This is a genomic window from uncultured Tenacibaculum sp., from assembly GCF_947494125.1.
GTDB lineage: Bacteria > Bacteroidota > Bacteroidia > Flavobacteriales > Flavobacteriaceae > Polaribacter.
This window is the reverse complement of the sequence record NZ_CANLTU010000002.1, coordinates 519,044-576,714: the sequence shown is the minus strand read 5'-3', so window position 1 is coordinate 576,714 and position 57,671 is coordinate 519,044. Positions and strand designations below refer to the sequence as shown.

The 57,671-nt window shown below is 28.0% G+C and carries 55 protein-coding genes and 1 tRNA gene (2 of these 56 running past the window's edge); 31 read left to right on the top strand and 25 right to left on the bottom strand.

All coding sequences use genetic code 11. From position 1 onward, the window contains the following. Positions 1 to 186 carry the beginning of a hypothetical protein gene (locus Q0881_RS06195; RefSeq protein ID WP_299157786.1) on the bottom strand. Its footprint begins 609 nt before the window's first position, so only the first 186 of its 795 coding nucleotides appear in the window; its start codon is at positions 184 to 186; its stop codon lies off the left edge, out of view. A gap of 165 nt (positions 187 to 351) precedes the next feature. Between Q0881_RS06195 and Q0881_RS06190 the strand changes: the two genes are divergently transcribed. Then, positions 352 to 966: a DEAD/DEAH box helicase gene (locus Q0881_RS06190; protein WP_299157784.1), complete on the top strand. Its 615-nt coding sequence runs from the start codon at positions 352 to 354 to the stop codon at positions 964 to 966. A gap of 263 nt (positions 967 to 1,229) precedes the next feature. Here Q0881_RS06190 and Q0881_RS06185 read toward each other — a convergent pair whose 3' ends face one another. From Q0881_RS06185 to Q0881_RS06165, 5 genes are all read right to left on the bottom strand, one after another. After that, the gene (locus tag Q0881_RS06185) at positions 1,230 to 2,375 is read right to left on the bottom strand and encodes an acyltransferase family protein (protein WP_299157782.1); all 1,146 of its coding nucleotides are present in this window, start codon (positions 2,373 to 2,375) and stop codon (positions 1,230 to 1,232) included. A 120-nt stretch (positions 2,376 to 2,495) separates the two neighbouring features. Beyond that, on the bottom strand, positions 2,496 to 3,527 hold the full coding sequence (locus Q0881_RS06180) for a helix-turn-helix domain-containing protein (protein ID WP_299157781.1): 1,032 nt from the start codon (positions 3,525 to 3,527) through the stop codon (positions 2,496 to 2,498). 214 nt (positions 3,528 to 3,741) lie between these two features. Continuing rightward, on the bottom strand, positions 3,742 to 4,869 hold the full coding sequence (locus tag Q0881_RS06175) for a methionine aminotransferase (RefSeq protein ID WP_299157779.1): 1,128 nt from the start codon (positions 4,867 to 4,869) through the stop codon (positions 3,742 to 3,744). Positions 4,870 to 4,994: 125 nt separating this feature from the next. After that, positions 4,995 to 5,297 (bottom strand): hypothetical protein, encoded by a 303-nt coding sequence (locus Q0881_RS06170; protein WP_299157777.1) that lies wholly within the window; start codon positions 5,295 to 5,297, stop codon positions 4,995 to 4,997. 79 nt (positions 5,298 to 5,376) lie between these two features. After that, positions 5,377 to 6,147 (bottom strand): helix-turn-helix domain-containing protein, encoded by a 771-nt coding sequence (locus Q0881_RS06165; RefSeq protein ID WP_299157775.1) that lies wholly within the window; start codon positions 6,145 to 6,147, stop codon positions 5,377 to 5,379. 220 nt (positions 6,148 to 6,367) lie between these two features. On the opposite strand from Q0881_RS06165, the gene Q0881_RS06160 reads away from it, so the two are divergent. The 3 genes from Q0881_RS06160 to Q0881_RS06150 all read left to right on the top strand — a co-directional run bounded on the left by Q0881_RS06160 (position 6,368) and on the right by Q0881_RS06150 (position 9,341). Continuing rightward, entirely contained in the window at positions 6,368 to 7,456 is a 1,089-nt protein-coding gene (locus Q0881_RS06160; RefSeq protein ID WP_299157773.1) for a helix-turn-helix domain-containing protein, read from the top strand. 126 nt (positions 7,457 to 7,582) lie between these two features. Next, entirely contained in the window at positions 7,583 to 8,368 is a 786-nt protein-coding gene (locus Q0881_RS06155) for an SDR family NAD(P)-dependent oxidoreductase (RefSeq protein WP_299157772.1), read from the top strand. A gap of 4 nt (positions 8,369 to 8,372) precedes the next feature. Further along, on the top strand, positions 8,373 to 9,341 hold the full coding sequence (locus tag Q0881_RS06150; RefSeq protein WP_299157770.1) for an NAD-dependent epimerase/dehydratase family protein: 969 nt from the start codon (positions 8,373 to 8,375) through the stop codon (positions 9,339 to 9,341). A gap of 29 nt (positions 9,342 to 9,370) precedes the next feature. Here the strand turns inward: Q0881_RS06150 and Q0881_RS06145 are convergent, their stop codons facing one another. Genes Q0881_RS06145 through Q0881_RS06120 form a run of 6 tightly spaced genes read right to left on the bottom strand, consistent with a single transcriptional unit; the run spans position 9,371 to position 14,792 of the window. Continuing rightward, positions 9,371 to 10,279: a hypothetical protein gene (locus tag Q0881_RS06145; protein ID WP_299157768.1), complete on the bottom strand. Its 909-nt coding sequence runs from the start codon at positions 10,277 to 10,279 to the stop codon at positions 9,371 to 9,373. Positions 10,280 to 10,299: 20 nt separating this feature from the next. Then, the gene (locus tag Q0881_RS06140; RefSeq protein ID WP_299157766.1) at positions 10,300 to 11,118 is read right to left on the bottom strand and encodes a hypothetical protein; all 819 of its coding nucleotides are present in this window, start codon (positions 11,116 to 11,118) and stop codon (positions 10,300 to 10,302) included. After that, positions 11,118 to 12,056 carry a hypothetical protein gene (locus Q0881_RS06135; RefSeq protein ID WP_299157764.1) on the bottom strand — a complete coding sequence of 313 codons (939 nt, stop codon included), beginning with the start codon at positions 12,054 to 12,056 and terminating at the stop codon, positions 11,118 to 11,120. Before Q0881_RS06135 ends, Q0881_RS06140 begins: the two co-directional genes overlap by 1 nt. Further along, the gene (locus Q0881_RS06130; protein ID WP_299157763.1) at positions 12,056 to 12,982 is read right to left on the bottom strand and encodes a hypothetical protein; all 927 of its coding nucleotides are present in this window, start codon (positions 12,980 to 12,982) and stop codon (positions 12,056 to 12,058) included. The genes Q0881_RS06135 and Q0881_RS06130 overlap by 1 nt, the downstream gene beginning before the upstream one ends. Next, positions 12,982 to 13,914: a hypothetical protein gene (locus tag Q0881_RS06125; protein ID WP_299157762.1), complete on the bottom strand. Its 933-nt coding sequence runs from the start codon at positions 13,912 to 13,914 to the stop codon at positions 12,982 to 12,984. The genes Q0881_RS06130 and Q0881_RS06125 overlap by 1 nt, the downstream gene beginning before the upstream one ends. Before the next feature lie 17 nt (positions 13,915 to 13,931). After that, on the bottom strand, positions 13,932 to 14,792 hold the full coding sequence (locus Q0881_RS06120) for a hypothetical protein (protein ID WP_299157760.1): 861 nt from the start codon (positions 14,790 to 14,792) through the stop codon (positions 13,932 to 13,934). A 178-nt stretch (positions 14,793 to 14,970) separates the two neighbouring features. Between Q0881_RS06120 and Q0881_RS06115 the strand changes: the two genes are divergently transcribed. Then, on the top strand, positions 14,971 to 15,987 hold the full coding sequence (locus tag Q0881_RS06115; protein ID WP_299157759.1) for a histidine kinase: 1,017 nt from the start codon (positions 14,971 to 14,973) through the stop codon (positions 15,985 to 15,987). After that, a complete protein-coding gene (locus Q0881_RS06110) occupies positions 15,984 to 16,679 on the top strand; it encodes a response regulator (protein WP_299157758.1) in 696 nt (231 codons plus the stop codon). The genes Q0881_RS06115 and Q0881_RS06110 overlap by 4 nt, the downstream gene beginning before the upstream one ends. Positions 16,680 to 16,824: 145 nt before the next feature. Here the strand turns inward: Q0881_RS06110 and Q0881_RS06105 are convergent, their stop codons facing one another. From Q0881_RS06105 to Q0881_RS06080, 6 genes are all read right to left on the bottom strand, one after another. Further along, a complete protein-coding gene (locus Q0881_RS06105; RefSeq protein WP_299157757.1) occupies positions 16,825 to 17,505 on the bottom strand; it encodes a CPBP family intramembrane glutamic endopeptidase in 681 nt (226 codons plus the stop codon). Positions 17,506 to 17,515: 10 nt separating this feature from the next. Then, positions 17,516 to 18,970, bottom strand: a complete 1,455-nt coding sequence (locus Q0881_RS06100) for a serine hydrolase (protein WP_299157755.1) — start codon at positions 18,968 to 18,970, stop codon at positions 17,516 to 17,518. Between the two features lie 118 nt (positions 18,971 to 19,088). Then, complete coding sequence (locus tag Q0881_RS06095) at positions 19,089 to 19,802, bottom strand: LytTR family DNA-binding domain-containing protein (protein WP_299157753.1); 714 nt, start codon at positions 19,800 to 19,802, stop codon at positions 19,089 to 19,091. Beyond that, on the bottom strand, positions 19,799 to 20,587 hold the full coding sequence (locus Q0881_RS06090) for a histidine kinase (RefSeq protein WP_299157751.1): 789 nt from the start codon (positions 20,585 to 20,587) through the stop codon (positions 19,799 to 19,801). The genes Q0881_RS06095 and Q0881_RS06090 overlap by 4 nt, the downstream gene beginning before the upstream one ends. Positions 20,588 to 21,039: 452 nt before the next feature. Continuing rightward, positions 21,040 to 23,265 (bottom strand): redoxin family protein, encoded by a 2,226-nt coding sequence (locus tag Q0881_RS06085; protein WP_299157749.1) that lies wholly within the window; start codon positions 23,263 to 23,265, stop codon positions 21,040 to 21,042. Between the two features lies 1 nt (position 23,266). Beyond that, entirely contained in the window at positions 23,267 to 24,175 is a 909-nt protein-coding gene (locus tag Q0881_RS06080; RefSeq protein ID WP_299157747.1) for an ATP-binding cassette domain-containing protein, read from the bottom strand. A gap of 171 nt (positions 24,176 to 24,346) precedes the next feature. Here Q0881_RS06080 and Q0881_RS06075 point away from each other — a divergent pair, with 171 nt between their 5' ends. Both Q0881_RS06075 and Q0881_RS06070 read left to right on the top strand, forming a co-directional pair. Continuing rightward, a complete protein-coding gene (locus Q0881_RS06075) occupies positions 24,347 to 25,366 on the top strand; it encodes a histidine kinase (RefSeq protein WP_299157745.1) in 1,020 nt (339 codons plus the stop codon). Position 25,367: 1 nt separating this feature from the next. Beyond that, positions 25,368 to 26,078: a LytTR family DNA-binding domain-containing protein gene (locus Q0881_RS06070; RefSeq protein WP_299157743.1), complete on the top strand. Its 711-nt coding sequence runs from the start codon at positions 25,368 to 25,370 to the stop codon at positions 26,076 to 26,078. Between the two features lie 111 nt (positions 26,079 to 26,189). Here Q0881_RS06070 and Q0881_RS06065 read toward each other — a convergent pair whose 3' ends face one another. Continuing rightward, positions 26,190 to 26,642 carry a cold-shock protein gene (locus Q0881_RS06065; RefSeq protein ID WP_299157741.1) on the bottom strand — a complete coding sequence of 151 codons (453 nt, stop codon included), beginning with the start codon at positions 26,640 to 26,642 and terminating at the stop codon, positions 26,190 to 26,192. A 683-nt stretch (positions 26,643 to 27,325) separates the two neighbouring features. On the opposite strand from Q0881_RS06065, the gene Q0881_RS06060 reads away from it, so the two are divergent. Next, a complete protein-coding gene (locus tag Q0881_RS06060; RefSeq protein ID WP_299157739.1) occupies positions 27,326 to 28,225 on the top strand; it encodes a DMT family transporter in 900 nt (299 codons plus the stop codon). A 113-nt stretch (positions 28,226 to 28,338) separates the two neighbouring features. On the opposite strand, the gene Q0881_RS06055 is transcribed toward Q0881_RS06060, so the two are convergent. The 3 genes from Q0881_RS06055 to Q0881_RS06045 all read right to left on the bottom strand — a co-directional run bounded on the left by Q0881_RS06055 (position 28,339) and on the right by Q0881_RS06045 (position 31,466). Beyond that, on the bottom strand, positions 28,339 to 30,003 hold the full coding sequence (locus tag Q0881_RS06055; protein ID WP_299157738.1) for a serine hydrolase: 1,665 nt from the start codon (positions 30,001 to 30,003) through the stop codon (positions 28,339 to 28,341). Positions 30,004 to 30,120: 117 nt separating this feature from the next. Then, a complete protein-coding gene (locus Q0881_RS06050) occupies positions 30,121 to 30,714 on the bottom strand; it encodes a helix-turn-helix domain-containing protein (protein ID WP_299157737.1) in 594 nt (197 codons plus the stop codon). A 296-nt stretch (positions 30,715 to 31,010) separates the two neighbouring features. Then, complete coding sequence (locus tag Q0881_RS06045) at positions 31,011 to 31,466, bottom strand: HIT domain-containing protein (RefSeq protein ID WP_299157736.1); 456 nt, start codon at positions 31,464 to 31,466, stop codon at positions 31,011 to 31,013. A gap of 189 nt (positions 31,467 to 31,655) precedes the next feature. Here Q0881_RS06045 and Q0881_RS06040 point away from each other — a divergent pair, with 189 nt between their 5' ends. Beyond that, positions 31,656 to 32,093: a GNAT family N-acetyltransferase gene (locus Q0881_RS06040; RefSeq protein WP_299157735.1), complete on the top strand. Its 438-nt coding sequence runs from the start codon at positions 31,656 to 31,658 to the stop codon at positions 32,091 to 32,093. A gap of 69 nt (positions 32,094 to 32,162) precedes the next feature. Here the strand turns inward: Q0881_RS06040 and Q0881_RS06035 are convergent, their stop codons facing one another. Then, positions 32,163 to 33,443 (bottom strand): phosphatidylserine decarboxylase, encoded by a 1,281-nt coding sequence (locus Q0881_RS06035; protein ID WP_299157734.1) that lies wholly within the window; start codon positions 33,441 to 33,443, stop codon positions 32,163 to 32,165. Between the two features lie 352 nt (positions 33,444 to 33,795). Between Q0881_RS06035 and Q0881_RS06030 the strand changes: the two genes are divergently transcribed. The 5 genes from Q0881_RS06030 (at position 33,796) to Q0881_RS06010 (ending at position 36,954) form a co-directional block, all read left to right on the top strand. Further along, entirely contained in the window at positions 33,796 to 34,362 is a 567-nt protein-coding gene (locus Q0881_RS06030) for a Crp/Fnr family transcriptional regulator (RefSeq protein WP_299157733.1), read from the top strand. A gap of 65 nt (positions 34,363 to 34,427) precedes the next feature. Next, positions 34,428 to 34,880 (top strand): hypothetical protein, encoded by a 453-nt coding sequence (locus Q0881_RS06025; protein ID WP_299157732.1) that lies wholly within the window; start codon positions 34,428 to 34,430, stop codon positions 34,878 to 34,880. A 213-nt stretch (positions 34,881 to 35,093) separates the two neighbouring features. Next, positions 35,094 to 35,645, top strand: a complete 552-nt coding sequence (locus Q0881_RS06020) for a DUF2867 domain-containing protein (RefSeq protein WP_299157731.1) — start codon at positions 35,094 to 35,096, stop codon at positions 35,643 to 35,645. Between the two features lie 107 nt (positions 35,646 to 35,752). Further along, a complete protein-coding gene (locus Q0881_RS06015) occupies positions 35,753 to 36,316 on the top strand; it encodes a Crp/Fnr family transcriptional regulator (RefSeq protein ID WP_299157730.1) in 564 nt (187 codons plus the stop codon). A gap of 59 nt (positions 36,317 to 36,375) precedes the next feature. Continuing rightward, a complete protein-coding gene (locus tag Q0881_RS06010; protein WP_299157729.1) occupies positions 36,376 to 36,954 on the top strand; it encodes an NAD(P)H-dependent oxidoreductase in 579 nt (192 codons plus the stop codon). A 94-nt stretch (positions 36,955 to 37,048) separates the two neighbouring features. On the opposite strand, the gene Q0881_RS06005 is transcribed toward Q0881_RS06010, so the two are convergent. Further along, complete coding sequence (locus Q0881_RS06005; RefSeq protein WP_299157728.1) at positions 37,049 to 37,462, bottom strand: helix-turn-helix domain-containing protein; 414 nt, start codon at positions 37,460 to 37,462, stop codon at positions 37,049 to 37,051. An 88-nt stretch (positions 37,463 to 37,550) separates the two neighbouring features. On the opposite strand from Q0881_RS06005, the gene Q0881_RS06000 reads away from it, so the two are divergent. The 16 genes from Q0881_RS06000 to Q0881_RS05925 all read left to right on the top strand — a co-directional run bounded on the left by Q0881_RS06000 (position 37,551) and on the right by Q0881_RS05925 (position 56,702). Continuing rightward, on the top strand, positions 37,551 to 38,726 hold the full coding sequence (locus Q0881_RS06000; RefSeq protein WP_299157727.1) for an FAD-dependent monooxygenase: 1,176 nt from the start codon (positions 37,551 to 37,553) through the stop codon (positions 38,724 to 38,726). 190 nt (positions 38,727 to 38,916) lie between these two features. Beyond that, on the top strand, positions 38,917 to 39,375 hold the full coding sequence (locus tag Q0881_RS05995; protein WP_299157726.1) for a DUF1801 domain-containing protein: 459 nt from the start codon (positions 38,917 to 38,919) through the stop codon (positions 39,373 to 39,375). A gap of 58 nt (positions 39,376 to 39,433) precedes the next feature. Further along, the gene (locus Q0881_RS05990; protein ID WP_299157725.1) at positions 39,434 to 40,114 is read left to right on the top strand and encodes a hypothetical protein; all 681 of its coding nucleotides are present in this window, start codon (positions 39,434 to 39,436) and stop codon (positions 40,112 to 40,114) included. A gap of 345 nt (positions 40,115 to 40,459) precedes the next feature. Then, positions 40,460 to 41,851, top strand: a complete 1,392-nt coding sequence (locus tag Q0881_RS05985; RefSeq protein WP_299157724.1) for a hypothetical protein — start codon at positions 40,460 to 40,462, stop codon at positions 41,849 to 41,851. Beyond that, positions 41,842 to 42,282, top strand: coding sequence for a hypothetical protein (locus Q0881_RS05980; protein WP_299157723.1), 441 nt, complete (start codon positions 41,842 to 41,844; stop codon positions 42,280 to 42,282). Before Q0881_RS05985 ends, Q0881_RS05980 begins: the two co-directional genes overlap by 10 nt. Positions 42,283 to 42,891: 609 nt before the next feature. Further along, positions 42,892 to 43,572: a DUF4386 domain-containing protein gene (locus tag Q0881_RS05975; RefSeq protein WP_299157722.1), complete on the top strand. Its 681-nt coding sequence runs from the start codon at positions 42,892 to 42,894 to the stop codon at positions 43,570 to 43,572. Between the two features lie 377 nt (positions 43,573 to 43,949). Further along, positions 43,950 to 45,239 carry an NAD(P)/FAD-dependent oxidoreductase gene (locus tag Q0881_RS05970; RefSeq protein WP_299157720.1) on the top strand — a complete coding sequence of 430 codons (1,290 nt, stop codon included), beginning with the start codon at positions 43,950 to 43,952 and terminating at the stop codon, positions 45,237 to 45,239. A 104-nt stretch (positions 45,240 to 45,343) separates the two neighbouring features. Next, the gene (locus tag Q0881_RS05965) at positions 45,344 to 46,057 is read left to right on the top strand and encodes a DUF2071 domain-containing protein (RefSeq protein WP_299157718.1); all 714 of its coding nucleotides are present in this window, start codon (positions 45,344 to 45,346) and stop codon (positions 46,055 to 46,057) included. Positions 46,058 to 46,080: 23 nt separating this feature from the next. After that, the gene (locus Q0881_RS05960; protein WP_299157716.1) at positions 46,081 to 46,434 is read left to right on the top strand and encodes a hypothetical protein; all 354 of its coding nucleotides are present in this window, start codon (positions 46,081 to 46,083) and stop codon (positions 46,432 to 46,434) included. 69 nt (positions 46,435 to 46,503) lie between these two features. Further along, on the top strand, positions 46,504 to 47,121 hold the full coding sequence (locus Q0881_RS05955; protein WP_299157714.1) for a hypothetical protein: 618 nt from the start codon (positions 46,504 to 46,506) through the stop codon (positions 47,119 to 47,121). A 456-nt stretch (positions 47,122 to 47,577) separates the two neighbouring features. Continuing rightward, positions 47,578 to 49,053, top strand: coding sequence for a trypsin inhibitor-like cysteine-rich domain-containing protein (locus Q0881_RS05950; protein ID WP_299157712.1), 1,476 nt, complete (start codon positions 47,578 to 47,580; stop codon positions 49,051 to 49,053). Beyond that, a complete protein-coding gene (locus tag Q0881_RS05945) occupies positions 49,016 to 49,699 on the top strand; it encodes a hypothetical protein (RefSeq protein WP_299157710.1) in 684 nt (227 codons plus the stop codon). Before Q0881_RS05950 ends, Q0881_RS05945 begins: the two co-directional genes overlap by 38 nt. A gap of 616 nt (positions 49,700 to 50,315) precedes the next feature. Further along, positions 50,316 to 50,388, top strand: a tRNA-Lys gene (locus Q0881_RS05940). 121 nt (positions 50,389 to 50,509) lie between these two features. Next, a complete protein-coding gene (locus tag Q0881_RS05935; RefSeq protein ID WP_299157708.1) occupies positions 50,510 to 51,301 on the top strand; it encodes a carboxypeptidase-like regulatory domain-containing protein in 792 nt (263 codons plus the stop codon). A 58-nt stretch (positions 51,302 to 51,359) separates the two neighbouring features. After that, positions 51,360 to 55,091 carry a phosphoribosylformylglycinamidine synthase gene (gene purL / locus Q0881_RS05930; protein WP_299158135.1) on the top strand — a complete coding sequence of 1,244 codons (3,732 nt, stop codon included), beginning with the start codon at positions 51,360 to 51,362 and terminating at the stop codon, positions 55,089 to 55,091. Between the two features lie 201 nt (positions 55,092 to 55,292). After that, the gene (locus Q0881_RS05925; protein ID WP_299157706.1) at positions 55,293 to 56,702 is read left to right on the top strand and encodes a cytochrome P450; all 1,410 of its coding nucleotides are present in this window, start codon (positions 55,293 to 55,295) and stop codon (positions 56,700 to 56,702) included. Here the strand turns inward: Q0881_RS05925 and Q0881_RS05920 are convergent. Continuing rightward, positions 56,697 to 57,671: the 3' portion of an Hsp70 family protein gene (locus Q0881_RS05920; protein ID WP_299157704.1), read on the bottom strand. 270 nt of this gene lie beyond the right edge of the window; 975 of the gene's 1,245 nt are visible here — the last part of the coding sequence; its start codon lies off the right edge, out of view — the gene reads right to left on this strand; the stop codon is at positions 56,697 to 56,699. The two genes, Q0881_RS05925 and Q0881_RS05920, sit on opposite strands and share 6 nt — an antisense overlap.

The window sequence follows — 57,671 nt, the reverse complement described above, 5'->3', positions numbered from 1 at the left end:
ATTCTTATAGCTTAATTTACTTAAACCAGCTGATCTGTTTTCATTTGAAAATTTAAGAGTAGAAGTATCTGTCTCTTTAAGGTTGTTATCTTCAGAACTACAACTAACTAAAACTATAGAAATTGAGAATAATAAAATTAATGTTCGTTGAATGTTTAATTTGATTTTTTTTGTGTTCTTTAACATGATATAAAATTTTTAGTTATTCAAATTAAAAGAAATAGATCATGATTATTTATAAAATTTCATAAGTGTAGACAATAAATGTAAAAACGAATATTAAACATAAATGCATCAATTTAATTGTACATTTGCAACAATTATTATACTAAACAATTCTCTTTATTTCCTATGGCTTTTAAAAAATTACATGTTGTTATAAAAGAAGCGCTAGAGTTCCAAGAAATAACAACCCCTACCCCTTTTCAGAAAGCTAGTATTCCTGTAATAAAAAGTGGTGCTAATATTTTTTGTACAGGTCCTAAAAATAGTGGAAAAACAACCACACTTATACTTACAACTTTACATAAATTAAAATGTGAAGCTGCTGGAAGTGCACCAAGAGCTATTGTTTTAGTAAAAGATAATGAAAGTGCATTAGAATTGTATAAATCCTTTTTAAAATATACTAAACATACTACTTCTTTACGTGTTTATTTAGGAGATGAAAAACTTCATGTTGATTTATTAAAATCAGAAATTTTTGAAGGTATAGACATTCTTATTTCAACACCTAAAATGGTAAATAAGTTACTTTTATTAGAAGGTGTAAATACAACTCAGGTAAAGATATTAAGTATAGATGATGCTGACTTTTTAGTTCAAAAATCTTCATCTACAGATCTTATTTCTATAACTCAAAGTATTCATAAATGTCAGTTTGTAATATACTCTGAAAAAATGCATCCAACTCTAAAGCGTTTTGAATCTTATTTTATGCCACATTATAAAACTGTAGCTATATAGGTTGCTACAAGAAACTATATTCATACAGTAATTAGAACGCCTAATGGAAATGATTATAGAAAAGATTTATTAAAACAACATTTAAAGAACCAATAAACATTAATCTTTAAAGTCTTTTTATAGAATATGCTCTCCTCCTACTTAAGTGAATAAAAGACCTAAAGAAAAATTAGCAAATGAAACCATAATAGTTTCACTTGCTAACATTATTATATTTCTAAACATAATACTTCTAATATTTAAACTAGATATAGCTTCCCTTATTACTTTACTAGTTTAATTTTTTTCATCCCAAAAACGATTCTTAAAAAGTTAAATTTCTTAATAATAAACCAGTAAGTAGTTATAATGGAAATCAAAGAAAATAATATTATAAATATTGCTTTTAATCCATAAGCCATATCCCATTGTAATACAAAATAACCTACAAAAATTAAAGCTGGTTGATGTAATAAATAAAATGGATAGATTGCCTCGTTTAATACACTTCTGTATTTATGGTCCTTGTTAAAATATTTTTTAAAATATCCTATGGCAGTTAATCCACATGATAAAGAAATAATCATTTCTGTTATTCCTCTAGCATAATCTTGAATTATATTGGGGCTCCCAAAAATTAATGGCAAAGTAAATAACAATACTGTAAATACAATAGTCTGGTACAAGTATAATAGCCTATCTTTTGTAAGTGTTTTAATTATCTTAGGGTTTGTAAACAATACAAATCCACTTATAAAAAACAATACGTAATATGTAAAATATGCCCAATCGTTATATAAAGCATGGGTACTGTTAGGAAAGTATTGACGTAAAACAACTTGTGATAATATTAATATAATTAATAACCAGTTTAAATGCATTCTCTTTGCAAAAAATGTGATTATTCTGCCTCTAATCATATTATAATGACCACTTTTAGTATAATTTAAAAATGGACTAATCAGTAGTGAAATAATAAATAAATACAAGATAAACCACAAGTGATGCCATGAAATATTTCCTACAGGATAAGGTCCACCGTCAAACATATGAGGTATAAAATCTAAAAAAGAACTATAATTATTTATTCTCTCAACATAAATCATTAAAGGAACTAAAGTAAAAAAACCAAATGTAAAAGGGATGTACAATCTTTTAAACCGTTCTTTTACATATTGCCAACTTGTTCGCTTACCAATTGCATAATAGGTTCCAACACCAGAAACTAAAAATAATAATGGCATTCTCCATAAATGAAGCCACCACATAATTGGTTCTAAAAATTCAAATGACTCTTCACTGTTTACATGCCATTGTTCTGGCCTAAATATCATTCCTACGTGGAAAAAGAATACACTAATAATAAGTCCGATTCTTAGCCAGTCAATAAAAAATTGTCTTTGTTTTTTTGTTTGATTTTGTGAGTTCATTACTGTTAATTTTTGATTTGATTCAAAAGTATAAACAGCATGAAGCATAAAACGAATTAGCCTATAAGTAAGGTGTATGAGTTTATAATGCCACACATTTTACTACTAATTATCAATTAGTTAAGAACTTCTGTATTGCGAAGGGGTAAGGGTTGTAATTTTCTTAAAAGCAGAGTTAAACGCCGATTTTGAATTATACCCAACACGTTCTGCTATTTCTTCAATAGTCAATTTTTTACCTAAATCAGTCTTTAAAATAACTTTTGCCTCTTCTACTCTATATGATGCTAACATTTCAAAAAAAGATTGATCTAATTTTTCATTTATAACTTGTGACACATGATGCGATCTTTGACGTAACTCTTTAGATAAACCAGATAATGACGCAGTACTTTTTATAAAAAACTTCTCATTTTGCATCTGATTTTTAATAGCTTTTAAAATAAGTAATTTATCTTCATCTGTGAGTGACGATTTTTCGTATTTAATTACTGGTCCTTCTAAAAAACTTGACGCATTTTCATAGTATTTTGAACTATTCATGATTTGATAAGATGTCAAGAATATCATAAAAGAGATATAAAGAAAAATTAAATAGTCCCCTACATCACTTTCATAGGTAGACTTTACAAAAATTAGAATAACTGTAATAATTAAGAAATGATAAAAAGAGTTTCTGAATGATATTAATACTTTACTCTTTGTATTAAAAATTGTTTCACTCCGTTTTTTAACAGATAATAACAACCTAACTGATATTATTATTATATATACTAGGATATGAATTATAGTTGCTTGATTTACATAATTTCTTATACTTAGTGGATCACTTGTATACTCTGGTAATAATTTTAATTGAGGAATAGTTAACTGCATCACACGAATATTATCATTATACTTAAATTCATTAGTCATTGAAAAGAAGAATAAACAATATATTAACCATAGCAAAAAAGGAATAAAGTGTAAACTATCTAACTTACTTCTCTTATCACCAAGAAGTGAAGTCATAAATAAAAAAATTAATGGTGCTATGACAAAATTTAAAGGTTCAGAAAAGTTGGTTAACCACAATGTTTTAAAAATATAACTTGTATAATTAAGCCAACCTTCAAACATAATAAGCGATAAAGTCAAAATTAATAAACCCATAAAAATATTTGGGGATTTACTTTGTACTGACTTTTTTATTAAAAAATATGAGGTGTAAATTCCGAATACTACACCTAAAAAAATAATTAATGCGATTAGATTTAAGTTAATTGGAATGTCTTGCATATTTCAAAAGTAGTATTTTTAACAAAAACAAGAAGCTCTGTGCTGTTTTTTGTTTATCAATTAGATAATTAAAGTCTATACTATTATTTTAAATTGCTCTCAATTTATTAGCAGCTGCTATTAAAGTTTCATCAGTTTTAGCAAAACAAAATCTAAGCATTTTCTTATCTGTTGCATTTTTATTAAATACAGAAATAGGAATTGCAGCAACTCCATGCTCTGTAATTAGATCTTTGGCAAACTCCATATCGCTTTTAGTACTAATTTTCGTGTAATTTACTACTTGAAAATAGGTTCCTTCTGAAGGTAATAATTCAAATCGACTATTTTTTAATAAGTCTTGAAATAGTTTTCTTTTACGTGCATACATTTTAGCTATTTCGCTAAAATCAACAATATCTAAGTATTCTGAAATAACATGCTGTGATATACTATTTACACTAAAAACTAAAAATTGATGGATTTTTTTAATTTCTTTCATCAATCGTTCTGGTGCTATTAAATAACCAACTTTCCACCCTGTAACATGTAGCGATTTTCCAAATGAAGATGCTATAATTGTTCTATCAACCAATTTTGGTCGAGTGTTTATAGAAATATGAGGGTGTTTAAATGAGATATATTCATATACTTCATCACTTAATAATAAAATATTTGGATGTCTTTCTAGTAAAATTTCCAAAGCCTCTAACTCTTCTTCTTTCCATATTTTTCCTGTAGGATTATGTGGATTGTTAATGATAATCAGCTTTGTTTTTGATGTAATCGCTGCTTCAATTCGATTAAAATTAGGAGAATAATCATCATTCAACGAAATACGTACAGGCTTCCCTCCTGCTACTAAAACGGAAGGCTCATAACTATCATAACTAGGGTCTAAAATAATTACTTCATCTCCATTAGTTACAAAAGCATTAATGGTAGTATAAATACCTTGTGTTGCTCCTGAAGTTACCAATAACTCAGAAGATACATTGAGTTGTCGTTGATAGTTTTTCTTTGTTAATAATGCTATTTTTTCTAATAAAGATGGTAACCCTGCCATGGGTGTATACTGATGAATATTTGCTGTTAATAAACGCTTTGATATTTCAAGTAGTCGTTCATCTACAGGAAAATTCGGAAATCCTTGTGATAAATTAATAGCATTATGCTCTTTTGCTAATAAGGACATTACAGAAAATATACTAGCTGTTGTATTTGGTAATTTTGACATTATAATAAAATCAGTTTACACGAAAATACTATAATTTACGTCTTTCACAAACCAATTTAAGACAACAACTTATATTATCTGTAAGTATTCGTTTTATTTAGTGAATAAAATTAAAAATAGCCACTTTAAGAGTCTGCTAATTCAGGGATTTTATTTTCAGTTTTCAAACTAAGATATTTTAACCAACCGCCATTTTCTAAAACTCTTTTACCCTTTTTAGTAAGGCTATGAATTATTTCTCTTTCTCGAATAATCAAAGACTCAGTTTCCATTTTATCACCAAGTTTATTACATTCGTAAACATCACTTAGCTCTTTATTATCTAAACCAATAAATCTCCAAATACTTGTACTAGAATTTCTCTTCTTGGTTAGTTTTTCAACCAAACGAAGGTTGCTATCAATTAAATTGTTAATGTTGAGGGACATATATTTTTTTATCTAATATAAGGTAAAAAAATATATAAATAAAAACTTAGCACCACTTAACAAGTTATAATATAGCCAATTACTCTAATTTAGCTAAAGATTTTAATTCAACTCCTAATTGAGTAAGCATCGTTGCTATACTACTTATTTTTAAATCTCTTTCATCATATTCTTGAGTATTTATACTACAGGTAAACTCCCATAATTCAACTATTTCAGAAACAGGAATATTATAAGTTTCATAATTTTTATTGTCTGGAACTAACAATAAAGTATTGTTTTCTTCTAATTTATTATATACTCTTTTATACGTAATTCCATCATTTTTGGTAACAACGATATATGAAACTCCATTTTTAACATCATTAATACTTTCAATAAATTGAGCTACTACATACGATCCGTCTTTCATTGGATGCATTGAATCTCCTTTAATAGGAAATGCTCTATGTTTTCCTACCGGTAAAAAAGGCAATTTAATTCTTTGCAATTGTTCTATATATTCTGGATCATTATACCCCAATAAATACCCAGCTGAAGCTTCTGTAGGTATTATTTCAATTAAATTTTCTTCTTCATTGTCTACCGTTATTGGAAATAAAACTCTTTGATTACCTATCTCAATAAATGATGATTCTTTTGAATAGCTCAAATCATTTTTTACCAAAACATCAATAGGCAATTTAAAATATTCTGAAATAGTAATTAAAAACGCTATTGAAGGCTCAGAACGTCCTTCTTCATATGAAGAAACTCTTGACCTAGTTATATTTACTTCATTAGCAAATTGCTCCTGTGTTAATCCTTTTAATTTTCTAAGATGTCGTATGTTTGTTTGTACTTTTTTCATTGCTACAAATATAATCAAGTAATGCTACTTTTTGTAGCTAACTTAGTAAAAAGTTGAAAATTTTTAATGCATATTATAAATCATTAATTACCTTTTATTTAATCTTAAACTACTATTCATTAGAAAAACTTTGAAACGATTTATAACTTTTATAGTCATAGATTATTTTTATAAAAAGTGCAAAAATCAATAATGTATCTTTGAAAAAAAATAATTGTAAATGCTAATTCATTTAATTGAAATATTTGTTTTTTCTTTTTTAATAATGCTTTCTTGCATGCTATTTTTAAATCCTTTAAAGGTTAATAAAAAAGCTAATTTATGGTTTAGCATTACTTTACTTTTGTGGGCTACCTATTGGTTAGATGAAATTTTAATTCTTATAAAAATAGCTCCTTTTAGTGATTTAATAAGGCTTATTGTTTCTTTTATTCAATTTTTCACGCCTGCATTACTGTATGTAAGTATTGTATTTTTCACAAATCCAAATCATAAATTTAAAACTAAAGATGGAACTATTTTTATTCTTCCTTTTATATATTTTGGGTTACTAATTTTAAATAGACTTCTTCTTTATAATTTACAAAATTCCCTTAAATTTTTAGTTCTTACAAATACAATTCTATATACATTAAAATCTTATTTAAAACTTCGCTCACATCAACGAAAAATTAAGTTATTCTCTTCAAATACTAATGATATTGATTTAAAATGGTTAGAAAATATTATTCTTATCATTGTTTTAATAGTTATTGTAATTAGTGCATTTAATCTTATTTATATAGGACTTCCTTTAAACTTACACTTAAATATAGTTATGCTTATTGCTATTTTGTTTATTGCATATAATGCTTTAAAACAAAAAGAGATTTTTCCTCTAAATGAAAAACATCGAAATGAAGTTATTGCTATAAAAGAAGATGAAAAAATTATAAATAAGCGTAAAATATTGAGTGATGACGAACTTGTTACATTAAAGTCTAAATTAAATTTACTTATGAAAGAGCAACATTTATATTTAAATCATGATATAAATCTAGCCTCTTTATCTGAAAAAATGAAAATAACATCACATCAACTTTCCTATATTATTAACAATGGATTTAATCAAAACTTCTTCCAGTTTATTAATACATATCGTGTAAATAAAGCCAAGGAATTATTATCTGATAAAGACTCTAATAAATTATCTATTTTAGGAATTGCTTACGAATCTGGTTTCAATTCTAAAACTGCATTTAATACTACCTTCAAAAAATTTACAAACCAAACACCTTCCGAATATAAAAAACAAAGCGCTACTTTATAACTAAGAACTTATTTAAACACAAAAAACTAAAAATAAGCCAATTAACAATAGGTTCTCTTTTATAAACCTGAGCATATAAAATAAGTTCTATAGCTATTTTTGTTTATCATTTTTAAATAAACACAAATGAAAGTAGCTACTAAAAATCAATATGCAGTAATAACAGGAGCTAGTCAGGGTCTTGGAAAAGCATTTGCACTCTCGCTTGCTAAAAGAAAACATAATCTAATTTTAATTAGCTTACCCAATCAAAATTTAAAAGGATTAGCACAACATATTAAAGAAACATATAAAGTTGAAGTACCTTATTTTGAAACTGATTTTTCTTCTGATGAAAATATACTTTCATTAACAAACGAATTGAATAAAAATTATGATGTAGACATTTTAATAAATAATGCTGGAACTGGTGGCACAAAAAAATTAGAAGATGTATCTCTTAATTATTTAAATACTATAATTCAAGTAAATGTTAAAGCGACAAGTATATTTATACATCAATTACTTCCTAATTTAAAACAACAATCGCGGGCATATATATTAAATGTATCTAGCATTGCTGCATTTTCCCCTATTGGTTATAAAACTGTTTACCCTGCTTCAAAAGCTTTTGTACATTCATTTTCTTTAGGTCTTTCTGAAGAGTTAAAAGATAGTAACATTTCTGTAAGTGTTATTAATCCTGGTGCTATGAAAACCAATCCTGAAATTACAGCTCGTATTGAAAAACAAGGTTTTTTAGGGAAACTAACCTTATTAGAACCTGAAAAAGTAGCTGAATATTCGATAAGAAAAATGTTTAAGGGTAAAATTTTTATATTAATTAACCCTATGAGTTGGTTTTTCTCTACCCTTTTACCTAATTGGATAAAAATACCAATGATGACAAATATTGTAAAAAGAGAAGCTTAAAATTATGAAACAGGTATTTATTACAGGTATAAATGGTCTTTTAGGTACTAATTTATGCCATGAACTCTTAAATAAAGGCTACCATGTAACAGGACTTGTTAGAAACAAGAATAGTTATAAAGGAAAGTACCATAATAACTTACAATTAGTAGAAGGACAGTTATTTGATGATTTTTCTTTACTATTAAAAAATATAGATATTGTTATTCATGCTGCTGCTACAACAGACCAGAGTTTACTTAAATATGTTGATTATTGGAATATTAATTGTAATGCGACTAAGCAATTATACAATACAGCCATTGCAAGCAATGTAAAACGTTTTATTTTTGTTAGCACTGCTAACACATTAGGTTTTGGTTCGTTAGAAGAACTGGGTACTGAAAAAAGTAAAATGAATACTTTATTTAAACAATCGTACTATGCAAAGAGTAAGTTAGAGGCAGAAAACTATTTATTAAAAAATAAACACAAAATAGAAACAATCATTGTTAATCCAACATTTATGCTTGGTTCCTATGATACTAAACCTAGCTCGGGAAAAATAATACTAATGGGTTGGAAACAAAAGTTAATTTTTTATCCTCCTGGAGGTAAGAATTTTGTACATGTTAAAGATGTTTGTATGGCAATAATAAACGCTATTGATAAAGGTATTTCTGGCGAAAAATACCTCTTAGCTAATGAAAACCTAAGCTATAAAGAATTCTTTGAAGTTCTTAATAAGGTTACAGATCAAAATTCAATACTAATAAAAATCCCAAAACAATTATTAATTATCATTGGCTATTGGGGAGAATTCCTAAGAAAACTTCGCATAAAAACTAATTTAGGTTTAACAAATATGAAAATTTTATGTGTTGAAAATTACTTTTCTAATAACAAATCTATAAAGCATTTAAATAGTACTTATCAGCCTATTAGCAAAGCCATAATAGATAGTATAAATTATTTTTCTAGAGCAAAAAAGTAATGATTACATGCTTCTCTTTTTTATTTTTATTATTGTTTAAGCTTAAGGTTTTTAATGATTTTAGCATCAACCCAAAATATATCTACATTCTCATATTTGTCCGAGCCAACATTTCTACTAAAAAACAAATATTTACCATCTGGAGTAATACTAGGTGAAGCTTCCCAAGCATCTGTATTTATTTTATCTCCTAAATTAATTCCATTATCCCACATACCATCTTTCTGTTTAAAACTGATATAAATATCAGAATCTCCATATCCATTTTCTTTTTTAGCATCCCATAATAAATACGATTCGTCTGGAGCGATAAATGGGTGACTTAAGTAAGTTCCTGTATTTATCGATTTTGGTAAAGCCTTTGGTTCTTCATGTTTTCCATTAATTAATCTAGAATATCGAATTGGATATGTTAAATCTCCCTTCTTATAAGTATCAAAATAATAAGTTCCGTTAGCAGCCTCAGATAACCTCATAATATACATAGAATCATTACTTACAATAGGAAATTCCTTCTTTTGTATTTCAGACCATCCTGCGTTTGTTTTTTTTAGATAACCATCACCTAAATGCATGGTTGTACCATCCGGAGAAATTACTGGTCGTCCAATCCATGGAGAAGCAAGTACCGATTTTTTCCAAGTACCATTTGCTTCATTATACTTGTATTCGTAAAAAGTTGATTTTACATTTTCTTCTCCTCTTCTAATAAAATAAAATGCTTTCATATTAGATGCAAATGCACCATCATATTCATAGATATCTGTAGAAACTAATCCTGGTGCAAAAGGAATTGGTGTTAAACCAGGTGCTTTTTGTCCTAAATATGGTGTTTTTATAACGGGTACAGCATTACTTTTTGTTTGTTTCTTTTTAGTATCACAAGATTGTAAAGAAAATATTCCTGCGATTAGTATTGTTATATAGGTTTTGTTCATTTTTATAGTGTAATGATTACTTACTTTTTATGCTTAAGATTTTCAATGATTTTAATATCAACCCAATAGATATCTGCTTTATTATTTCCGTAACTCCTATGAAAGAAAAAGTATTTACCATCAGGAGTTACACTTCCATAGGCTTCTGCGAATTCAGTGTTTATGGTATCACCTAAATTAATTGAGCGTCCCCAAGTTCCATCTTTCTGACAAAAAGAGATGTATAAGTCTGCATTTCCACTTCTTTGATCATCCCAAATCACATAAGATTCATCTGGGGCAATAAATGGATGCGCATTCCAATCTCCAATATCTTTAATATTTAACGTTTTTGGTTTTTCGTATTTTCCATTTATAAGTCTTGAATACCGAAGTGGACCAGTTTCACTTGCTTCATCGAAATAATAGGTACCATTAGCTGCAGCAGTTAGTCGCATAATACGAAAACTATCAAAAGGTTCTCCAAGGCTTTTCTTTTCAGACCAGCCAGTAGTTGTTCGCTCTCGATATTTTTTTCCCAGATGCATTGTTTTTCCATCAAGTGAAATAAATGGTTCTCCTGCTCTAGTTTCTATAAGTGATTCTGTCCATTTGTTGTCTTCATATTTAACAACAACCAACGCATTACTTTTATACTTCCCTCCTCTTCTACGTAAATAAAACTCCTTTAAATCTGGAGTAAATACACCAGCTGCCTGTCTAAATTCAGTTTTAATAATTTCAGGGGCGAATAATTCTGGAGTTAAACCTGGTGGTTTTTGTCCAAGATAAGTTTCTTGTTTTTTTGTAGTACAGGCACTTAAAAATATAACTAGTATAATAAAGCATGCTTTTTTCATTATTTATTATTTTTAAAATGAGCTTTTTTTAATTTATGGATTACTTCTGTGCTAACCCAGTAAAAATTTGACTCTCCTCCTTCTTCTTCATACCTACCAAAAAACAAAAACTTACCATCTGGAGTAATACTTGGGCATGTTTCTGAAAAATTAGAATTTACGTCACTGCCAAGGTTTATTGCATCTGACCAGGTTCCATCTTTCTCTTTAAAATAGACATAAATGTCACTTTTTCTTTCTTTATCTACTCTGTTTCTAGAATTTACCACTATATAATCTTGTGAAGGAGAAATAAAAGCATGAACACCTCCGATAGCAACCTTGTGTACTTCAGGAAATTTACCGTTTTTATTAGGTGCGTAATAGGTTCCTCTTTTTGATATATTGAAATAATAGAGATCTCCATTTTTTGCTTGATTCGGATAAAAAACAAAATCATCATTTATAGGTGAATCAACCGGTGTTGCTTTACTCCATGAATTCTTTAGACGATTTGCATACCAAGTTTTACTCGATTCTTTATGCTCAGGTAAAGTAAACTCATCATGAGCCGTAAAATAAATTTCATCACCTTTATGACTCACAAAAGGATGCATTTCCCCTGCTTTCTCACCTTTGGTGAAATTTGCTTTTTTAGGAGCTGTCCATTTATTGTCTTCTATTCTTGAAAAATAGATACTAGCATCCTCTTCTTTTTTATTAGCTGAAAAATAGACTTCATCTAATTTAGGAGAAAACGAAATTCCGTGTTCATACCTTCCATTTATTGAAATAACTCCAGGAGCAAAAATTTTTGGAATTAGCCCTGGTAGTTTCTCTCCAAAATAAGGGTTTTCTATAACTAGAGAATCACTGTCTTTTGAATCTTGTTTTTTTGTATTACAAGCAGTTAAAAATAGTGTAAATGCAAGTGTTAAAGTAAGATGTGTTTTTTTCATTATTTATTATTTTTAAAATATGCCCTTTTTAACTTACTAATAACCTCTGTACTTGCCCAATAAATGTTTGAGATAGCACCTTCTTCATTATACCTACCAAAAAACAAATATTTACCATCAGGAGTAATGCTTGGGCATGTTTCTGCAAAATTAGAATTTACGTCACTGCCAAGGTTTATAGCTTTTGACCATGTTCCATCTTTTTCTTTAAAATAGACATAGATATCACTTTTTCTTTCACTGTCTTCTCTGTTTCTAGCATTGACAACTATATAATCTTGAGAAGGTGAAATAAAAGCGTGAACTCCTCCGATTCCAACCTTATGTACTTCAGGAAATTTACCGTTTTTATTTGGTGCGTAATAGGTTCCTCGCTTCGAAATATTGAAATAATACAAATCTCCATTTTTGGCTTGATTCGGATAAAAAACGAAATCTTCATTTATAGGAGAAACAAGTTCTTTAGCATCACTCCAAGAATCACCAACACGGTTTACAACCCAGATTTTAACAGATTCTTTATGTTCAGGCAACGTAAATTCGTCATGGGCTGTAAAATAAATTTGATTACCTGTAGAGTTTACAAATGAATGCATTTCACCAACTTTTTTACCTTTTGTGAAATTTGCTTTTTTTGGTGTTGTCCATTTTTTACCTTCTAGTTTTGAAAAATAGATACTTGGATCTTCGTCTTTTTTACTCGCTGTAAAATAGATTTCATTCAGATCTGGAGAAAACGAAACAGAATGTTCATATCTTCCGTTTATTGAAAAAACTCCTGGAGCAAAAATTTCAGCAGTTACACCTAGTGGTGTTTGTCCAAGGTATGGGTTTAAATGGTTGTTTTTTAAGTTTAGTTTTTTAGTATTGCACGCATTTAAAATCAAGGCGAATACAAGTATTAAAGAGAAATACGTTTTTTTCATTATTTATTATTTTTAAAATATGCTGTTTTTAACTTGCTGATAACTTCTGTGCTCACCCAATAAAGATTCATTGTTTTGTCTTTAGAACGTCGGCTAAAAATTAAATATTTGCCATCTGGAGTGACATTTGGACTTCTTTCATCAAATGTTGAATTTACTGTTATGCCAAGGTTTATTGGTTTTGTCCATGAACTATCTTTCTTTTTAAAAGAAACATAAAGATCAGCTTTTTGATTTTTGTCTTCTCTGTTTCTAGCATCTACAATTAAATAATCTTGAGACGGTGAAATAAAAGGGTGACCTCCAAACTCAATTTCAGCTTCCTGAAACTTAGGGTATTTACCATTTATATTAGGAGCATAGTAGGTTCTAAATCTTTTAGATATATTGGTATAATATAGATCTCCGTTCTTCGCAAAAGTTGAAGTCATCACTTCATGCTCATTTAAAGGTGAATCAAGTTTTATTGCATCACTCCAACCATTGTTCAGGCGTTTTACATACCAAATGCTTGAGTCCATAAAATCAGTGTTATACGCAGTGAAATAGATATATTTTCCATCATAACTCACTTGTGGTTTCATTTCTCCCGCTTTTTTACCTTTTGTGAAATTTACTATTTTAGGTGCTGTCCATTTTTCACTTTTGAATTTTGAAAAATAAATCTCAGCGGGCATGCCAGTTTTTTTCTGAACTGCAAAATACATTTCATCTAAATCAGGAGAAAACGAAACCCCCATTTCATGTCTCCCAGCAATAGAAATAATATCAGGTGCAAAAATTTCAGGAACTAAACTAGGTAGCTTTTGTCCAAAATAAGGACTCTCTAAAGTTGGTAATCTATTGTCCTTTAATACCTGTGTATTAGATTTACAAGCACTTAGAAATAGTATGAATACAATTATTAGTTGTAAAAAATGATGATTTTTCATTGTCTATTATGTTTTTCTTATTGCTTTAATCTAAGATTATCAATGATTTTAGCATCGACCCAGTGAATTGACAAATTACTATTAAAGAAAAAATACTTTCCATCTGGGGAAACATATCCTCCTCTTTCTGCGTTGCTTGTATTAATTTTATCTCCCATATTAATGGCTTTGCTCCATAAACCGTTTTTTTGTTTAAAACTGATATATAAATCACTTTTTCCAACACCATCTTCTCTTTCACTATCAAAGATTAAATAGGATTCATCTGGAGCTATAAAGGGATGTGCTGTCCATTTACCCGAGTTGATATTCTTATTAAGCAATGTTGGTTCTTGACGTTTACCATTTTTAATTATTGATATACGAATCACATCATTATTCTTATAATCGTCAAAAACATAAGTTCCTAGTCTAGAAGATGACAATCGCATAATTCCCCAATCTTCTCGATCAAACATAGGCCCTAAACTTTTTACATCAGACCAACCGTTATCAGTTCGTTCCATATATTTATTTCCTAAATGCATTATCTTACCATCTGGTGCAAAAATGGGACGCCAAATTCTTGGTCCGACAAGAGATTCCTGCCACTTTTTATTGATGTATTTATATACCATCAATGTCCATTTTTTAGTATGTGTATTTCTTCTTGTAAAATAAAATTCTTTTAAGTCAGGAGATAAAAAAGCGCTAACATCACGATGAATTTTAGAAAACATGTTAGGAGCAAAAACCTTAGGAGTTAAGCCAGGTGGTTTTTGTCCTAAATATGAAGCCTCAATATTTGATGAAGTCTTTGCTTTTTTGTTATTAGTATTACATGCATTTGCAATAATTACCAAAACAAGACATAAAAATATATGTTTAATGTTATTCATTGTTGATATTTGTCATAAATGAGTAAAACTATAGATTTATGTATTTCTAAATTTTAATTTAGGATAAACCAATAATTATAATGACGAAATCATTTCATCATCGATATAAAGCATTTATGTAAAATTTATATAATTTATAATTATTGATAGTATCTTTATACTTCTTTAATAAATTAATATGTTTAAAAAATCTTTAAGGCATACCATTCTCCTTAATATTGGGGCTTTTATTTTAGTAGCCATACTAGAAACTTTAAGCATGTGGATATCTAAAGATAAATTTGATAGCACTTATTCGTTTATGAAGTGGAACCTTAGCTATGCAATTTATATAATGGGTGTTATCTGGGTAAATCATTTTATTTTAATTCCTTTTGTTTTAGATAAAAAGAGGTATTTTTTGTTTGGGTTATTATTGATTGGAACTATATTTCTAGCAGCAACAATAGGAGGCTATGAATTTGGAAAAGATTATAAATATACTTTTAAAATGTTTTTCTTTTTGTTTTATACTACAGGAACCGGGATGGCTGCATTTTTTTTAAGAAGAAATAGAATCATCCAAAAAGAAAATATTGAAAAAGAGCAATTACAAAAAGAGATTGAACTTAAATATTTAAAAGAACAAGTAAACCCACATTTCTTATTTAACTCATTAAATAGCATTTATGCCCTATCTAGGCAGCAATCACCAGAAACTCCCGATCTTGTTATGCAACTTTCTGAATTAATGAGATATCAGTTAGAAAGCTCTAAAAAAGATGCTGTTTTATTAAAAGAAGAGCTTGAATTTATAGAAAATTATTTATTGCTTGAAGAGAAAAGATTGAGTAACAGATGTACAATTGATTTTTTAATTAACGGAGATTTGAAGAGCTTAAAAATTGCTCCAATGCTACTCATTCCATTTGTTGAAAATGCTATAAAGCATGGCGCACGAAGCACTAATGAACAGAGTACAATTGATATTTCTGTAGCTATAAAAAACGCTAGCCTTAATTTAATAGTAGATAATTCAAAACCTTCTAGAATTTCTGTATCAGAAAGAAAAGGATTGGGTCTTGATAATGTGAAAAGACGTTTAAATTTATTGTATCCAAATGCTCATTCAATAGAGATTGATGAAAAGACAAATAGATTTCACGTAAGCTTATCTATTGACTTAACACAACAATATAAAAATAATAATTCATGATTAAAATTGGTATTGTAGATGATGAATTACTTGCACGTAAAGTGTTAGAAGAATATTGTTCTAAAATTAACAACTTCGAATTGGTAATAAGTACGGGGAATCCTCTCGAGTTTGTCAATTTTATGCAACAACATAAAGTTGATCTAATTTTTCTTGATATCGAAATGCCAGAGCTTAATGGTATGGAAGTCTTACGTTCAATGTTAAATCCACCAAAAGTTATTTTAACGACTGCGTATTCTGAATATGCGTTAGAAAGTTATAATTATGGTGTTATAGATTATTTATTAAAACCCATAAAAATTGAACGCTTTTTAAAGGCTATAAACAAAGTTTCTACGACAATAGTAACGCAACCTAATGCTAGTAATGAAAGTAAAGAGCTTCAAATAAAGTATGATGGAATGCCTGTAAATATTCCATTTTCTTCAATTTTATATATTCAGAGTTTTGGTAATTATTTAAAAATATTTACAGATTCAAGAATGTATCTTATTTCTGAAACACTTATTAATATTACGACGTTATTATCTGAGAATTTCCAACGCACACATAAATCTTATATTTCTAATCTAGAAAGAGTTACAAAAGCAACCAGAACTTATTTATTAATTGAAAATAATAAAGTTCCGGTAAGTGCTATGTATAAAGTTATTGTACTAAAAAAGTTAGAAGTTTTTGCAAAATCATAAAATAGTTAATTCTCTTTTTTCAATTATTTGTTGTTATAATCCCAGTACAAATATCAAAATGTAATATATTTTTCTTTAGCTTAATCATATAAACGACAATGTAAACTTTTGGAGTTAAAACATCCACAGAAAGATATCTATTAATTTATATTAACGACATCGTATTCATGGCACAATGAGCTATAATAACAGGCCATAAATTCCTATCAAATTTCACATAGGCAATTCCCATAATAATTCCAACAAGAGCAACAGATATAGACCGTTCTGAAATATCATAAGAATGTCTAAAACCCCAAATACATGCTTGAATAATAATAGCTAAAGTGGTTTTAAATGGTATATTTTTAAAAAGCCTTTCTAACCAAGTTATTAAAAAAGCACGCTCTAAAAGCTCTTCTAAAGCTGATTGTATCCATATAAAAATAATGATTGAAAATACATACCCATAATCTCCACTACTAAGTGACTTTCCTCTAATTGTTCCTTTTGCTGCTTCACTACTTTCTTTAATAACAGAAAACGAATCTTGAATAATATTAACTGTAAGAAATATGGCAATTATTAATACAAATAATATACCTGCTCTTAGAAATGTTTTTTTTATATTTTTTGGTTTCTCTAATCCTATAGATTTCCATGTTACTCCTCTCCTTCTCATTTGCCAAGTAGCTACTATTAAAGTGGTTCCTGAGTATAAAAATCCTGTTACCAAATAATGAGAATTAGGTATATACGTTTCTCTAATTAAAAACATTATAGCTATGTAAAGAACCAAATCAAAAAAATAACTTATTTGATTATTTTGTTTTAGAATACTATTCATGCTTTACTTTTTATAAGATTTTATGTGATTGCTGTTTTTTCTTAAATCTTTCTAAAGTTGAATTAAAAGAATTTAACGACCTATGCGAATGTTTTTTTGCCACCTCAACAGCCTTTTTATAATTTTCTAATGCTAAATCGTATTGTTTATTTTTTTCATAAGCTTCACCCAAACTATCATAAACATTAGCATCTTCAGAAAATAAATGCACATTCATTTTAAATAACTTTATAGCAAATACAATTTCTTTTTCCTTCATAAACTCATAAGCAATCGTATTTAACCTCTGTGGATGACCAAGTGAATATTTATTCTTTTTAATATAACTTATTACATCGTTAAAAGTATTAAGAGTTTTAATTTTAGCTTTGTTTTTGTATATAAAAAAGCGTAATCTTTCTTTTGGTAATGGGTACTCTTTATTGTATAAAATTCCTTCAATATAATGCACTATATTTCTAGAAATCATATCGTAATTAGAAAGTGCAATAATGGTATATTTATCGTTTAAATATCTTGAGAAGTATGATGAAAACCCTGGCATCCCACCACTATGTCCTACAACCTTGTTATTTTGTCTGTCTTCAACCTGAAATGTTAAACCATAAGTAACTTTTAAAGCGGTAAACATTTTTTTCTTTGAAGCTTCATTTATTAGTGTCGAACCATAAAGAGCTTGATCAAACTTTAGCATATCGCCAACAGTAGACAATATTCCTCCATCAGGATAAGGTGAACTGCTATTAAAACTATTATTATGATACTTTCCTGATATAGATTTCATATACCCTAGAGCTCTGTTTTCTACAACCTCATCACCAAATTTCATAGCTGTATCATACATTTTAGTTGGCTCAAGTATATTCTTACTTATATAATTTGAATAGGATTGTTTTGTTATTTTTTCAATAATTGCACCTAATATGATCATTCCTGAATTTGAATATGAAAATTTTTCTCCAGGTGTTTTAAATTGTAGTTTTTGCTGATAAATTATTGGCAATAAATCATCAATCTCTTTATATCTATGTCTATCCGACCTATAATTAAGGTCTCTCATATAGCTGCCTACTCCCGAAGTATGCGATAATAAATGATATATAGTAATCTTATTACCTAAAGGAAAGTCTTTAAGATGTGTAATCACAGGATCATTAATATTCAACCTCCCACGTTCTTCTAATTGCATTATTGATACTCCTGTAAACATTTTTCCCATAGAAGCAATATTAAACTTTGTATCTAATGTATTCTTAACCTTATAGCTTTTATTTGCTTCTCCAAAAGCTTTTTGGTATAAAACTTCACCGTCTTTTGCTAATAATACTGTTCCTGAAAATTGATCCAGATCGACATGCTTTTGCATTACTTTTTCAATTTTTTCATTTAGTGTTTGCGCCTTAACATATATGGTTAAAATGCATAGGATACCAAAAATAATTTTAGTTTTTTGAAGTGTTCTCATCAATAATATGTTTTAAGTAATTAAGTTTCTTAATACATCAAAATTGACAAATTGTTGAGGCCTATTAAAATGAAATATACATTCAATAGTTTTTTATAGATGTTTTACTGTATTTTCTCTATTTTGAAAAATTAGAATCAATGAATTTTTGAAAACCTTCTTTATATTTTTCTGAAACAGGGATGTACTTATCGCCAAAAACAATACGATTACGCTCTATAGTTGTTATTTTTTTTAAATTAACTAAAAATGAACGATGTACACGCATAAAATGTTTTTTAGATAATTCTTCTTCTAAAGATTTCATGCTCTTTAAAGTGAGATATGGTTTCTCTGAGTTAACAGTATAAAATTTTAAATAATCTTTCAATCCCTCAACATAAATTAGATCTTTTAAATCGATTTTAATCAATTTATAATCCGATTTTATAAATATATAATCATCTATTGGAACTATCTTAGAAATGCTGTTACCTAAGTGTTGTTTTGCTTTATTAGCTGCCGAGAAAAACTCTGAATAACTTATTGGTTTCACTAAATAATCAATAGCATTTACTTTATAACTTTCTAGAGCAAACTCTTCAAATGCTGTGGTAAAAATGACTTTAGTTTTTTGATTCATAATCATTTTAGAAAATTCCATCCCAGATAGGTTTGGCATTTGTATATCTGTAAAAATCAAATCGACAGTTGTTGTTTCTAAAATTTCAATTGCAGCAATGGCACTATTACATTTTGCTATTAATTTTAAAAAAGGTATCGATTTTATATAGCCCTCTAATAAATCTAGGGCTAAAGGCTCATCATCAATCAAAATACAAGATAGTATCATTCTTTAAAATTAAGTGTTAATGTTGCTATATATTGGTTGTTCTTTTCTGTCGTATTTAATTTAAATTTATCTGGGTAAACTAACTCAAGTCTCTTTTTTAAGTTTTCTAAACCTATTCCTGAATCGGTAACTTTTTCTTTTTCTGGAAATGATGAGTTAATTACCGAATAATTTATAGTAGAACTTTCTATGCTTAGCTTAATATTTATAAAACTAGATTGTACAGCATCTATACCATGCTTAAATGCATTTTCAACAAATGAAATTAATAAAAGTGGTGCTATCTGTATTGGTTGGTTAATTATAGGAAAACTTTTTTTTAAAGTTAAGTTAGATGAGACTCTCAATTGCATTAAATTAATATATCGTTCTAAAAACTCAACTTCTTTAACTAATGGTACCTTATTGTTAGAAGCATCATGTAATAGATAACGCATCATCTTACTCATGGTATGTATTGATTCTTTAGCTATTTCTGGCGAAATATCAATCAATGCATAAATATTATTTAAGGTATTAAATAAAAAATGCGGTTGTACTTGATATTTTAAATATTTAATTTCTGCGTTTAATTGGGTTTGTTTTACTTGTTGTAATTGCAATTGATTTTTATTAAACCTTGCATTAATTTTTAAACTAACACACATTCCAATACTTAATATTATAGGCAAAATTAATTGAACAGTAGTCATAGCTCCGCTTCTAATTTGCCTAATGATTTTACCATCAACAGTTGGGTGAAATAAATTTAATTTTAATGAATAACTTAACAATAGATATTGCATTATTATCAATAAAATATTTAGAATATAAAACTGTGGTTTTCTATTTTTAAAGAAAAACAGGTCTACTAAAACAAAATAATTAATATAAAATACAAGAAGAATACAAGTTAATGATAACCAGTTCCTATAAATAAGATAGTCTACATTTAATGAAGCTATAGGATACATAAATAAAAGTAGCCATATCAAAATATGAAATATACTTTTTAAATACCTTCTTTGCATAAAATTAATTATAATAAAAAACTAAGGTAAAATAATCTCCCTTGTTTATTATAACTATATAGACGTTCTTTTATTTTTTATAGACATTTAAATGAATTTAATCTATAAGCTTATGTTTTCTTATTACTTAGTTTAAAAGATTCATTTTAGACTAAAATCATATTATAAAAAATACTTAAAGTAGATTTTCTTTATAATATGATTTAATCTAGTTTAAAGTTTAATTACTATTTAATATTCAAAACTTCTTTTAATACAATCTCAAAACTAGGTTTTGAAGGTCTTGGTAAATTAACATTAACTATTTTACCTTCTGAGTCTATAACCATGTATCTAGGAATACTTCTAATATTGTATGCTTGCATAAAATTTTTACTATTTAAACAGTGTAGTTGCATAATAGTCTTAGACATTTCTCTCGCATTTGCTTTCCAAGTATTTATATCTCTTTTATAATCTACTGATAGTGATACAAACTGGATAGAATCACTAGTATACTTTAATGCATATTTTTCAAAATAAGGTGTGTCTTTTTTACAAGGAGTACACCAAGTAGCCCAAACATCAATTACGGTATATTTCCCTTTTAAATCTTCTAATTTTACTTTCTCACCTTCTAATGTATTTGCAATGAATTTAGGTGCAGTCTGCCCTTTAATCAATTGCTTTATTATTATAGCTTTTTTATTTATTTTTCTTTTTAAATTATCATTAGTAAATGATGTTGAATACTTAATTAGTAACGAATCAATTTCGTCTTTTATTGAAGATTCCTGAATACTCTTTTCTAATTGCCAATACATTAGTTTATCTTTAAAACTACTTTTTTCTAAAGACGATATTGCTAATAATGCTTTTGTATTTTGATCTAAATTACTCTTATTAGTATTTACTAATTGATTTAATACATATTTTAAATACACGCTATTATTTAATAACGATACATTATATAATAAGGGTTCTTCTAGATGTTGTAAGCTTTTAGGTAGTATAATTTTTATTTTAGGGTTATTAACCTTAGCTATCTTTTTAAAATCATCTAAATACTTTTTGTATTTTATTGTTTTTAACTGCTGCTGTAATTTAAAAAAGTCTTCTCTTATATTATAATTATCTATAGTTTTATACTTTTTTATATTCTGTATTTCTTTCTTCCAATACTCTTCAAGTTTAGCTATAAAAAGTTGTGGTGTTTTATGATAAATTGAATCATTCATAAATAAAGAAATCATAAAGTTAAACTCTCCTCTACTACTTCTTGCACTTATAACTTTATTTTCTACTAATCGATTACCTTCTATTTTAGATTTCCAGTAACCTTTTTTTACATTTATTACAACTTGGACACTATCTTGCGCTCCAAAAAAAGCTTTTGTTTTATACTTATCATCAAAATTTAACTCATAAGTACTTAGTGGTAAACTATCTTTTAAAACTATTCTAAACTTATCTCTATTTATCGGTATGATAGTTAAAGTATCCTTTATAAATGGATCTACGATATATACATTTTTCACATCTATATCTCCAACTATTTTTCCTCTTACAACGGTGTTATTATGTTTTAAAAATTGTTTTGGTTTTTGTAACCAAAAAAATATACTTCCAAATACGACAAGAATACTTATAGTTTGTAGTATCATCTTATTTCCTACTGAAAAAAGATTTAATAAACTTTTATTTTTAAACCATTGATAACCTACATATAAAAAGATAATGCTACCTACTAAGCTTATATAATCTGTATATGTTAATATATTTCCAATATCACTTCCTTTTGGATATTTAAAAATTATTGAAATTGGTCCGTACGGATACCAACTAAAAAACAATCCCGATTCATTAAAAAAAGTATTTAACGAAAAGCCTATGATTCCTATAAAAATTGGCCAAAGAAAATTAGATATTAATACAGAAATTGTATACTGTAATGCTGAAAGAAATAAGCTTCCTATAAAAAGCCTAGAAATTAATTGAATTATAAATTCAGATGGAAATTCCAAAACTCCCATTTCTGGAATAATATTTATAGCTACTAAAATGTAAATAAAAATTAGACTCATAAAAACAAAGCTTACTATTGCTATGAAATTGCTAAAAAGTACTATCGAAAATTTAGAAAAATAGTTTGCATATTTCTTAACTGGTAAACTTTCCATTAACTGCCACCCATTAACCTTATGATCTAATTGAGTTATTCTACTAGTTATAAGAATAATTAAGAAAGGAAGCATGTAGTATGTATACAATTCTAATCCATTTTCAATAAAATTAATGTGCAAATTATGTGCTTTTCGAGGTACATACCTTGTACTTCCGTTCAATCTAGAAATAAAAAGGATTAGCGGAGAGAGAATTCCTATAATGAAACTTAAAGTATAAATACCTGTATTTCTTTTTTTTATGTGTTCTGCAATTAATGCAGTTTTTAAGTTATATAAAATATTTTTCATCTTATTTTGAGAGTTTTAAGAATAAATCTTCCAGGCCTTCTACAGTTTTCATTTCTAAAATTTCAGCTTCACTTGTTAAAAGAAACAATAGGATTTCTTTAATTTCTTCCTTATTTTCAGTTTCAAAACGTATGGTATTCTCTTCTAAAGAAAGCTTCTTGTATTTTACATTTAATTGCTCAAACCAAGGTGTAGTCTCTTTAAGAGTTATTGCTATTTTTTGTTTATTCGTTTTCGATTTGGCCTTTAATTCTTCAATAGTTCCATCAAACACTAACCTTCCTTTATTAAGTATGCCTATGTGTGTACAAATTCTTTCAATTTCATCTAATAGATGACTCGAAATAAAAATAGTAATCCCTAATTTTTTATTGAGTTGCATTAATAAATTTCGAATGTCTATTACTCCTTGAGGATCTAATCCATTTATAGGTTCATCTAATAGTAACAGTTGAGGTTTACCTAATAATGCAAAAGCTATTGCTAAGCGCTGCTTCATTCCTAAAGAGTATTCTTTAACTTTCTGCTTAGAATTTTCAGCTAAGCCAACCAATTCTAAAACGTTAGTAATTTCTTCTTCTATAACACCTTTCATTTTAGCCATATATGCCAAATTATCGTGCCCGCTTAAATGCAAATACAATGAAGGTGATTCTATTAATGTTCCAACCTTTTTAAAAATAATAGGTAATTGTTTTTCTAGTGATTTATTAAAAAGAGAAATAGTTTCTTTATTAGAAGTTGGTAAACTTCCTGTAAGTAGTTGCATAGTTGTTGACTTACCTGCTCCATTTGCTCCTAAAAAACCATAAATAGCCCCTTTTGGAACTTTCATAGACACGTTCTCTAATATTTTATTAGATTTTTTTGAATATGAAAAACTAAGGTTATTCATTTCTATTACATTCATATGCTTCATCTTTAATAATTCTTATTATTAAAAACAAAAGTGTCTTATTTAATATATCTAAAAAAAAAAAATCGACAAACATAAGTTTACTATCGATTTCTTATAATAGATTATAGACATAAAACATATCTTTTACGCTACTTTTACATTGTAGCAACATATACACAAACAATGAATCTACAATCCTTTACTAAAGAAAAAAAAGATGATAACTATTACTTTGTAAAAGTTATATTTCATACCCTCTACTTTGCAATTTTCATATTTGTTATTATAAACTCTTATCACCTTACTTTAAAAAGTATATTTCATAAAAGTATTCTTACTAGAGACCCTTTTGAAGCTACAGTTATCACATTGCTTACCTATTTATTTTATTATTTAGTTTTTCGTAGCGATAAACTCTTAATAGACAAAATTAAATGGGCTATTACAGCTGTAGTTATTTTAGCTCTTATATCTTATAACAAGGAAAAATATTTACTTTTTAATGTACTAGAGCAACTAGTTTTGTATATAGGTTTAAGTTGTATACTTTTTTCTTTTTTATGGACAATTGATAACCTATATATTATTTTTAATAATCGCTTTTGGGTGAGTACAAAGATTTTACAGGAGGCTGAACGAAAATTATTAAAACAACAGTTGAATCCACACTTTTTATTTAATGCATTTAATATGCTGTATAGTATGTCTTTAAATAATAATCCTAAAACACCCGATACAATTTTAAAATTATCAGGAATGATGCGCTATTTAACCGATAACTCAGTAAATAATAGCGTAAAATTGACTCAAGAATTAAAGTTTATTCAAGAATATATCTCTATAGAAAAAAACCGTTTTGGAGAACAAGCAAATATTACTTTTGAAGTAAATGAATACTTTGAATATTTACTAATAGAACCTTTATTATTAATTACACTTGTAGAAAACGCATTTAAACATGGCTTTTATACAAATGACACTAATGCTTTTGTAAGGATTAATGCAGAAATAAATAATAATAACTTACGTTTTACTGTTGAAAATAGCATTCAAGAAAAACAACATTTTCAAAAAACAAGAGAAGGAAAAGGGTTATATAACTTAAAAAAGAGGTTAAAATTATCATACCCAAAAACCTCTCAATTAAATTTAATAAAAACAAGTAATATGTTTTTAGCAGAACTTAAAATAACATTGATATAATATGCTTGTGTATAAAGTAATAATAATTGATGATGAACCTTTCGCTATAGATGTTATAAAGCATTATTTAGAACGTTTTCATAATTATAGTATTTTGCAAACTTTTACTGATCCTGAAATAGCCTTGAACTATTTAAATACAAATACTGTTGATTTAATTTTCTCGGATATTGCAATGCCCAAAATTTCTGGTATGGAACTAATTACTTTATGTAAAAAATATAAAACTAAATTTATATTAACTACATCTTTTAGCGAATATGCAGTAGAAAGTTTTAATTTAGATGTAATTGATTATTTATTAAAACCTATCTCTTTTTCTCGTTTTAATAAATCTATTGAACGTTTTGAAATGAATGTGTCTCAAAAACATACCACAATTTCTTCCTCTAAGAAAACTTCTTTTTTTATAAAAGAAGGAGATGAGTTTATTAAAGTAAACATAGAGGATATTGATTACATAGAAGGAATGAAAGATTATGCTAAAATTGTTACTGGCAATAATTTTTATATGGCTTTAAAAACATTAAAATCTATAGAAGAATTACTAGAACAGAAACAGTTTCTTCGAGTACACAAATCTTTTATTATTCCGTTAGAAAAAATATCTCAATACAATAAAAGATATGTTTTAATAAATAAACATCAAATCCCTATAGGAAATAGCTATAGAAACGCATTAAAGGTTTATATGGAAACTCATAAATTATAGTAATACTATTTTATAAAAAGAGTTTATCTATCTTACGTGAAGTAAATATTTCATTAAAAAAGGCTTGTAAAACACAAGCTTTTTTTAATGAAATATAGTATGTGATACTTATTATATTTTTTGAACTTTAACTGCATTCATACCTTTTAATCCTTTTTCAAGTTCAAAAGATACTTTATCGTTTTCGGCTATTTCATCAATTAAACCGCTAACATGTGTGAAGTATTTTTCTTGATTTGCTGAATCTACAATAAATCCAAATCCTTTTGAAGAATCAAAAAACGATACACTTCCTTTTCGTACTGTATCTTGTTCTTCTTCTTCTATATCTTCCCTTTTAGGAATACCGATTACTATACTTTCAGCATCCACTTTTAATTTCATAGAAGGATCTGGTGGAGTATCAGTTAAATTACCATTATGATCAACATAAACAAACTGAATACCTTGTCCTGGGATTTTTTCAGCCTTTTTAGCTTCCTTTTTTTTCCTTTTTTCTTCACGCTTCTTTAAACGTTTTTTCTCTTTTTCATTTTTATTAAAGGTTTGCTGTGATTTTGCCATTCGTTAGTTTTAAAATAATATTATAATTGGTAGTAAATAGAAAAAAATCATACAATTATATAAATGAATTTCATAAAAATAAATGAAGATTTATTTAAGCTTTTTACTAAAGTTATTAGAATTGTAAATACAAGTTTTCTTTTTTAATTGTTAAGAATATACTGTAAATATTTTAACTTCCAAAATTAATTAATATAAATTAAACTCACTAATTTATAAAACAATATCTGACTTATAAATTTTGTTGAATCAATTAACTTCATAATTGGGTGATTACTTCATCTTTTATGTTTTTTTTGACTCTATCAATATTATAAATAAATCAACATATTATAATCAAATTTTAACTTTTTATAAGTTCCAATTTTAAAAACTAAGAAAAACAAATTATTCTCTAAACAATAACAATTCAAATGGGAAAAATTTAAAACATTCAAAATAACTAATTAAAGAAAGAAGTATAAAAAAGCATCCTAAAAATGGATGCTTTTTACTTACTGCCCTATACAATGTCCCCACATTCTATAAATACGGAGGCAAATATACTCTCCTATTTAATTTTGTATAGGGGAAAACCCCCTCTTTGATATAAGTTATAATCCTGAAAAATAAAAAGCTCTTCTCACATTGTTTTTTAATAATATTTTATATGTAAAAATGGTCTAAAAAACTATATTCGCGGCATGTGGATGTATTTAGGTTTATTGGCCTCACTTTTTTTAGGATTACATAATTTATGTAAAAAACATGCAGTGCAAGGAAATGAAGTTTTTCCTGTACTTTTAGGTACAATTTCTTCTGGTTTTATATTCCTTTTACCATTTTTTATTGGTTCTCTTTATTTTCCAGAGTATATCAAACAATTAGGTTTTTATATTACAAGTATTCCTTGGTCAACTCATGGTTTTATTTTTATAAAATCAATGATAATGGCTGCTTCTTGGGTATTGGCATACCAAGCTTTAAAACATTTACCAATTACTATAGTTACACCAATACGTTCTGCTGGCCCTTTTTTTACTTTTATTGGTGCTATTATAATTTATAAGGAAAGCCCTAATGCCTTACAATGGATAGGTTTTTTTCTTATAATTTTATCTGTAATACTATATTCTAAAATAGGAAAAAAAGAAGGTATCAACTTTAAAAAGAATAAATGGATATTTGCTATTATTGGAGCTACTTTTTTAGGAGCTTCAAGTGGTTTATATGATAAATTTTTAATTCAGAATTTAACATTAAACCCACAAACTTTACAGTTTTGGTTTTGTTGGTATACCATACTTATTTTAGTACTCATTTTGTCTATAACTTGGTTTCCATATGTTGAAAAGCGGAGAAACTTTAAATGGAGATGGACTATTATTGCTGTAGGTGTTTTATTACAAACTGCCGACTATTTTTATTTTAAAGCTTTACAAGACCCCGATGCTTTAATTATGCTATTGTCAGCTATAAAACGTAGTCAGATACTTATTGCTGTGGTTGTTGGTGGACTTGTTTTTAAAGAAAAAAATAAGCGAAAAAAGTTAGTTCCTTTATTAGGTATTATGATTGGTGTATTTTTAATTTTATATTCATAAAATATTTTTAGAGAAATTCTCTTAGTCTATAACTCTAACATAAACAGCTACAATATTTCAATGAAAAACCGAAAATTATATATCATTTAATTTTCGATTTTTCATTCTAGGCTTTAATCTTTTAATTTGGATTCCGCTTTTTTAAGATTTTCTTTATAATCATTTAACGATCTATGTGCTACTTTTTCACCTAATTCAACAGCTTTTTTGTAGCATTCTATAGCTTTTTTATAATTTCCAAACGTTAGATACGCTTCTCCTAAACTATCCCAAGTATTTGAAGAGTATGGATATTTTATAGTGTTTTCTTTAAAAAATTCAATTGCGTAGTGTGGGTTATCTGAATATAAAAAATCATAACCAAAATCATTAAGTGTACTTTCGTTTGGATTATAGGAATCAAAAAATACTGTTTTTAAACTGTCAGCTACTCTAAGTTTCCCTGCTTCTAAATGAATTTTCATAACTCCTCGCATAGTACTATTTGACGGATTAACTTTATAACCACTATATCTAGATAGCCTATTAAAATAATCTTGTAAAGCAGTCATTCCTCCAGCTTCTTCAAACTTAGAATATGAACTTCTATTTGGATACCCTTTTAATTTATATATATCTTTTAAATTATTGGCACGCAAATATATTTGATGCAAAATTTCTTCAGCTTTTAAATTACTTCTATTGGCTAAATAAACAATAGTAGTTTCATCATCATATAAAGCTATAAAAGCACTATTACCTGCTAATGCTCCTCCATGTCCATATAATCTTACATTAATATTCTTCTCTATAATATCATCCCAATTCCTTACCAAACCGTAACAATGTCCATGTTTATTAGGTGTTAGCATAATTTCTGTTAATTCTGAAGATAATAATTTATGTGTTTTTAAAGCTTTACTCCAAGTAAATAAATCCTTTACTGTTGAATGCATCCCTCCTGCTGAATAAGCTGTTGATTGATCTCTAAAAGGTGCTTCAGTAATTTTGCCACCGTGTTCTGAAGTCCACCAATCCAATCCGTATACCTCTCGATAACTATACCCTTTAGCTAACTCATTTTCAATATATTCATTACTCTCAAAACCAGTATTTTTTAATCCTAATGGCTTTATAATTTTTTCATTCAATAGATTCTTATAAGATTTCCCTGATACTTCTTCTAAAATTGCACCTAAAATATCGTAACCTAAACTACTATAGTAATAAGCTTTTCCAGGTGTTCTTACTAAATTAGTTTTACCTATCAATTTAACTAATTCTTTTGGTGTATAATATGTATTTCCAAAATCTTTCAAACTTACACCTATAGCTGGTAAGCCTCCATAATGTGGTAGCCCTGAAGTGTGAGATAGTAATTGATGAATTGTTATAGTGCCTGCTTTTTCTTTTGGAAGATACGGTAAATATTTGCCTATAGTATCTTTCAAGTTTATTGCTTTTTCAGCCACCATTTGCATAATAAGCATAGCAGTAAACTGTTTAGTTATTGAACCAATGCCAAATTTTGTGTTAATTGTATTTGGAGTTTCAGTTATTCTATTGGATTTTCCATAAGCCTTTTCGAAAATAATATTTCCTTTTTTAGCTACTAATACAGTACCACTAAATGGACTTCTAATTTCTATTTTAATTCCAGGGTTAACATAGCTTTCCATTAAATCATCAATGGTTTTTGGTGTTGGTTTAAAAACAATATACATTCCTCCAACTATCAATAATGATATAATAACTAAACCGATTCTTAAGATACTTTTCTTCATTTTACGTATTTCCATTCTTTTTAAATTGAATAGTAAAACTAAAATGATGACAGCTATTACCCTGTGTCTATTATATAGCTTTCTTATAGCTTTTATATGTCACTTCAATATATACACTTATAAAACCAGCTGTTAAAATAAATTTGGAATAAAAGAAAGTATATTCTCATCCTTATTATTAAGCTTTGAAGCTGTTTTAACAATTATAAAAATATTGAATAGTACAGCTAACAGATAAAAAATCATAATTATAAAAAGTCCATCACCAGCTTGCCCTATTATAAGATTAGATAAAAAAAGTGTAATCCCCATTCCAATAATAACAAGAAAACTCCACAATAATTGAAAGCTTAAAATTTTTCCAGCCAAATAGTTTTTAGATTTTATTTCTGTACTTTTTTTCCAAAAAATAAATGGAATTATTAGATTAATAAATGGTATAAATACAAGAAGTAACGAAACTAAATTTAACTTTTTTATTGGTAAAAAAACAACTTCTGTAGTTTCGCTTTGAGTAGAAGCATCAATAAGTCTTGAAATATCTATTTCTAAAGTTTCTGCTAAAATCTTTATCGTAAAAGCACGAGGTTTAACAGTTCCTTTTTCTATACGCTGAATAGTACTTAAAGATACATTTGCTTTTTCAGCTAAAGCTTCTTGCGAAAGCCCATTCTTTTTACGGAAATTACTAAGTTTATTTGCTAAATTAGAATTCTCATTCTGCATAATCACATTTATCTTGATTCTTATTGAATTTAAGATGCAATATATAATAATTCATAATTACACATTTTATTTTCTACATTATAAAAAAGAAAATAGTTATAAAAAAGAAAAGAAGCTGTCCCCCCGGAATACTTCTTTTCTAAATTGTAAATTAAAAAGGTTAAAAATGTATCTAAAACTTTTAATTATACTGTAAATATACTTTTAGAAGTCGTTTAATATCCTAAAATTAGACGAAGAGAAATAATCTTTAGATGAAAAGCTTGTTTTTACAAGTCAAGTGAAAATAGAGTATGTTATTCTATACTTATATCTACCATTGGTCCTAATTTCTCCCCTCCTAGTAGGTGCATGTGCAAATGGAAAACAGATTGTCCGGCATCTTCATTCATATTCATTGTTAAACGATATCCCGTTTCTGCAATACCTTTCTTTTTTGCAATTTTTTTAGCTACTAAAAACAGTTTACCTAATAGCATCGCATCTTTTTCTGTAATATCATTAATTGTAGGTATTTCTTTTTTAGGAACAATTAATACATGCACCTTAGCTTGTAATCTTAAAGGAAGAAAAGCAATAATATCTTTATCTTCATATAAAATTGTTGCTGGAAGCTTTCTATTTATAATTTTAGCAAATACCGACCCTTCCTTTATTTTCTTTTCCTTTTTATCTTGATAAGCTTTAGACTGGCTAAGTCCAACTAGAATTTGAAACAAAAAAATTAGTAAAAAAAAGTGCTTTTTATTCATGATTATGTGTGTTAAAGATGTAAACGAAGGTACTTAAAAAAGACAAACGAGCTATACATTCACTCATCAGCTTTTTGGAATTCTTATATTATTTTCTAAATAATTTCTAATTATTATTTTACATTAGAGGCCCTATAAATTCAATAGACATTTGAGGGTTATAAAAATAAATTGACAGTTATAAAATAAATGAAAATAGATACAATTAATAAAAACGAATATCAAGAAGTTGTAAATGTTTGGGAGTCTTCAGTTAGAGCAACACATGACTTTTTAAAAGAAGAAGATATTCAATATTTTAAGCCTCTAATACTAAATACCTACTTAGATGCTGTTGAATTAAGGTGTATAAGGAATAACCAGAAAGAAATAATAGGTTTTCTTGGAGTTGCTGAACAGAGTTTAGAAATGTTATTCATACATCCTGAATATAGAGGGAGGAAAATTGGTAAAACATTATTAGAGTATTCAATTCATAATTTAAATGTTACTAAAGTTGATGTAAATGAACAGAACGAACAAGCTGTTGGATTTTACAAACATTACAAATTTGAAATAATAGGACGTTCTGAATTAGATGCTACTGGAAAACCATATCCAACGTTGCATATGGAATTAAAAAAATAAAATTAGCTTAGTAAAAAAACGGAGAACATTTTTAAGTGTTCTCCGTTTTGTATATAAAATATAAATATTTTATTTTGCTAATATTGCCGCCTGTCCATATTGAAAGTGAATAGGATTATGACCTGGGTCATTCTTGAACATATATAGATCTTCAGTACTTTTTTCAAATAGCATTATAATATCTGACCCACCAAACTGGAACTTCCCAAATTCCTGGCCTTTAACAACTTCTCTCCCCTGTAAACCAGGAGTCATAAGTACTCCAGAAACTTGACACATTCCTATTGGAAGTATCGCTACTTTTCCTAACTCAACGGTATCCATTATTATTAAACCTCTCGATTGTTTAAACTCATACCCATTACCAGCACCATCTGGAGCATGCCATTGCCCTCCATTTAATTCAACATTTAAATATACCTTACCAGATATTTTTCTACTTTCTAAAACATAGCCAGAAACAGGCGTATGAAAACGATGATAATCGAAAGGTCCTAAAAAGTAATGTACAAAAGTTCCTCCATTAAAAGCATCGGCATATTCACTCCCATCTAGAAGCTCAGTAACAGAACCAATAGAATGCGTATGTTTTAAATTTACCGAAGTCTGTTCACCTCTTTCATCTAATACATTACCATTAGCGTCAATTGGGTAGTCTGCTTTAAAAGTACAATCTGCAGGGGCAACTATTGTTTTATTGTTTGTAGGATCGGTTATAGGGCGCAAAGGGCTTATTTTAGTTCCTTCTGCTGCTCCGTTGAATTCACGATAGAAAAACTTATTAAAAGTATCCCAACTAGCTTCATTATCAGCATACAAATCCCAATTATACATTAAATTTGCTTTAAATGATGCTTTAGATGCTTCAGTAAATGAAGCCGTAGTACTACAAAATTCTCCCCAACTATTTGCAAAATCTACCAACCATTCAGAAAATTCTGGAAAACTTTGTATCGTTACATTAGATCCTGGTTCATTTTGATCTACCAACCAATAAAACTGACATAATAAATCATATACTTTTTGGTTATACCCATTCTCTTGAGGTCCACTTTTCCAAGCATCAGGATATTCTGCAGAGGTTTCTTCATTAGGAACCAATTTTACATACATATCCAAATACTCGTAATATTTTTCAATTGTAGTTGGCCATGCATTCCCTTTAAAAACTTGATTAAGACCATTATATAATTGAGAATCTAATTTTTCTTTAGCCATACCTGAAGCTATAATTAAAGAAGCGCTTAGAGCTCCTTTTAATTCTAAATTAGTATCCAAAAGAGTTTTTAGTTTTTGTACTACTGGGTTAAGTTTAGTAGTTGAATCTGTTACATTTAGTACATTTTCCATTTTTAGTTTGGTTTAGTTGTTTCCTACTCTATTTATATAAGGCTTTTCAGATTTCGCCTTTTGTTATTGGAATAATTACAAGTTACGCTAAATACCAATTAGTTAACATCGTATAACAACTCAAATTTGAATAATTTTAAGGTTCATATTCTAAAAAACACCATAGAAGTGAAATATTTTTGTATCAAAGCAAGGTTTTAAAGAACTAAAAGAGATAACGTATTCTTCATTTTAAGTAATTCTTTCATATTTCTTCAATACATTAAATTTTCTTTTACATTAGATTCTTAAAAAACGAATCAATATTTTCAAGAATATAATTCAACAAACACACTTATAAAAGATTAATGAAATGAAAGAAATTAGAAAATTTATAGATAATATTTCTCCAATGAGCGATTCTGACTGGCTTTTTTTCTCTTCTAAATTAAAAAAAGTTGAACTAGATAAAAATATTCCACTATTAAAAATTGGAAAGGTTGAAAATCATTTATCTTTTATATCTAAAGGAATAATTCGGCTTTATATACCTGAAGAAATGTCTGATTTAACTTTCGGTTTCGTGTTTGAAAATGAATTTATTACAGCTTATGATTCTCTTTTAACACAAACTCCTTCTGAATATCAAATTGAAACATTAACAGAAACTGTTTTGTGGCAAATTTCAAATAAAGATTTACAAGAAGTTTATAAAAGTACCAAGAATGGAAACATTATTGGACGACGAATGGCTGAAAACATGTTTTTAATAAAATCTAAAAGAGAGCTTTCTTTATTAAATAAAACTGCTGAACAACGATATTTAGACTTATTTACAGACAGACCAAAATTACTAGAAAAAATTCCTTTAAAGTTTATAGCTTCTTACATTGGTATTACACCACAAGCTTTAAGTAGAATAAGAAAACGTATTACTTAACCTGAGTTCATTATATTCATTTTATTCTTTTTAACCTTTGTTTGGTATTAAATAAATGAAAAAATATGAAACCATTAATTGTACTTTTATTAAGTTTTATAATCGCTGTTTTTGTAATTAAAATTGTAAAAAAGGAATATGACTTTGCTTTATCGGCAAGAATTTCAATGTCAATAATGCTTATATTTACAGCTATTGGGCATTTTCTTTTTACAAAAGGAATGTCTATGATTGTCCCTAAATTTATTCCTTTTAAAGAAGTTATTGTTTACCTAACTGGAATATTTGAAATTTTACTTGCTATAATGCTTCTAATTCCTAAATTTAAAAATATATCTGGTTGGATACTTATTGTTTTCTTTCTATTAATGTTACCAGCAAATATTTATGCCTCAATAAATAACGTTAATTATCAAAAAGGTACACTAGATGGAAATGGACTCACCTATTTATGGTTTCGAATACCATTACAAATACTATTTATTGTATGGACTTATATTTCTTCTATTAAGTTCTAATAATATTTATAAACACAAAATTTTAGAAATAAAAAGCTATACCTTAAAGTTCTTTTTTTATATACTAGAAGTTTAAACTATGGCACACAGATGTTGATTATGTAAATAATTAAAGAAGGATAATCTTAAAAGATTGCTTAAAATTTATGGAGATTTTGTATTTTTAGTTCTCATATTATCTATAGTTACTAAATTGTATTCAATAGTAAAGAAATGACCAAAAGTAAAGTTACAGAAGTTGAAATAGGGGCTGATTATTTAATTCATAAAAATAGCAACCACATTACATATGCTGACAATTTTAGACTTACTTCCTATAAATTAGATTATTTCCCAGAGCCTAAAGATTTAATGATAGCCTTTTTTCTATCATTTCCTAAATCATTTAAGATTTTACTAAATACAAGAGAATTTATTGCTAAATTCTTTGGTTTAAAAACGGCTCCAAAAACAGAGAAAGGCTCAAGATTAAAAGAATTATATCAGTTTAAAGGTAATATTGGTGACAAAATAGCAATATTTGAAGTACAAGATAAAAATGAAAATGAACTTTTAACAGGTCAAAAAGATTCGCATTTAGATTTTAAACTCTCATTTTTATCATTTAAAAGAAACAATGCTATTAGATTAGAATTAGCTACAACAGTTATTATTAATAATACTCTTGGAAAAATTTATTTTAAAATAGTAAAACCTTTTCATAAGTTTTACTTAAAAAGAATTCTAAAAAAAATGGAAATTAAATTAATAAACAAATCTTGGTAAAAGATAATTATCGTTAATTTCTTGTTCTTGAAACCAAAATCATACTCAAAACAATAAAAAGTCATGACTAACTCCTATAATTTATATTGTTGCTAAGAATTAATAAAATGAGAAACTATTTAAAAACATTTAATATACTGACAGATGACGAAATTGATTTATTTGAAAAGAAAGTAATTCATAAAAAAATAAATAAAGGCGACTTTTTCATCAGAGAAGGTCAGACATCCAAAGAAGTAGGTTTTGTAATTTCTGGATTGTTTAGGTCGTTTTATCATTCATCATCAGAAGAAGAAGTAACATATTGCTTTACTTTTTCCAATTCTTTTGTTAGTGCTTACTCTTCATTTTTATCACAAAATAAAACTACCGAAAATATCCAAGCTTTAACAAACATTGAGTTATTAACTATCTCAAGAGATGAAATTCTAAAATTACAGGAATCAAGTATTAATTGGTTAAGGCTTTTTAAATTTATCGCTGAACAAGAATATATCAAAATGGAAAAAAGAATTTTCTTGTTGCAAAAGGAAACCGCTGAACAACGATACCGCGATTTACTTACAAATCAACCAGAATTTTTACAATTAGTTCCTCTCAACTACCTTTCTTCATATTTAGGCATTACTCAAAGACATTTAAGCAGAATAAGAAAGTTGATTTCGAATTAGACAAATGTCCTTTCTAATATTTTTATTAGTCCTGTTCTTTGTGAAAAACATGGAACAAAATGAAACAAGTTTTAATAATTAATGGACATCCAGATAAACAAAGTTTTAACTATGCTTTATCTGAAGCTTACATAAAAGGAGCAAATAAAGTAAATGTTACATTGACTCAAATTAATATTACGGATTTAGATTTTAATCCTAATCTAGCATTTGGATATCGAAAGAGAACAGAATTAGAATCTGATTTAATTGATGCGATTGACAAAATAAAAAAAGCAGATCATATTGTATGGATATTCCCAATATGGTGGTATGGTTACCCCGCATTAATGAAAGGTTTTATAGATAGAATATTCTTGCCCGAAATTACCTTTCAACCTATTGAAGGAAAACCATTACCTGAAAAGCTATTGAAAGGAAAATCAGCCCGATTAATTATTACAGCTGATACACCAAAATGGTACGATTTTTTAATTATGAAGCGACCTGCAATTAATCAGTTTAAAAAAGGGACATTGCAGTTTTGCGGAGTTAATCCTGTCAAAGTTACTTATATCGCACCAATTAAAAATTCAAGCTTAAACTTTAGAGAAAAATGGTTAAAAAAAATAACTGTTTTAGGTGGTACATTAAAATAACAATTTCCTGAAAATTATAAAAGCTAAAGAAGAGTTTGTGCTAAATACTCCAAAATGTTAAAAACTAGATTAAGCAATTAATACCTAAATAAATCTATCGATTTTTAAAAAGAGCATACATGTTTTGAACAAATTCTTCTTTATTTGATTTGAATTTATTAACAAATGGTTTTGCCCCATCCTCCAAGTGGTCATTTAAATTTTTATCACTCCACTGTGCAATTTCTAAAAGTATTGGTAACAATTCTGTTCCTTTTTTAGTAAGCTTGTAAATATTTGTTTTTTTATTTCCTTCCTGTTTTCCTTTAGTAATAATACCTAACTCATTTAGTTTCGTTAATCTACTAGAAAGGATATCTGTTGATATTTTTTCACTTGATTTATTAAACTCTGTATATGTTTTCTTTCCAGAAAACATCATATCTCTAATAATTAACAAAGACCACTTATCCCCTATTATATCTAATGCTGAACTAATTGGACAACTCGACCTAAACTTTTGACTCATATCCTGCTGCTTAATACTTGGAAAAACCAAGTTATTTATTATTTTTACTTGGAAATCAAAAGTAATAATAAAATTAGATAATATGAAAATGAGAGATAAAGATTCTAAAATAGCAATTTTAGGTGCAGGAATTGGAGGCTTAACAACAGCTATAGCTTTATATCAAAAAGGGTTTAAAAATCTTAGCATATATGAGCGTAGAAATACAGTAACAACTATGGGAGCTGGTTTAGTTTTATGGTCAAATGCTACTAAAATTTTTCACAAACTTGGTCTATTAACAGAAATAGAAAAACTAGGTGGACAATTATTGCAAATGCAACGTTGGACAAAAAACAAAGATTATTTAGGTGCCATTGAAGTAAATAAAATCAATAAACATATTGGTTTTAAAAGCTATTCTATAGGTAGAACAGATTTACAAAACATTCTATTAAACAAAATAAATGAATTGAATATTCCTATTCATTATAATCATAATGCTTTAAATATTTCATACCAAAACAATATTACTTCTGTAAATTTTGAGAATGGTATTTCTATACACACACAAATTGTTATTGGAGCTGATGGAAGAATAAATTCTATGGCTAGACAGTACGTAAATGGTAACAATACTCCTGTTTATCAAAATTTTGTTAATTGGATTGGAATAGTAGAAAGCAAAAAACTTATTTTTTCAAAAAACAATGTAATGGACTTTTGGGGTACTGGTGAACGATTTGGAATTGTAACAATTAATAAAAACAAAGGATATTGGGCAGGTGGAAAATCTTTACCCATAAATGCTTCATTTAAAAATAAAAACCATAAAACAGAACTTCTTAAGCTATTTGATTCTTGGCCTCCAGAAATCAAAGAAATTATAAAATTAACAAAAGAAGAGAACATCAAGTATATCGAAGTATTTGACCACAACCCTACTCTAAAATGGTACAAAAACAATGTATGTTTAATAGGCGATTCTGCACATGCATCATTACCTACTTCAGGGCAAGGAGCTTGTCAAGCAATAGAAGATGCTTGGCATTTTGCTGCTATTTTAGAACAATCAGAAACTATAGAAGAAGCATTTAGTAAATTTCAAGAAAATAGATTTCAAAAAACAACAGCAATCACAATGGCTGGAAGAAATTTAGCAAAATCTTTATTTAACGAAAATGTATTGTACTCCAAAGAGAGAAACGAAAAAGCAAAAAATACAGATTATAACCTCGCCAGTCAAAGTATAGCTGAATTATGGTCAAAAAATTTGCCTAAGTAAAACAGAATGATAAAATCTAAAAAAGTATATCAACAGAATAAAACATGCTCAATGATTATTCGTATATTAAGGTACTGCAAACCTTTATTTAAAAAAGGTTTACAGTATAATTTAGTCTTTTTTAATTTGAGTTGTAAAAAACACTATAAGTATTAATTGCATTACTATTTTTTAATATAAAGACACCTATATGAAAGCAGTTGGAAAAACAGTAACAGAAATTCTGATAAACCTTCCTAAGGACAGAGTCTTACCTTTTAACAAACTTCACGATGTTATCTTGAAAAATTTGCCAAAAGGTTTTGAAGCAGGTATTAGTTATGGCGGATTGGGTTATGTTGTTCCGCATACACTATATCCTGAAGGTTATCATTGCAAACCAAGCGAACCGCTTCCTTTCGCGGGAATTGCATCGCAAAAAAATTCTATAAACTTTTATCATATGGGCATTTATTCCGATCCTAAATTATTGAAATGGTTCGTAACCGAATATCCCAAGCATTGTAAACTTAAACTAGATATGGGTAAAAGCTGTGTAAGATTTAAGAAGTTGAATGAAATTCCTTATGAACTTATTGGAGAATTAATGAAAAAAATGAGTGTTAAGGAGTGGATAAATATTTATGAAACAAACATTAAAAAAAAATAAAACCAACAAATCGCTAACAATCTATAACCTTAATAAACCTTTAAATAATTGAAAAACTATGAAAAAGATTACAATTATATTAATAACGGTATTTTATAATGTGGTCAATTACTCTCAACAAAAAGATTTTGAAAAAACATTAGGAGCAGAAAATGTCAAGACATTAAATTTACTTTTAACCGATTTTGAAAACAACTTTTTAAAAAGGAAATATTCTAACCTTGAAATAAAAAACGCGTACAAACAATTTTTATCAGAGTTTGTAGAAAAGAAAATAACTTTAGAAAAAACAGTCTCTAAAGAAATGAAAAACACTTTTAATAAGAGCCTTTTAAAACAAAACATATATTGTGTAGCAGATTCTGTTTATGCTGGAAAGTCTAAATATGATGAAAATAAAAAAGCGATTATAGCTAAATACAAATGTTTAAAACCAAACAATACGTTTGAATATACTAGAACAGAAATATATTGCTGTGAAGATTTTGATAATACAAACAATACTTTAGAAAGAACAAAAAATAGTATTCAAATAAATATGATTGGACTTTTTCTAAAAGCATTAAAAAAGACAAAAAATAAATCTTCTTTTTTAAAAAACTACATAGAATATATTGAGCTAACAGGAGATCTAAGAAATCCAATAATAATGTCTGATTTAATATTAAAAAACCATCTAAACTTAAATGATTATATCCTGAAGAGGTTAATTTTAGTAAATATAATTTATCGACATTAGTATTAGCAAACAGAACCTTTAATCAATAACTCTTAGCTTAAAAAAGCTAAATAAAATACAGCACATATCAATATTAGTTTGACTCGCTAGTAGCTGTAAAAAAGTATTTATAAACACTAGTGAATACCTTTAACACAATAAATAAATCGTCTTTCTCACAACACCCTACCTCCTAATAAACAATGCCTTATACCGTTTATTACGTTAAAGTATCCGTTTATTCATTTACCCTATTTAAAAGCATTTATTTTAATTAAAATTGATAAGCATTAGAACACATTACTGCTTGTAATTAAATATTAATTACGATGAAAATGTGATTATGAATCAATAATTTAAATAAATATGAAAAGGAAAATAAACGGTTTAAAACTTGGAGCGTTTTTAATAGGAATTTCTCTATTATTATGGAATTGTGAAAATCAAGAAGAAAATTTAGAGCTCAATCAAAGTTCGGAATATATTCAAAAAGCTAAAAATTATTTTAATAATATTTCTTTAACTGAACATCAACAAAAACTACTTTCTCTCTCTGAAAATATTAATTGGAACAACTCTCAAATCTTCAAGAAAGAAAATGATCTTATTTTAGAAATTTTTTTAAACCCTAAAAAAGCTCAATCATTAAAGAGTAATGAAAATACTGTTATAAATTTTCATAATCGAATTCTTTTTTCTTTTAATAAAAATAAAAAGACAACACATTACTTTGCTACTATTATATCTCCTTTAAATTCTTTAAACTTTATTTCTAATAAAGAGAACATTAGTTATTCTAATATTTCTAAAGAATTTTCTGGCTCAATTATTATAAAAAATAAAAAAGATAAATCCTTTATAAATGAGTATGTTAATGGCGTTTTACAAACTAAATCTCCTGATTTGTATGCTAGAGTTGAACCTCAAGAACGATGCTATCAAATTGTTGAACGGTTTTCTGACGGCTCTGTAAGAATCGTTCCTAATTCAAGATTCTGTCTTGGGTATAATAATGACAATAATTATGGTGATGGATACCATGGTGGTAGAAATAACAATGGGAATAATGGCAATTCTACTGATGATAAAATTATCAATGAGCTAACGGGAAAAGCTAAATGTGTTTATGAGAATTTAGAAAAATTAAGTACTAATTTTAAAAATGCTATACAAAAATTTGATGGAGATTTTCCTGTTAGCCATTTAAATCTTATAATGGAAGATTTGGGAAACACAAGAGGAGAAACAAGAGCTCCCAATGGAGCTGGTAGTTCACCAGATTATGTAATTACAATAGCTATAAATAGTAATTCGAATATTCATGGAGTAGGTTATAGACCTAATTTAATGACTGCCAAAACTATTGCTCATGAAGTTATTCACGCTGAAATGTTTAGAAAACTGTTATCTCTTGCCAAACAAGGCAATTTAGATTTTACTGGTTGGTCTTCGCAACAGCAAAAAGATTATATTATTAGTATAAAAAAAGATTTTCCAGGAATTTATGATTATTATAGACGTCATAAAAACTGGCAACACCAACAAATGGCAACACATTATAGACAAACAATAGCTGATATTTTAAGTGACTTTGATAATAACCAACATTCTAATCAATTTTATTTGGATACAGCTTGGGAAGGTTTGATCAAATCAAATATTTATACTTGGACAAGTTTATCGAAAGAAGAGCAAGACAGAATTAAAAAAGTTATAAGTGATTATATTAACCTTAATAAAAATGAAACATGTCAATAGAGAGAAGTATTTTAATATTGTATATTTTATTATTTAATAATGTTCATTTAAATGCACAAGAAAATAAAGAAACTATTTATCTCTCATTTAATGAACATAGTAAAGAAAAATATGTAATTGAAGATGGTATTGGGAACGATTTGCTAATTAAAAAATATAGAAAAAAAAGAAAAGGAAATCGTACTATTTTTTATATCGGTGAAGAATCTTTTGTTTTAGATAAAAAAAATAAAATAGACACTTGTAATATTAAATACTTAAATAAGATAAAATTTGAAACATTAAAAAGTATAGAAAAAAAAAGAGTAAAAGAGATGAATACTAATTTTTTTAAAAACACTGTATTCAAAAAGATATATTTGATTGAAAAACAAAAAGATAAAATAATAAAGTATCCTGTGCTTTGGACAACAAGTTTTACTGAAAAATAAGTAGATAAAAAACACCTCTAACGAAGTGTTTTTTTTATGTAAAAAATTTAGAAAACGAGAGGGAAGAAAGGCATAAAACCTTTTTGAAGATAGGAATATATAAAAATTAACGGATGTAATAATAGAATTTACCGATAGAAACCAACAGAAAAATTGTAGCTAAAAAAACTACTAATTAACTATAAAATGCTATTCTAAATCTATGATTATAATTTCTTTTTTTGTTCCAAACTTCTCTTCTCGATTCTATGATTGTTCTTTTTATTTTTTTAATAATTTTATTCTTGGTTTTCATAATAAAATGTTTTTATGGTTATATTAAGAAGACGAGATATTTAAACAAACGTAACAGGTTAACAACATAATTAACAGATAATTAGCACACAATTAACAAAGTTTAAGAAACGAATAAAAATTAAAAAAGGATTGATGTTTTTTTATTAGAACAGAACAAGAATAAGCAAACAATATTAAATCTGTAGTTTTTCTACATAAGCTTTGCATATGTCCAAACACTCCTCCATTTTCTATAGCTTGAAACTAACATATCATTTGTAACAATATTGAGTGTAATTCGTCTTAGAATCAATCAACTAATTAATTAAAATCATGAAATCAAATAAGGCAACTGGACGTATTATAGGTTTATTATTTTTAATCATTTTTGCAACTGGTGTTATAGTTTACCAATTTTTACAAGGTCCAGTATTATTTGCAGATAATTATCTAACTACCACTTCCCAAAACTCAACTCAAATTATTCTTTCAACCTTACTTTTATTTTTAAGTGGTATACTATCGATAGTTATAGCTACTATTTTAGTACCTATTTTTAAAAAATACAATACCTCTTTGGCATTTCTATATTTAGCATTTAGTATACTAAGCTTTGTAGTCATATCTATAGATAATATTAATGTGTTGTCCATGTTAGAATTAAGTTTAGAATATTCTAAAAACGGGACAGATAATTCAACTATATTAAACACATTAGGTACTATATTTTACAAGAAACATTGGTGGTCGCATTACTTAAGTATGCTAATTTCTTGCTTCCCTGTTTTTATTCTATACTATACATTATTTATATCTAAATTAATTCCAAGAATCCTCTCAATAGTTGGAATAATAGCTGTACTACTTATGTTTGTTGAAATGTTATTTTCAATTTTTGGACAAAGTATAAGTATGAATATGCTTCTTCCTATAGGGCTAATTCAATTAATTCTACCACTTTGGTTAATTTTTAAAGGATTGAATTCTTCAACCTATGAAACTGAAATAAAATAACGATATTTAATAATAAAAAGCTGTAACATAACTCATTAAAAAATGAGTTATGTTACAGCTTTTTAAATATATTCACTACATGCAAACGTTATCTGCAAACTGAAAAGCCAAAACTTAATTAATTTCTTAAGATATCTTAAGAAGTTTTGAAAAATATCTTAATAATTTTGTTTCATAATTTAAATAAAATCAAAGATTCATAAACAACTCTATCTTAAGTAAGTTAAAAAAACGAGTGTGTTTTTCTTTTTACTTTAATAGCAATATTAGAAAAACTTTGGTTCCTTTATCTTAAATTTGAATACAACAGAATATTCACTATAAAATAGAAAACTTTAATTAAAAAGAAATCTAAAAAATAAAAGTGAAATACCATTATGAACAGTAACATACCAAGTATCGGTTTACCAAGAATTGTAATTATAGGTTGTGGTTTTGCTGGTTTAAAGCTTGTAAAAAAAATCAACACTAAAAATTACCAAGTAGTTCTTCTAGATAAAAACAATTACCATACTTTTCAACCTCTAATGTATCAGGTGGCTAGTTCTAGCTTAGAACCAGACTCTATTGTGTATCCAATTCGAAAAGTATTTAAAGGAAAGAAAAACTTTCATTTTCGAATGACAGATGTACATCATGTAAATGTAGATACCAAAGAAGTTGATTCCGATTTGGGAATTATAAAATATGATCATTTGGTTATAGCTACGGGTGCTGTAACCAATTTTTTTGGCTTAAAAAATATTGAGAAATTTGGATACACCATGAAAAGTCTTCGAGAATCCTTGGATTTAAGAAGTCTAATTATTCAAAATTTTGAAAAAGCATTAAGTATTACAGATCTTTCAGTTCGAGATGAGTATATGAATTTTGTAATTGTTGGTGGTGGAGCAACAGGAATAGAATTAGCAGGAGCTTTGGCAGAATTAAAGAAAAATATTTTACCTAAAGATTACCCAGACCTTGACATTCGTCAAATGCAAATTCATATTATAGAAGCTTCAGATAAAGTATTACCATCAATGAGCGAAAAGGCTTCTTCACAGTCTTATAAGTTTTTAAAAAAATTAGGAGTAAACATTTGGCTAAATACTTTTGTAAAAGATTATGATGGCAGCACTGTTATATCATCAAAGACAGATTTTAAAGCACGAACTTTAATTTGGTCAGCAGGTGTTAAGGGCTTACCTGTGGCAGGCTTAGAAAAGAGTTTAAATAAAAGTAACCGCATAATTACGGATCAATTTAACAAAGTAATTGGTCAGGAAAATGTTTTTGCAATTGGAGATGTGGCTAGTATCGAATCGGAAATGGACGGAAAAGGACATCCAATGCTGGCTTCTATTGCCGGACAACAAGGGCATACTTTAGGAGTAAATTTCAATGCAATGGCTAAGGGAAAAGAATTAAAACCTTTTAATTATAATGACAGAGGAACAATGGCAACTATTGGAAGAAACAAAGCGGTTGTTGATCTACCATTCTTCAAATTTTCGGGAGGAATTGCTTGGCTCGTTTGGATGTTTCTTCACCTCATGTTACTCGTTGATTTTAGAAATCGATTAATTGTATTTATGAATTGGAGTTGGAGCTATTTTAATTACGACAAAGGTTTGAGACTCATTATTCGTAAAACTCCAAGTAAAAAGGAAAAAGAAGAATACTAACGAAGTATGTCCTAAATTCAGAGAGAATAAAGTATGAATAAGGAATGTAGGTCATATTCAATAATACGAATTTTACATTTGATACAAACGACCAATTCTTATAAATGAAAATAAAAGGAATAATAGACAGGCGAATTCTAATCAATTATCAAGTTGATAAAGAGGTCTTAGAAAATTATTTACCAGTACCTTTTAAACCAAAGTTGGTAAATGGAAAAGGAATTGCAGGAATATGCTTGATTAGATTAAAAGAAATTAGACCAAAAGGCTTACCTAAACAAATTGGGATTTCTTCTGAAAATGGAGCTCATAGAATTGCTGTTGAATGGACTGAAAACGGAATTCAAAAAGAAGGAGTTTATATTCCCAGAAGAGATACTTCTTCTAAATTAAATTCTTTAGCAGGTGGAACTATCTTTCCTGGAATTCACCATCTAGCCAATTTTACAGTAAATGAAAAAAATAATACTTATGAAGTAGGCTTTTTAAGTAATGATAAAACCTCCCTATCAATAAAAGCTAAAGAAACTGATAATTGGAACAAAGAAAGTGTATTTAAAAATCTACAACATGTATCAAATTTCTTTGAAGATGGATCTATTGGATACTCCCCTGACAAAAACAACTTTGATGGGCTTGAATTGAAAGCATACACTTGGAAAGTATCATTATTAGAAGTAGAAAATGTAAATTCGAGTTTTTTTGAGAATGTAAGTATTTTCCCAAAAGGTTCTGTAAAATTTGATAATGCTTTATTAATGAAAGATATTGAACATGAATGGGTTAAATTAAAGAAAAAAAATCAAATCACTCGCTAGAATAAAGTGTAAAAGTTTAATAAATGACTAAGAAATTTTGGATTATATCTCTACTTATTATCTGCTCTCTATATTTTTATAATACTTATTTCTTTAAAATTTTCATAATAGGAAAATATACCGCAGAAATATCAAATCAATTTGGCTCAGATGGAATTAATAATGGTGATAAATTAGAATTATTCAATGACAATACATTCAAAAGTAATTTCAGAGGAACCGGAACTTATAAACTCATTCATAATCTAAGAGGAACAGAAATTCATTTAAATTTTTACGATATGCCTCACTATACATATTTTTATAGACCATACTTTATAGGAAAACCAAAAATTGTAATATTTAGAGATTTAAATTCAGGATTCCAAAAAGATTGATAAAAACTGCCTACTTAAAAAAATGTTTAGACATATAAAGTAAAACGTTTACGAACAATTTATATATTAATGAAAAAAAAACTTTACATAATAACTTTAACCATAACTATATGGGGTTGCTTCAATAAAAAAAAATCAGATAATGAGCTAGTTATTATTAGTGATATTCATAAGGCAGAAATATTAAATGAGATATTGTCTGACACAATAGATTTAAAATTATTGCCATACCAAAGAGCATTAATTTCTGAGTTTAACTTTTTACACAAATTTCCTGAACGAATTATTGAAAAAGAAGGAGAGCTTATATCAGTTAAATATTTAGAATACTTGTCACATAATCTTAAAGAAAAAGACACTGTATTTCTTAAAGATCAAATTGAAAAAAATAAAAAATTTGATTTAAAAATATTAACTAAGTACAACTACCAAATACTAAACACTTGCGAACTTTTAAAAAAAGGAGTTTCTCATGACTCGCTATCATCAATTGCATATGAAAGAATGACCCCATCAGATAGATTATATGGTGCAAGTTATTTTTTGATTGAGAAACCAATCTTTAACAAGAAAATGAATAGGGTATGTTTAAGTATAGACAGACCTAACTCTGGAGAAAGTTTTGTCCTTGTAAGAAAAAATGGCAAATGGGAAAAGACATCTCTACAATCTATTTGGGCTAATTAAATATTGAAGTACACATCAATTTGCATAAGAAAAACTTGTCTTTGGTAATATAATCATGCTATACTATTTCAACCACCACACTCTTCCCCTACTCAATAAACCCAAAACCTTATAAATAAGTTACAATTCTAATTGCATTTATTCTGTACAGTTTTTTTTATTTAATTTTTTAATATGTACAGTCTTTAGTACTATTTTTTTGTACAGTTTTAAAATACTTTTATTTTAAAACTGTACAATTTTAGTAGTAGAATTTCTGTACAAACTTTTTTCAATTACTTTTTGGGTTGTATAAACTTTTTATAATTTATTAACTACTATTAACCAGATTCTTATACCGTTTATTACGTTAAAGTATCCGTTTATTCATTTACTCTTTATAAAAGTATTTATTTTAATTAAAATTGAGTTGTATTACAATAGTAACAACATACGAATCAATAAATTAAATAAATTATGAAAAGGAAAAACAAATTAAGTAATCTTTTAAAAACAGGAATTCTATTCTTTGGAATTTCTTTATTATTATGGAATTGTGAAAACCAAGAAGATATTAAAATAGAGAGCAATACTCATAATAAATTTCTATATAAAACAGTTTCCTCAGATGATATTTTAAATTTTAAAAAGGAATACAATTTAGCTAAAAAAACAAAAGATAAGCTAAATTTAAAACTAGATTTTTCTAATATTAAACAAGAAAAAATCAAAAATACTTCTGAATTTGTAACAACTATTCCTGCAAAAACTAAACATAAAAATATAAACACAAAAGTAATTCTGGTAAAACAGCATAATAGTCTTATAAAAATACTAATAAATACAATTCCTAATGAAAATATGTCTTCCAATAAATTTAGCGGAATAGTAAGTATTACTCATTTAAATGGTAAGTTTATCAATGGTTATAGATTAAAAGATGGCTTATTTACAACACAATTTGTTAAGACTCAAAAAAATAGAGCCTCTTTTAAATTTGATGCTCCAGATGAAGGTGATTGTGACGAGTCTTTAAATCCTGATTCTGACTTTTGTGATAATAATTTAGATGAAGTAGTTATAAATAGTGGTTCTGGTGGAGGTAGTTTTACAATATCAATTACTATTGGATCTGATACAGGGCCTGTTAATTATGGATTTGGTTCTTCAACTGGTGGCGGAGGTAGTGGTAGCTCCTATTCAGGCTCTTCTACTAACGTACTTATATTTCCTTGCAATGATCCTGTTCATGGATGTGATAAAGAAGAATGTGAACCTGGTTTTTATAAAGATGATGATGGAAATTGCGTAGAAGAAGATCAAATTATAAATAAATTAACAGGGAAAGCGAAATGTGTTTATGAAAAATTGAAAGCTTTAAACCTTTTTAAAGCTACAATTAAAAAATTTGAAAATAGTAATAATTATAATTTAGTAATCGAACAAAATAATTCATGTAGCTCAGGTATCGATGCCTGCACAGATGGAAAAGATGTAAAAAATGGAAATATTAAAATAAATATTAGAATTACACCAGATCACCAGCCTCTATACTATGCTAGTACTCTTCTTCACGAAGGAATACATGCAGAACTTTTTAAATATGTAGATGAACATCAAAAAGGAATAGATCCTAATAATAGAAAGAATCTATTAAAATGGTATTTTAGTTACAAAGGGGATGAATTTCAATCAGAGTTTGCTCAACATCAGCATATGGCTGATAAGTATGTAAAACCAATTGCTATGGCAATTAGAAAATTAGATAATTATTCATACCCTTTAGAATACTACATGGGGTTTGGTTGGGATGGTTTAACAAAGTATGGCTATGATGGTTATTATGACAATGGTAAATGGGTATCTTTAGATAAATCTTTAACTTCTCAATACAACATAAAGCAAAAAATAGTTAATGATAATACTAAACTTAATGGAAATGAATGTAAATAATATCTACAAATATATTTTCTTAATCATATCTTTTATTTTTTTTTCGTGTAAAGAAAAACAAAAGACTAGTATTCTAATAGAAGAAAATACTTATCAAATTTTTGAGAAAATAATAGGTGATTTAAGGGAATCAATAGTGTTAAAACCAGGTTTTCCACCACCACCAGATAAGAAGAATTATAAATTTACAACAAAAGATAGTCTTCAAGCTTATAAATATTTTTATAAACAAACTGTGAGAAAAAAAATAATAGCTCTTTTACCTCAAACTTATATTTTAAATAAAAAATATAAAAAAGAAGTTTTAAAAACTATTAAAGAATGTACAAATAATAAGAATTTAATAAACTCATTTTTCAATTCTAAAAAGAATATTAAAATAGTTATTGATAAAATAGCTAATCATAAAAAAGACTCATTATTATATTATACTAAAAATTATGAAAAAAGATTAAGAACAGAATTTCAAGATATAGATATATTCTTAAGTTTTTCTAATATTATTTTTAACGAGGAGAAAACGAAAGCATTTTTAATTGTTGGAGTAAGTTATGAGAATTTAAATGGATTTTCTACATTGATTTATTTAGAAAAAGAGTACTATCACTGGACAATAAAGTGTAAAAAAATATTATCTATTTCATAACAATAAAGAGAAGTTAAATATAAACTCAACTTCTTATCCTATGTATAATTATCTTATTTTTTTATACCAACTCCACTTCTCTCCTAATATGATTTTACTTCTCTTCTAATGAAAATACAGAAATCGATTCATTTCCTGTAGCGGATTTAATAAAAAAATATACAGAAAAACATAAAGTCTGAAGAAAATAATGATTTATCTATTAATTATATTATTTGCTTTGTTTATATATTTTGGCTCCTCTTACAAAATAAGCAATGATCAAGTATGGCATTCGTGCAGATTCAAATTGAATTTAAAAGCTAAAATAGTAAGGATAATAATTTTATTATTAATTATAAGTTATTTTAAAAAATAATAAAAGTTAAATATTTATATTTAGTTAAGTTTTAAACTGAAACGATAGTGCTTATCTCCTGCTCTACGTTGTTTATACCAAACGTAATAGTTGATTTAAAAACTGAATGGAAAAGACAAGATCCTATAAAATTGACTATCAATGAAATAAAAGTGCACAGCAAAATAAGTTAAAAAAAAGTACATTTTTTTGTCATTTTTTTTTTGAGATTTAAAGAACAGTTGTATATTTGCAACCGCTTACAAGAAAAGCGAAAATGACCTGGTAGCTCAGTTGGTAGAGCATCTCCCTTTTAAGGAGAGGGTCCTGGGTTCGAGCCCCAGCCCGGTCACAAAAAAAGTTAAGCATTTGCTTAGCTTTTTTTAGTTTATACACCTTCCCTTTCTTCCTTTAAACTAGCAATTTCACAGTTTCTTAACTAGTTTCACTGCAATTATTCTTATTATTGCAACATGCAAAAAACATATACCCTCTTAGTCCTATTATTATTTATATCGTTTTTAGGAATTTCCCAAGAACAAAAATTAAAAGGCCAAGTAATACATGCTGAAACTAAAAAACCTTTAAGTGCAGCACATATTTTAAATCTAAATTCGGTAACAGGAACTATTACCAACGAAAAAGGACTTTTTGAGTTAACCACGAGGGCTAATGATACAGTTTTGGTATCCTTTATAGGATTTTCATCAATAAAATTAAAAGTAACCAATGATCTTTTAAAAGGAAATGAAGTGGTAATCTCATTAGAAGAGAAACCAGAGGAAGTAAAAGAGGTGGTTATAAAATCAACAAAACTAATAGGTGTTTTAGAGGTAGATGTAAAACAAGTACCAAAAGACCGATTTACCCGTATCCATATAAACGGACTGCCACAAACTTACGAAATAGGAAAACCACAAAAAATATCGTCGCCAATAGCCAAACTCTTAAACCCAGTAGATTTGGTGTACAATCTCTTTGGAAATAAGCCAAAACAGCTAAAAAAGCTAAAAAAGCTGAAGAAAGAAGACGATTTACGAAAAATGTTAGCAGGGAAGTTTGATAGAGAGGTAATGATGGAATATTTAGAAATGGATCGTCATGAACTAAGCAAGTTATTAACCGACTGTAATTATTCGGAATACTTTATAAAGAAAGCAAGTGACTTGCAAATGATAGAAGCCGTACTAAACTGCTACGAAAACTACAAAGCACTTAAAAAAGGAAAAATAGAAATCAACAGGATTCCAGATAAAAGAAATTAAACACTAAAAAGCGGCAAAAAAATGCTGCTTTTTTTATGCCCCTAATTCAATCAAAAGAATTAAATTTACGCCTTTAAAACAACACACAAACACAACTAACATAATGATTCATTTCTTTGGAAACGTAAACAGTAAAGTATTTGCTGTTCAAACAACAGAAGAATTAAGTACAGAAACAATTTCGAAACTTACTTGGTTATTTGGCAACCAACCTAAAATAAACGCGGCGTCTTTAGACGTCTTTTTTGTTGGCCCACGTGCAGCTATGATTACTCCTTGGAGTACCAATGCTGTTGAGATTACTCAAAACATGGGCATCTCAGATATTATTAGAATAGAAGAGTTTGAAGCTGTTTCTGAAGATTTTTCAGATTTTGATCCAATGATTTCTCAAAAATACGAGAAGTTACAGCAAGATACATTTACAATTGAAATTCAACCAGAAGCAATTTTAGAAATTGATGATATCGCTGCTTACAACCAACAAGAAGGTTTGGCTTTAAGTGATGAAGAAGTTAGCTACTTAGAAGAAGTTGCTACCAAAATTGGACGCAAATTAACCGATAGTGAAGTATTTGGATTTTCTCAAGTAAATTCAGAGCACTGTCGTCATAAAATATTCAACGGAACTTTTATTATCGATGGAGAAGAAATGCCAACTTCATTATTTAAATTAATAAAGGAAACGTCAAAACAACATCCAAATGATATTGTTTCAGCCTATAAAGACAATGTAGCCTTTATAAAAGGGCCAAAAGTAGATCAGTTTGCACCTAAAACAGCAGACAAACCAGACTTTTACGAAACAAAAGAATTTGATTCTGTTATTTCATTAAAAGCAGAAACACACAACTTCCCTACTACTGTAGAGCCTTTTAATGGAGCTGCAACAGGATCGGGAGGAGAAATTAGAGACCGTCTTGCAGGTGGTAAAGGATCGTTGCCTTTAGCAGGTACAGCGGTATATATGACTTCGTATTCTCGTTTGGAAGAAAACCGTCCATGGGAAAAGAAATTTGCCGCAAGAGATTGGTTGTACCAAACCCCAATGGATATTTTAATTAAAGCATCCAATGGAGCTTCCGATTTTGGAAACAAATTTGGACAACCTTTAATTACAGGATCTGTATTAACCTTTGAACACAAAGAAAATTCAGCATCAAGCACATCAGAAGCAAGAAAATTAGCTTACGATAAGGTAATTATGCAAGCAGGTGGTATTGGGTATGGAAAAGCAGATCAAGCTTTAAAAGATACCCCTAATGAAGGTGACAAAATTGTAATTCTTGGAGGAGAAAACTATAGAATTGGTATGGGTGGAGCAGCAGTTTCATCGGCCGATACTGGAGAGTTTGCTTCAGGAATAGAATTAAATGCCGTACAACGTTCAAATCCAGAAATGCAAAAACGTGCAGCCAATGCAGTGCGTGGAATGGTAGAAAGTGAAGAAAACTTTATTGTATCTATTCACGATCATGGTGCTGGTGGGCACTTAAACTGTTTGTCTGAATTAGTAGAAGATACCGGTGGTAAAATCGATTTAGATAAATTACCAGTAGGAGATCCTACCCTATCTGCCAAAGAGATTATAGGAAACGAATCTCAAGAACGTATGGGATTGGTGATTGCTGAAAAACACATAGATACCTTACAAAAAATAGCAGATCGTGAGCGTTCTCCTATTTATACAGTAGGTGAAGTTACAGGAAACGATCGTTTTACCTTCGAATCTAAAACCAAAGGCGATAAACCAATGGATTTAGCTTTAGAAGACATGTTTGGGAGTTCTCCTAAAACTATTATGACCGATAAAACGGTGGTAAGAAACTACAAGAATCCTCGATACAAAACAAAAAACTTACAAATATATTTAGCACAAGTTTTACAGTTAGAAGCAGTAGCTTGTAAAGATTGGTTAACTAATAAGGTAGACCGTTGTGTTGGTGGTAAAGTAGCCAAACAACAATGTGTAGGTCCTTTACAAATTCCATTAAACAATGTAGGTGTAATGGCATTGGATTATAACGGAAAAGAAGGAATTGCAACTTCAATTGGGCACTCACCTATTTCTGGTTTAATTCATCCAGAAGCAGGAAGTAGAAATTCTATTGCAGAATCTTTAACCAACCTTGTTTGGGCACCGTTAAAAGACAATTTAGTATCAGTTTCTTTATCGGCAAACTGGATGTGGCCTTGTAAAAATGAAGGAGAAGATGCGCGTTTGTACAAAGCAGTAAAAGCAATTTCTGATTTTTCTATCGATTTAGGAATCAATGTTCCTACCGGGAAAGATTCACTTTCTATGAAACAAAAATATCCTGATGGTGAAGTAATTTCTCCAGGAACGGTTATTATTTCAGCAGCTGCCAATTGTAATGAGATTACTAAAGTTGTGGAGCCTATTTTACAAAACAATGGCGAAAGCATTTACTATATCAACATCTCACAAGATGCTTATAAATTAGGAGGTAGCTCATTTAATCAAGTATTAAATACGATTGGAAACGAAGCGCCAGATATTAAAAATACAGCGTTTGTAAAAAATGCATTCAATACGGTACAAGACTTAATTAAGGCTGATAAACTTTCTGCTGGGCACGATATTGCTTCTGGTGGATTTATTACTACCTTATTAGAAATGTGTTTTGCTGATGTGAATTTAGGTGCCGATTTTGATCTAAGCGCTTTAAAGGAAGAAGATTCAATAAAAATATTATTTTCAGAAAATGCTGGTATTGTTTTTCAAGCAGATGCGAGTGTTGAAGCTATTTTAGCTGAAAAGAATATTGAGTTCTTTAAAATAGGTACTGCAAATGATAGCGGAACGGTAACCATTAAAAACAACGAGGATTCTTTCGCTTTTAATATTGCTGAAATGAGAGATATTTGGTATAAAACATCGTACTTATTCGATCAGAAACAAACAGCAAACGGTTTAGCACAAGATCGTTTTGATAATTATAAAGTACAACCGTTAGCCTACACCTTTCCTACTCATTTTACAGGAAAATTAGCCGATACAGTTGGAACAGTAACCAACAGACCAAAAGCAGCGATTATTCGTGAAAAAGGATCGAATTCTGAACGAGAAATGGCAAATGCCATGTATTTAGCTGGTTTTGACGTGAAAGATGTACACATGACTGATTTAATTTCGGGTCGCGAAACACTTGAAGACATTCAGTTTATTGGAGCTGTAGGAGGATTCTCAAATTCAGATGTATTAGGTTCTGCCAAAGGATGGGCAGGTGCTTTTAAATACAACGAGAAAGCTAATACTGCTTTAAAGAATTTCTTTAAGCGTGAAGACACTCTATCAGTTGGAATATGTAATGGAGCTCAATTATGGATGGAGTTGGATTTAATTAACCCAGGTCATAAAGTACATGGAAAGTTAGTACATAACGATTCTAAAAAGCATGAAAGTTCATTTACTTCTGTTAAAATTCAAGAAAATAACTCAGTAATGTTATCGTCTTTAGCTGGAAGCGAACTTGGTGTATGGATTTCTCATGGTGAAGGAAAGTTTAATTTACCTGAAAGCGAAGCAAATTATAATATTGTTGGGAAGTATGGTTATGAAGGTTATCCTAACAATCCTAATGGTTCAGACTACAATACAGCAATGCTATGCGATAGCACTGGACGTCATTTAGTTACCATGCCACATATAGAGCGTTCTACTTTTCAATGGAACTGGGCAAACTACCCTACAAATAGAAAAGACGAAGTTTCTCCGTGGTTAGAGGCTTTTGTAAATGCTAGAAAGTGGCTTACGAATGTTAAATAAATCTTAAGTGTAACAAATGTTACAGACCCTTCTTTTAAATCACATTACTTTTGTGGCTTATTATTAATCTATATTTGAAGGGTTAGATTAACAATATAAACTAAGAAGGCGCATTTATGTGCCTTCTTTATTTTTGTATACATACCAGTTTTTAAAACTTTACACTATATTGTAACTTCTTATAAAAAGGTTATGATTAAAATGGATAGTTCTGTTAAAACTCTAAGCGATTTAAATACACCAAAAGGTAGTTTCTTATTAGGTAACTTAAAAGACTTCAAGAAAAAAAACAAACATCGTATTTTAGAACAATGGGCTAAAGAACATGGAGAATTCTTTACCATAAAATTAGGGCCTTTAAAAGCTTTAATATCTGCCAACTTAGAATTTAATAATACCGTTTTAAAACAAAGACCCGATAAATTTAGACGTTTGTCTAAAATTAATGAAGTCTTTATTGAAATGGGCTTTCATACCGTTTTTAATGCTGAAGGAGCACACTGGAAAAAACAACGTAAACCCGTTGCTGAAGCCTTAAGTGTAAAAAAAGTAAAAGGCTACTACCCTATTATTCACGATAAAACTAAACAGCTAGTTTCTAAGATAGAAACCTATGCTACAAAAAGTGATACTGTAGCTATTATTAACGACTTTATTGCCTTTACTATTGACGTTACTACCGAAATTGCTTTTGGATACAAATTAAATACTATACACAATAAAGAAGATAGTTTTCAAAATCATTTAGAACATATCTTTCCTATGATTAACGAGCGAATTACTGCTCCTATTCCAATGTGGCGTATTTTTCCATCAGCAAAAGATCGTTTGTTAAAAAAATCGTTGAAAGCTATTGAGGTTATTATTTATCAATTTATAAATGATGCTAAACTTAGACTTACTGAAAACCCTGAATTAAAAGAAACGCCTTCTAACTTTTTAGAAGCATTGCTTGTTGAAAGCGAAAAAGAAGATACTGTTTTTGATGAAAAAACATTGTATGGTAATGTTATAGCTATGTTATTGGCTGGTGAAGACACCACTTCTAATACCTTAGCATGGACACTGTATTATTTAGCGCAGCATCCAGAAATTGTACAGAAAATTAGAGAAGAAGCAAATAGTTATGAAGGCACTGTTCCTGAAAATTATGATTTGATTGTTGATTTAAAATATACCAATGCCGTTATACAAGAGGCTATTAGGTTAAAACCAACAACCCCTATGATGTTTTTTCAAGCGAATGAAGACATTACTACTAGTAATCTTTCCGTTCCAAAAGACACAAGTATAATTTTACTAAGCAGTTATGCAGCTATGCAGGATACTTATTTTTCTAATGCTGAAGAGTTTGACCCAAATCGTTGGATAAAATCGGAATGTCCATATCATCAAAATCATACGCCAAAAGCAATTAAAGCCTTTGGTGGTGGTTCTAGACTGTGTCCTGGGATGCATTTATCTATGATAGAAATGACCACTGCTATTGCTAGTATATGCAAACAATTTGATATTAACTTGGCAGTAAACCCTGAAGATGTTGAAGAAAATTTTGCTTTTACGGTGTATCCAGAAAACTTAAATGTTCAATTTAAAAAGGCTACTTTATAAATTCATATCTTTTTTTGCTTTTTCTAAGAGTCCTAAAGCTACAGAATCCATAGCGTTATTCTCTATTAATTTTGCCTTGTAAAAAGTTTCTTCAAACAATTGTTTTACCAATGGCATTTTACTAGTTCCTCCTGTTAGAATCAAGTAATTAATGGCGTTTTCATTTACTCCAGCTAGCTTGCAACAATCATTCGCTGTTTTAATAATTTTAGTTACAATAGTATGTATTGAATCTTCTAGTAATGATTTTGATATATCTAAACTTGCATTTGATATAAACTCGCTTTTAAAGTTCAATATATCCGTTTCTGATAGTTTAATCTTTGTTTGCTCTATCTGATTTAATAACGAATGTGCTTTTTTATTCTCTATTAAGCTTTTAAGCTGTATTACCTTCTCCTTGTGTTTCGCGTTATTAATCATTTTTCTTACCAAAAATTCTGTTTTTTTTGTATACAATGAAGTAGTTATCTTATTCCAATCGGATGCTAATCTATAAGGTAGTGCTGGTAAAGTTAGGCCTTTAAATTTATCAAGCGTTTTATATCCTAATTCAGGAAAAAAAACTTCTAAAGCAAAATTACTATCAATATCTGTTCCTCCTAAAGAAACTCCTGATGTTGCTAGAATATTTAAATCTTTTTTGTTTTCATTTATTTCTACTATGGTAAAATCGCAGGTTCCCCCTCCTAAATCGGCTACAATTGCTAAGGATTTATTTTCTATTCTGTCCTTATGATAATAGGCTGCTGCTATAGGTTCTTCTAAAAATGAATAGTTTTTATATCCTACATTTTTTAAAATAGATTCTAATTGTCCTATTCCTGAATTTTCTCCATTCTCTTTATCAGAAAGTCGTACAGGTTTACCTACAACTACATAATCTGTTTCTCCACCTAAAAATTCTTCTGTGGTATTTTTAACGTGCTTTAAATAGTTCACAATAATATCATGAAAATAGATATTTGT

Bases quoted from the DNA above. Each gene is read 5' to 3' on its own strand.
- Q0881_RS06190 (WP_299157784.1), top strand. From the start codon at position 352: ATGGCTTTTAAAAAATTACATGTTGTTATAAAAGAAGCGCTAGAGTTC.
- Q0881_RS06185 (WP_299157782.1), bottom strand. From the start codon at position 2,375: ATGAACTCACAAAATCAAACAAAAAAACAAAGACAATTTTTTATTGAC.
- Q0881_RS06180 (WP_299157781.1), bottom strand. From the start codon at position 3,527: ATGGGTTTATTAATTTTGACTTTATCGCTTATTATGTTTGAAGGTTGG.
- Q0881_RS06175 (WP_299157779.1), bottom strand. From the start codon at position 4,869: ATGTCAAAATTACCAAATACAACAGCTAGTATATTTTCTGTAATGTCC.
- Q0881_RS06170 (WP_299157777.1), bottom strand. From the start codon at position 5,297: ATGTCCCTCAACATTAACAATTTAATTGATAGCAACCTTCGTTTGGTT.
- Q0881_RS06165 (WP_299157775.1), bottom strand. From the start codon at position 6,147: ATGAAAAAAGTACAAACAAACATACGACATCTTAGAAAATTAAAAGGA.
- Q0881_RS06160 (WP_299157773.1), top strand. From the start codon at position 6,368: ATGCTAATTCATTTAATTGAAATATTTGTTTTTTCTTTTTTAATAATG.
- Q0881_RS06155 (WP_299157772.1), top strand. From the start codon at position 7,583: ATGAAAGTAGCTACTAAAAATCAATATGCAGTAATAACAGGAGCTAGT.
- Q0881_RS06150 (WP_299157770.1), top strand. From the start codon at position 8,373: ATGAAACAGGTATTTATTACAGGTATAAATGGTCTTTTAGGTACTAAT.
- Q0881_RS06145 (WP_299157768.1), bottom strand. From the start codon at position 10,279: ATGAACAAAACCTATATAACAATACTAATCGCAGGAATATTTTCTTTA.
- Q0881_RS06140 (WP_299157766.1), bottom strand. From the start codon at position 11,118: ATGAAAAAAGCATGCTTTATTATACTAGTTATATTTTTAAGTGCCTGT.
- Q0881_RS06135 (WP_299157764.1), bottom strand. From the start codon at position 12,056: ATGAAAAAAACACATCTTACTTTAACACTTGCATTTACACTATTTTTA.
- Q0881_RS06130 (WP_299157763.1), bottom strand. From the start codon at position 12,982: ATGAAAAAAACGTATTTCTCTTTAATACTTGTATTCGCCTTGATTTTA.
- Q0881_RS06125 (WP_299157762.1), bottom strand. From the start codon at position 13,914: ATGAAAAATCATCATTTTTTACAACTAATAATTGTATTCATACTATTT.
- Q0881_RS06120 (WP_299157760.1), bottom strand. From the start codon at position 14,792: ATGAATAACATTAAACATATATTTTTATGTCTTGTTTTGGTAATTATT.
- Q0881_RS06115 (WP_299157759.1), top strand. From the start codon at position 14,971: ATGTTTAAAAAATCTTTAAGGCATACCATTCTCCTTAATATTGGGGCT.
- Q0881_RS06110 (WP_299157758.1), top strand. From the start codon at position 15,984: ATGATTAAAATTGGTATTGTAGATGATGAATTACTTGCACGTAAAGTG.
- Q0881_RS06105 (WP_299157757.1), bottom strand. From the start codon at position 17,505: ATGAATAGTATTCTAAAACAAAATAATCAAATAAGTTATTTTTTTGAT.
- Q0881_RS06100 (WP_299157755.1), bottom strand. From the start codon at position 18,970: ATGAGAACACTTCAAAAAACTAAAATTATTTTTGGTATCCTATGCATT.
- Q0881_RS06095 (WP_299157753.1), bottom strand. From the start codon at position 19,802: ATGATACTATCTTGTATTTTGATTGATGATGAGCCTTTAGCCCTAGAT.
- Q0881_RS06090 (WP_299157751.1), bottom strand. From the start codon at position 20,587: ATGCAATATCTATTGTTAAGTTATTCATTAAAATTAAATTTATTTCAC.
- Q0881_RS06085 (WP_299157749.1), bottom strand. From the start codon at position 23,265: ATGAAAAATATTTTATATAACTTAAAAACTGCATTAATTGCAGAACAC.
- Q0881_RS06080 (WP_299157747.1), bottom strand. From the start codon at position 24,175: ATGAATGTAATAGAAATGAATAACCTTAGTTTTTCATATTCAAAAAAA.
- Q0881_RS06075 (WP_299157745.1), top strand. From the start codon at position 24,347: ATGAATCTACAATCCTTTACTAAAGAAAAAAAAGATGATAACTATTAC.
- Q0881_RS06070 (WP_299157743.1), top strand. From the start codon at position 25,368: ATGCTTGTGTATAAAGTAATAATAATTGATGATGAACCTTTCGCTATA.
- Q0881_RS06065 (WP_299157741.1), bottom strand. From the start codon at position 26,642: ATGGCAAAATCACAGCAAACCTTTAATAAAAATGAAAAAGAGAAAAAA.
- Q0881_RS06060 (WP_299157739.1), top strand. From the start codon at position 27,326: ATGTGGATGTATTTAGGTTTATTGGCCTCACTTTTTTTAGGATTACAT.
- Q0881_RS06055 (WP_299157738.1), bottom strand. From the start codon at position 30,003: ATGGAAATACGTAAAATGAAGAAAAGTATCTTAAGAATCGGTTTAGTT.
- Q0881_RS06050 (WP_299157737.1), bottom strand. From the start codon at position 30,714: ATGCAGAATGAGAATTCTAATTTAGCAAATAAACTTAGTAATTTCCGT.
- Q0881_RS06045 (WP_299157736.1), bottom strand. From the start codon at position 31,466: ATGAATAAAAAGCACTTTTTTTTACTAATTTTTTTGTTTCAAATTCTA.
- Q0881_RS06040 (WP_299157735.1), top strand. From the start codon at position 31,656: ATGAAAATAGATACAATTAATAAAAACGAATATCAAGAAGTTGTAAAT.
- Q0881_RS06035 (WP_299157734.1), bottom strand. From the start codon at position 33,443: ATGGAAAATGTACTAAATGTAACAGATTCAACTACTAAACTTAACCCA.
- Q0881_RS06030 (WP_299157733.1), top strand. From the start codon at position 33,796: ATGAAAGAAATTAGAAAATTTATAGATAATATTTCTCCAATGAGCGAT.
- Q0881_RS06025 (WP_299157732.1), top strand. From the start codon at position 34,428: ATGAAACCATTAATTGTACTTTTATTAAGTTTTATAATCGCTGTTTTT.
- Q0881_RS06020 (WP_299157731.1), top strand. From the start codon at position 35,094: ATGACCAAAAGTAAAGTTACAGAAGTTGAAATAGGGGCTGATTATTTA.
- Q0881_RS06015 (WP_299157730.1), top strand. From the start codon at position 35,753: ATGAGAAACTATTTAAAAACATTTAATATACTGACAGATGACGAAATT.
- Q0881_RS06010 (WP_299157729.1), top strand. From the start codon at position 36,376: ATGAAACAAGTTTTAATAATTAATGGACATCCAGATAAACAAAGTTTT.
- Q0881_RS06005 (WP_299157728.1), bottom strand. From the start codon at position 37,462: ATGAGTCAAAAGTTTAGGTCGAGTTGTCCAATTAGTTCAGCATTAGAT.
- Q0881_RS06000 (WP_299157727.1), top strand. From the start codon at position 37,551: ATGAGAGATAAAGATTCTAAAATAGCAATTTTAGGTGCAGGAATTGGA.
- Q0881_RS05995 (WP_299157726.1), top strand. From the start codon at position 38,917: ATGAAAGCAGTTGGAAAAACAGTAACAGAAATTCTGATAAACCTTCCT.
- Q0881_RS05990 (WP_299157725.1), top strand. From the start codon at position 39,434: ATGAAAAAGATTACAATTATATTAATAACGGTATTTTATAATGTGGTC.
- Q0881_RS05985 (WP_299157724.1), top strand. From the start codon at position 40,460: ATGAAAAGGAAAATAAACGGTTTAAAACTTGGAGCGTTTTTAATAGGA.
- Q0881_RS05980 (WP_299157723.1), top strand. From the start codon at position 41,842: ATGTCAATAGAGAGAAGTATTTTAATATTGTATATTTTATTATTTAAT.
- Q0881_RS05975 (WP_299157722.1), top strand. From the start codon at position 42,892: ATGAAATCAAATAAGGCAACTGGACGTATTATAGGTTTATTATTTTTA.
- Q0881_RS05970 (WP_299157720.1), top strand. From the start codon at position 43,950: ATGAACAGTAACATACCAAGTATCGGTTTACCAAGAATTGTAATTATA.
- Q0881_RS05965 (WP_299157718.1), top strand. From the start codon at position 45,344: ATGAAAATAAAAGGAATAATAGACAGGCGAATTCTAATCAATTATCAA.
- Q0881_RS05960 (WP_299157716.1), top strand. From the start codon at position 46,081: ATGACTAAGAAATTTTGGATTATATCTCTACTTATTATCTGCTCTCTA.
- Q0881_RS05955 (WP_299157714.1), top strand. From the start codon at position 46,504: ATGAAAAAAAAACTTTACATAATAACTTTAACCATAACTATATGGGGT.
- Q0881_RS05950 (WP_299157712.1), top strand. From the start codon at position 47,578: ATGAAAAGGAAAAACAAATTAAGTAATCTTTTAAAAACAGGAATTCTA.
- Q0881_RS05945 (WP_299157710.1), top strand. From the start codon at position 49,016: ATGATAATACTAAACTTAATGGAAATGAATGTAAATAATATCTACAAA.
- Q0881_RS05935 (WP_299157708.1), top strand. From the start codon at position 50,510: ATGCAAAAAACATATACCCTCTTAGTCCTATTATTATTTATATCGTTT.
- Q0881_RS05925 (WP_299157706.1), top strand. From the start codon at position 55,293: ATGGATAGTTCTGTTAAAACTCTAAGCGATTTAAATACACCAAAAGGT.